Genomic DNA, 57,671 nt, shown 5'->3' with positions numbered 1-57,671 from the left:
GTGGATGTGATGGAATCGATTCTTAGAATTGTAAAACAAAAACAGCAAAATATTGCCCAGCTTGATAATCAATACAGCCGCGCGGTCAGTTACGAGGGTAATCAAGCAGCGCAGGCATTAATCGACCAATACTTAACCCTAAGAGCATCATTTAGGTGGCGCGGTTTAGGGCCGATTGCAAAATCAGCATTAACCTTAAAACCCCAGTATGCCCATCGCGACGCCGAAATTATATTCAAACAACAGCTACCCACTGTAGAAATTGATGACCACAAAGCCTGTCAATGCGGTGATATTTTGCGCGGTCTCGCCAATCCACAAGATTGCAAAGTCTTTGGCAGAGGCTGCTCTCCAGACAATCCATTGGGCAGTTGTATGGTCAGCTCAGAAGGTGCCTGCAATGCATATTATCGTTATACAGGAGTAACGAATGCCAGCGAATAAATATCAACACGTGCAGTTAAGCCATGGCGGCGGTGGTAAAGAAATGAACAGTTTAATTACTGATATGTTCTTTAAAGCTTTTTCAAATCCAATTTTGGAGTCTCAAGAAGATGCTGCGGATTTAAATTTAACTGGCCATTGTGCATTTACTACCGACTCTTTTACCGTTGAGCCTTTATTTTTTGCTGGTGGTGATATCGGCAAACTGGCCGTTGCTGGCACAGTCAACGATCTAGCCATGATGGCAGCGCAGCCAGAATATTTAAGCTGCAGCTTTATAATTGAAGAAGGCTTTGCCATTAAAGATCTGAATACCATAGTGCAAAGCATGGCCGCTGAATTACATAAATCTGGTGCACGTATAGTCTGTGGTGATACTAAAGTAGTACCTAAAGGCTGCGCTGACGGCATATTTATCAATACCTCAGGTGTGGGCCGAATTTTAAAACCCGGTATTTCAGTTAAAAACCTGCAACAAGGTGACGCTATTATCGTATCACGCGACATTGGAAGGCACGGAGCAGCCATTTTAATGGCACGTGATAGCTTATGTTTAGAGTCTGAACTCACCAGTGATTGCGCCACTCTTTGGCCCATAGTCGAGCAACTCATTGCAGCGAATATCGAAATCCATGCCATGAGAGATGCCACTCGCGGCGGCCTGTCTGCGGTATTAAATGAATGGGCCAATGCATCTGCTGTTGGCATTGAAGTCGATGAAAAATTAATTCCAATATCGCCACAAGTCCAAGGCCTGTGTGAACTTTATGGTTTTGAAGCCTTTGATTTAGCAAATGAAGGCACCTTTATTATGGCCCTGCCACAGGAGAGAGCTGAGCAGGCTTTAACTATGATGAAACAATATTGCCACTGCGATCAAGCCTGCATTATCGGCAATGTGACTAATCAACACCTTGGCAAAGTAGTATTAACCACACCATGGGGCAGTAGCCGCTATTTAGATGTTCCCCAAGGTGAGCTATTACCAAGGATTTGCTAATGCACGAGTATTCAATTGTGATGTCATTATTGGAGCAAATTGAGCAATTAGCGGCCCAAAATCAAGCTAATGAAATCATCAGAGTACAGATTAAAGTTGGGGTGTTAAGTGGCGTCGAGCCACGTTTATTGGCCACGGCGTTTGAAACTTTCAAACTTGAAGGGATTTGCCACAACGCCATGCTGGATATGAATATACAGGCGCTAATCATTCACTGCCGCCAATGTGACACGCAATCAGAATTAACCGAACGTAATATTGTTTGCCCAAGATGTTTAAGTACCAATACTCAGGTAATAGATGGTGAGCAGATGATGTTAATGCAACTTGAAATGAATACCGATTAAAGCTCAATTTGTAATAACTTTTATTAACCAATTAAAAAAGAATTATTGAGGAACTAACAATGAAAACGAAACTAACCGCAATGCTAATGGCTGCATCCCCTACTCTTGCATTTGCCCACGAAGGTCATGGCGCAGTCAGTCTATTTCATCATCTGTATGAACTCGCACCTGCTATTGCATTAGTAGCCATTGTTGCCTTAGTTATTTACAACAAAACGCGATAACTTGCTTAGACAGCACTTATTTAAAACAGCACTTATTTTAACAAAAGTCGCTTAGTCAATATTAGTTAGCCAGATACAGCCGGCTTACTTTTAATGCTATCCCTTTGAGCCAGAGCTCCCCACTGCGCTCAATGGGTAGTTTTTTTGTATTTATCAGCCAGCCCCGCAAACATAACTAATTTGTCTGGCAATAATGCTAAGCTGCCTCACCTTCTATCTTGAAACAGTCGTGGTTAAAATAAATCCTCAGCAGTACAAGCGTCTATCAAGCCAAAAATGATATTACCCTCTATTTTGTGTAGTTTATGTCATTCTTAAGGCTAATTTGTTCATAAAACCATCTAAAAAATCTAGTTCACGCTTATAAATCGGCTTTGTTTAGCTTAAGGTAATATTTTACCAAGACCACAAGTTAACTGATCCAAGGATGTACTATGTCAGCAGCTGCGATAATTGCCACTAACCGATTTGGACTTGGCGCGAGGCCAAACGAACTATCCCTAGCGACTAACGATCCAAAAGCCTACTTAGTTAAACAATTGGTGATCCCAGAGTTTGAAGCAACTGAATTCAACTCTGACGAAATAATCCGTCAAGTAAGCGAATTTTTAAGACAAGAGCAGCTAGCAAAAAAAAACCGTCAAACTGAAAATATGATGTCCATGCAAGGTCAATCTAATGCAAATAAAGCCAACAATAAAAAGAAATTTAACGGGCCAAAGCCACTGCCGCCACACAAACAAGCCTATTACCAGCTAACAGCCAGTGCATTTAATAGCGCAATCAATTCTCCAAACTCATTAAGCTGGCGTTTATTACATTTTTTTTCAAATCATTTTAGTGTCACAGTCAGTGGACGAGTGATGACAGCACTTGCCGCCACATTAGAGCGTGAAGCCATAGCGCCAAATTTATTAGGATCATTTGCAGACATGCTACTGGCAGTGACCAGTCATCCTGCCATGATACGTTATCTCAATAATGAAAAGTCGTTCGGTGCAAATTCCCCTCTTGGCAAGCGAGGCAAAGGGTTAAATGAAAATCTAGCTCGAGAAATCCTCGAACTACACACCCTTGGGGTTAATGGTGGTTACACTCAAGCTGATGTCATTGAGCTAGCAAACGGAATTAGCGGGTGGAGCATTGCCAACCCCAGAAAAGATAATGCCACAGGTTTTATCTATCGAGTCAATGGCCATGAGCCAGGACCTCGAACCCTACTTGGTAAACAATATCCTGCCGCACAAGACAATGCCTCTGGCGTTAAACAGGGTCAAGTTATGCTGGCTGATATTGCCAAACAGCCACAAACTGCAACCCACCTGTGCTATAAAATAGTTAAATATTTTATAAGTGATAATCCTTCTGAAACACTGCAAACCAAGCTTGTTGAAACATGGAACAGTACCAATGGCAACATCAAACAAGTTATGCTGACCTTAATTAATGCAGACGAGTCATGGCAGCCTGAACAGCTGAAGTTTAAAACCCCCGTTGAACATGTCATCTCTAGTTACCGCGCAGTTAATAAGCCTGTCACTAACATGCAAAAATTACTTAAGCAGTTAGGTGAAATGGGTCAACAGCCTTTTAAAGCGGGCTCCCCTGAGGGATTTGGCGATCTAGAACCAGACTGGAACAGTGCTAATGCATTAATGACCAAAATCAACTGGACCACACAATTTGCTACCTCCCAACGAGATTCTGATACCGCTCAGGCAATTAATACCTTATATGGCAACTCATTATCTGAATTATCATTTAATACCATTACCCGTGCAGAAAGTCGTGAACAAGCTTTAGCGTTATTATTACTTAGCCCTGAGTTCTTAAGGAGATAACATGCAACGTCGTGAATTTATTAAAGGGATCAGTGCCAGTTTAGTGATGTTAAGCAGCGGCCTAGCGCCTAGCTCTGTGGCGAATGCAACATCCGCGTCCTCAGCTAAAACTAAAAACAATATCGTCTGGGTCATACTTCGCGGCGCACTTGACCCATTGCATACCATAGTGCCACTAAAGGAGCCTAACTTTTCTCAATTAAGACCCACGCTAGCCGGTAATGTCGCCAATTCAAAACTCGTGTTAAACCCACAATTTAGTTTAAATCCAGTATTAACCAATATGCATCAGTGGTATCTCGACAAGCAACTGTTACCTATTGTAGCAGTATCGTCTGGTTACCCTGAGCGGTCACATTTTGCTGGACAAGACTTTTTAGAAAGCGGTGGAGAACTTAAAGAGCTTGAGTCTGGCTGGTTAGGACGAGCCATAAGTGCTTCACTAGATCATAAAAACAATAGCGCTATTGCCATATCAAACGCTGTTCCCATCAGTTTACGCGGGAGTGATAGTGTCAATACTTGGTATCCCACTAAAGGAGAGCCCGCTGATGAAGATATTTATCAGCAGTTAGCCGTGCTTTATCAACAAGACAAAAAATTATCTCAAAACCTAATGGATGGGATCTCATTGAAAGAAATGGCCATGCTAGGTGGTGGCAATAAGAGTCGTAAATTTGTCGCCTTAGCCGAGGCCTGCGGTAATTTCTTAAACCAAAGTGATGAAATAGATTGCGCCATGTTAGAAATGGGCGGCTGGGATACCCATAGCAACCAACATAGTCGCCTTAACCGTCAATTGAGCCAATTAGATAAAGGCCTAGAAGCACTTAAAAGCGCTTTAGTTAATCAATGGCAAAATACTGTGATAATTGTTGCTACCGAGTTTGGCCGCACTGTAAAAGAAAATGGCACCTATGGTACGGATCATGGCACTGGTAGTGCTATGTTTATCGCAGGTGGCGCAGTAAAAGGCGGTAAAGTCTTAGGGCAATGGCCGGGACTTAAACCTGAGCAGTTATTTCAAAATCGAGACTTACAACCTACCAGTAATAGTTTTAGCTGGATATCGACTGTGATGCAGCAACATTGGCAATTAACAACTGAAGAGATAAATCACATACTGCCAAACAACACACCCTATGATGTACCTATCATCAGCTAAACCCGTAGCAATACAATCCCTAAAAAAATGCCTGACTTATTGCTAAGTCAGGCATTTATCATCTGAGGCTATTAACCCTTTGGTTTAAACTTTAGGCTTTTAACGCACTATCAATCATGACTTGTGCCTGACTGATAATTTCAGCTAAATGCGCCTCACTGACAAAGCTTTCAGCGTAAATTTTAAATAATGCTTCAGTGCCAGATGGACGCGCGGCAAACCAGCCATTTTCGGTGGTGACTTTAATGCCGCCAATTGCCGCATTGTTACCTGGCGCATGAGATAAAATAGCCGTAATGGTTTCACCAGCAAGGACTGTATCGGTAAAGCTATCTGACGATAAGGTCTCAAACTTGGCTTTTTTCTTCAGGCTTATAGGACTATCGATACGGGTATAGTAACTCTTACCAAACTGTTCAGTTAGCTCGACATAACGCTGGGCAGGCGTTTTACCTGTTACCGCTAAAATTTCAGCGGCTAACAAAGCCAGAATAAAACCATCTTTATCGGTACACCAAGTAGAACCATCTTTATTTAAAAAGGCAGCCCCGGCACTTTCTTCACCGCCAAACGCAATACTGCTGTTAGCAAGACCGTCAACAAACCATTTAAAGCCCACTGGTACTTCTAAACAATGTCGTTGATGTGATTGACAAATTCTGTCGATAATTGCACTTGATACTAAGGTTTTACCAATGGCTAAGTCTGCCGCCCAATCTTTGCGGTAAGTCAGCAAGTAATCTATAGCGACAGCAAGGTAATGATTTGGGTTCATTAATCCAAAACCTGGGCAAACAATACCGTGACGATCGTAATCAGGGTCATTACCTACACACACATCAAAGTTTTCGCTATGTGCCAGTAATCCCGCCATGGCATAAGGTGATGAACAATCCATGCGGATTTTTCCATCTTTATCTAACGGCATAAAACCAAAACTTGGGTCGACTTTGTCGTTAACTAAGGTAATGTCTAAACCATATTGCTCAGCAATGTGAGACCAATAGTAAATACCAGAGCCACCCAATGGATCGACACCAATTTTAATTTTAGCTTTTGCTATCGCTTCTAAATCAATAACACTGCTTAATGCATTAACATAAGGTGCGATAAAATCAACTTCATTAATCCAGCCTGACTCTACAGCAGTACCGTAATTGACTTTTTTAACGCCATTTAATTGATTAGCTAAATATTCATTGGCAGCGGTTTCAATTTGTTTAGTGATCTCGCCTTCAGCAGGTCCACCATGGGGCGGATTATATTTAATACCACCATCTTGAGGCGGATTATGCGATGGTGTAATAATAAGACCGTCAGTGAGATCGCCGCCATTAACATTGGCACTCACAATAGTTTGTGAGACGACCGGTGTTGGGGTAAAACCCTCATCTTTTTGCACTCTTACAGCGACTTGATTCGCTGTGAGTACTTCAAGCACCGACATATAAGCTGCATACGATAGGGCGTGGGTGTCAAAACCTACAATCATAGGCCCGCTGATACCCGCTTGTTGACGATAATCAACCACAGCCTGAGTAATAGCCCAAATATGATTTTGGTTAAAACTGGCCTTAAGTGAACTGCCGCGATGACCTGATGTACCAAAGGTCACTTTTTGCTGCACATCTTCAACATTAGGGACGATTCGGTAATAGTGGCTCATCAATTTGGGTAAATTAATCAAATCCTTTTGTATTGCTACAGTGCCTGCTCTGTCATGAATTGCCACGGTATACTCCCTATTTTAGAAATTTAAAATTGCCTTAGATTCTGTCTGAAATTGATTTTGCCAGCTCTTCATTACAGCCGAGTTGCAATAACACTTCTGATAAAATAGTGCGCTTTTTGGCGGTGTTGTTATTAGTGGTAACCCAATAACCGCTAGTACCAATTTCCTTCGGATTAGCAGACTGACTGGCTTTTAATAATTCCGCTTTTGAACGAGCAAAATATAAACGGCCCCGGCCTTGGATTTTTAATATTTGATCAAAAGTGGCTGGCGTCATTGCAGAAAGTGACTCTAACAAAAACATAAAGCGCCCTACTGCGCCTTTTTGCTGAGATAACATATGTTCATGTACAACAGTGTTGAAATCGACCTCAGTGTTTACTTCTTCAATTACGGCAGGTTCAACGACTTCTGGTGTGATAACCTCAGCCTTTACTTTAGCAACGCTTGTAGCATGGGCGGTTTCTAAGCTAGGTTGGCTTATCGCTAAAGGCTCTACAGGTTCAACTGATTCAATAGAAAGATCCAACAAACGGCGTAAAATATCAGATGCACTTTCACCAATGCGTTCTGTTTTACTTGCAATATAACGATAGAGTTTTTCGTCTATCTCAATATATTTACTCATTAATGCTTCCTTTGGTCTTAATCTATAGTCAAAAACGTCAAGCCACTTACGACATTAAATAATGACCAGTGGCATTACCGATCGATTTAGATCGATCTTTATATAATGACAGTCTACCCATCTCACGCCGATGGTAAAGAGTAAAAACAGCTAAACATCTCAAAATTAGTCAATTTCACATCATCAATGGCACTGATGGATGCTTTAATGAACATATAACAACTGACTAATTCATTTCAGTTCTTGATCATCATCCCCTTTTACAGGCAAAATCACGCCTTCGTTGACAATCAAAATGGACATTTCAATGCATTACGTTTCATCAGGTACTGGCCCTGCAGTGGTTTTAATTCATGGCTTATTTGGTAATTTGGACAACCTGAAAAACCTCGCAAATGCACTGGAAGCAAACCATCAGGTTATTCGTGTCGACTTACCTAACCATGGTTTAAGTGAACATTGGCAATATTTGGACTACCCACTCCTTGCCGAAGCTTGCGTAGAGTTGCTAAACAGCTTGAATTTAACCGAAGCACATTTTGTTGGCCATTCGATGGGCGGTAAAGTCGCCATGGCTTTAGCGTTATTACATCCCGAAAAAGTCACTAGTTTAGTCGTAGCAGATATCGCCCCAGTGGCTTATGAACCACGTCATCAAACCGTATTTGCAGGGTTAACATCCTTAACTCTAGAACAATCCACCAACAGAAAATCAGCATTAGAGCATTTAATCAGCGCTGATATTGATTTAGGTACCGCGCAGTTTTTGCTTAAAAACCTGCAGCGAACCGACAATGGCTTTGAGTGGAAAATGAATCTTGACGGTTTAATCGAGAATTATCCGCAAATCATTGCTTGGGATATCACCGACAAACAATACGATAAGGCCTGTTTCTTTATCCGTGGTGGTGACTCTCAATACGTGCTTGCAGAGCACACCAATGCCATCATGACGCAGTTCCCTCGTGTCAGTGCCAAAACCATCAATGGTACAGGTCATTGGTTACATGCCCAAAAACCTGAAATATTTAATCGATTAGTTGCTGAGTTTATCGATAGCAATAGCCAATAATTAACTTGTAAATTTTCATTAATAGAAGCCAACAAATATGGCTCATAGTATATCTATGTGATATATTCCCGCCCTCTTTTAGCCTTAAAGCATTACTAAAGGAAAAAACATGTTGAATCAGTATATGGATCAAATTGAGACATTAGGTCTAAACTTGTTTTTTGCTTTAATATTTTTCTTTATTGGTATGGCTATTCACGATGTCCTTAAGCAAGGCCAAGTGCCCAAATTTGGACGTTACATCGTATGGTTAGTATTATTCCTTGGCTGTGCCGGGTTTGTAGCAAAAGGTATTATTCAGATCACCTGGGAAGGTTCAGGGATCGGTTAAACAGAACGATGGCAAAAGAAACAACAGATAGAACCACCATTGACCTGTTTGCTTCAGAGAAGCGTCGTGGACGTCCTAGAAGCAACCCCTTAAGTCGGGAACAACAGTTAAAGGTCAATAAGCGCAATCAAATACAACGTGATCGCGCTAACGGATTAAAACGAATAGAGTTAAAGGTGTCACAAGTTTTATATGACGCCTTGAACGAACAAGCATTGGCCAGTAACATCAGCCGTAGCCAGTTAATCGAATTAATCTTGCAACAACAAATCGACAACTGAACCGTTTTTTTAAATTCGCAAAGCGAACATGATATTTAAAGGATAGACAATGGCAACTGTAGGTCTTTTTTTCGGTAGTGACACTGGTAATACCGAGGCTGTAGCCAAAATGATCCAGAAGAAGTTGGGTAAAAAAATGGTCGATGTCAAAGACATCGCCAAAAGCACCAAAGAGCAAATCGCTGAGTTCGATTTGATCTTATTTGGTATTCCAACATGGTATTACGGTGAAGCTCAATGCGATTGGGATGACTTTTTCCCAGAGCTAGAACAAGTTGACTTCACTGATAAGTTAGTCGCAATTTTTGGCTGTGGCGATCAAGAAGATTACGCTGAGTACTTCCTTGACGCTATGGGCATGGTTGGTGATATCGTATCTGAGCGTGGCGGTCTTATTATTGGTCATTGGCCAACAGAAGGTTACGACTTTGAAGCATCAAAAGGTTTAGTTGACGACAAACACTTTATTGGTTTAGGTATTGATGAAGATCGTCAACCTGAACTGACTGAAGAGCGTGTTGACGCATGGGTTAAGCAAATTTATGAAGAAATGTGCTTAGCTGAATTAGAAGACTAATATTGAGTCTCTAACTTTGTTTTTACTGTTAAGTAAAAACAGTTTAAAAAGCGGCCATAGCCGCTTTTTTTAGCGCTGACATTTAGCGCCAAATAGCTAGCTGCTGTGTTGAGAGAAAAAAGTGAACAAATCAAGCAATCAACATTGGGATATATTCTGCGCTGTTGTTGATAACTACGGCGACATCGGTGTCACCTGGCGTTTAGCCAAACAATTGCACGCAGAATACGGTATTGAAATCAATTTATGGGTCGATGACTTACACAGTTTTTCGCATATTTTGCCGCAGTTAAACCCAGCTATAGCCCAGCAATGCTTTTGCGGTGTTAATATTTTTCAATGGAACAACCCATTAGATATAGAGTACAAAGCTGGAAGCGTATTGATTGAAGCTTTTGCTTGTGAATTACCTTCACAAGTTAAAAGCAGTATTGAAGAACTCCACAACCATAATAAACACCACACTTCAACCTCATCACATACTCCACCGCTATGGATAAACCTTGAATACCTTTGCGCTGAAGATTGGGTCGACGGCTGTCACGGTTTACCTTCAATGCAACAAAGTGGCCTTAAAAAGTATTTTTATTTTCCTGGGTTTACTGCAAAAAGTGGCGGATTGATTTGCGAGCAAGACTTATTTAGTCAACGTAATGCTTGGCAAGCTGATAGCAGTAATAAACTGTCATTGTTTCGCCAATTAGGTTTATCAGGCATTAACGCTGAAGATGTCGTCGTATCAGTATTTAGTTATGAGTCACAAGCCCTAGCAAGTTTGGTCAAGCTTTGGCGTCAATCAAGCCAAACCATGCATGCGTTAATTCCCGTGGGCAAAAGCTTAACCAGCATCATTGATTTATTGCCAGTGACCATAGAAAACATTAAACCAGGTCAGCAATATCAGCTGGAAAATCTGGTTATTCACATTCTGCCTATGACAGATCAAAGCGGCTTTGACCGACTGCTTTGGAGCTGTGATATCAACATTGTTCGCGGAGAAGACTCTTTTTTGCGCGCTCAGTGGGCAGCTAGGCCGTTTATTTGGCATATTTACCCACAAGATGAAGATTATCACCTAGTAAAACTGCAGGCTTTTGTTAATATCTATACCCACAAACTTGATGATAGATTTGCAAATATCTTCTCGGAAGTAAATTTTGCATTCAATCAGCAACGTGCCGATATCTCAGATTATTGGCAACAACTTATTTCAGTGCAATTGCCTATGCAGCGTCATGCTACAGATTGGGCAGTTGATGCTAAAAATGATGCAGATCTTGCTACACGTCTGGTTCAATTTATTAAAACCAGCTAAGATACTGCGCAATTAAAATTAATACCTAAAATATAGGAATAAAGTAATGAAAACTGCTCATGAACTCCGTCCTGGTAACGTGATCATGTTAGATGGCAGCCCATGGGTTGTTCAGAAAACTGAAACAACTCGCTCTGGTCGTAACGCTGCAATCGTTAAAATCAAATTAAAGAACGTTCTACAAGACTCTACCACTGAAACCACCTTTAAAGGTGATGACAAAATGGAAGATATCATCCTAGAACGTTTAGCATGTACTTATTCTTACTACGCAGATCCTATGTATGTATTTATGGATGCTGAGTACAACCAATATGACGTTGAAGCTGACAACTTAGGTGATGCTTCTGCTTATATCGTTGACGGTATGGAAGAAGAATGTTCAGTCACTTTCTACGAAGGTAAAGCGATTTCTGTTGAATTACCGACTAGCATCGTTCGTGAAGTAACTTACACTGAACCAGCTGCTCGTGGTGATACTTCAGGTAAAGTAATGAAGCCAGCAACCATTACTGGTGGTGGTACTGTTACGGTAGCTGAATTCGTTAAAATCGGTGATAAAATCGAAATTGATACTCGTACTAACGAGTTCAAAAAACGCGTTTAATTATCGCTATCATTAGGGAGGCCCTTAACGGAACCACCCTAAAAGTCTAAAAGCCAGCAATTGCTGGCTTTTTTGTTTTTTGTATTTATTTTATGCACTTAGTTAGCTTATCTTTAATAAGAGAGTTGCACTCAAAAACACCAGCAATTCAGTGTTTCATCTTGCTTATGCTCACCAATTTAGTCATTTAACCTAACCGGGTGTCGATAATATAAGTCGCGCAGTACAATCCTCTAATAAACTCAATAAAATATTCAATTAATCCTTTTCTCACTGCCATTAATTCGTTATTGTTCGGATACTTATGTCGTATTAGTAACTTGAGGCAAGTATGCGCCCTATTATCAAATCCAATAAACTCGATAGTGTTTGCTATGATATTCGAGGACCTGTTCATAAAGAGGCACGCCGCCTAGAAGATGAAGGTCATAGAATATTAAAACTTAATATCGGCAACCCTGCCCCTTTTGGATTTGAAGCCCCTGAAGAAATTGTCCGTGACGTCATTTTAAACTTACCAAGCGCTCAAGGTTATTGTGAATCAAAAGGGCTATTTTCAGCCCGTAAAGCCATTGTGCAGCATTATCAAGCTCAAGGGATCTTTGGTATTGATATCGAAGATGTCTATATCGGTAACGGTGCATCTGAGCTTATCTGTATGGCATTACAAGGTCTACTTAATACCGATGATGAAGTACTGATCCCCTCACCTGATTATCCGCTATGGACCGCTGCTGCCAACCTTGCTGGCGGTAAAGCGGTGCATTATCGCTGCGATGAAGAGTCAGACTGGTTTCCGGATATTGACGATATTAAAAGTAAAATCACCCCGCGTACCCGCGGCATTGTGATCATCAACCCCAATAACCCTACAGGTGCGGTATACAGTCGTGAGTTATTGTTAGAGGTGGTTGAACTGTGCCGTCAACATGACATCATTTTATTCGCCGACGAAATCTACGATAAAATTCTTTATGATGAAGCTGTGCATGTACATGCAGCTTCGCTTTCAGATGATATTTTGACAGTGACGTTTAATGGCTTATCTAAAGCTTACCGCGCTGCAGGTTTTCGCGTTGGCTGGATGGTTCTCAGTGGCAATTTAAAAGCTGCCAAAAATTATATTGAAGGTTTAGACATGTTGGCCTCAATGCGCTTGTGTTCAAACGTACCTAATCAACATGCGATACAAACTGCTTTAGGTGGCTATCAAAGTATTAACGAGCTAATACTGCCAAATGGCCGTTTAACCGCCCAAAGAGACGTCTGTTATGACGTGCTTAATTCAATACCCGGTGTTAGCGTTAAAAAACCTAAGGGAGCTTTATATGCCTTCCCTAAGCTGGACTTAAAGAAATTTAATCTTAGAGACGATGAAAGACTGGTACTGGATTTATTAAAATCTGAAAAAATGCTTTTAGTCCAAGGTACCGCCTTTAACTGGCCAGAGCCAGATCATCTGCGAGTGGTATTTTTACCCCACAAAGAAGACTTAACTAAGGCACTCACAGATTTTGGCAACTTTTTAGAGAACTACTCACAGTAATCAAATTACTGCCGTATTTATCAGTAATAGTCATAACAAACACAGCCACTATAGTTTTTATCGTGGCTGTTTTTATATGCTCATGACAAGGCGCTATCGATTACGCGAAACTCTATAGCAACCAGCTAAAGTGAACGGCTAAAGTGAAAAGCTATAGTAAAGGGCTAAACAAATAAAAAACTTGTTCAATCACCCTTTTGTACCAAGGGCGTTTATTCCACTGTGCTAAAGTAAGTTGCTCAGAATCATCAATATAGCTTTGCTGTAACTGCTGTAATTTATAAGCAAACTTAACATCGTCAACCGCTAAAGTGAGTTCAAAATTTAGCCACAAGCTACGCATATCCATATTTACCGTACCAATCAAACAATGTTCATCATCAATCAACACCGACTTAGTGTGCAGCAAACCACCGTTAAACTGATGAACTTTTATGCCAGCATTTAACAGTTCAGTGAAAAACGAACTACTGGCCCATTTGACCATAGTGGAATCGTTGCGCCTTGGGATAATAATATTAACATCAACTCCCCGTAACGCTGCGGTGACTAAGGCCACTAACAAGTATTCACTGGGTACAAAGTAAGGTGTGGTAATAACAATGCGTGTACGGGCTTGATATAAACTTTGTAATAATACTTGATGAATAACATCTTCCGGCATCCCTGGGCCCGATGGAATAACTTGAACTAATGACGATGTATGAGTCGACTCTGCCTCTGGCGGCTGCTCAGGTAAAAAGCGCTCATTGGTTTCAACTTCCCAGTCCCAGCTGCTTACGGTATTAATCACTGGTACAACAGGTCCGGTGATCCGCACCATCATATCAATCCACTCTCCCACCTCGCTGGACTGCTTAAAATATTTAGGATCAACTAAGTTCATTGAGCCGGTATAGCCCACGGTATTGTCTATGACAACAATTTTACGATGCAAACGCAGATCCATGCGCCTAAACAGCATACGCAGTGGACTAACAATCAATGCCGGCACCACTTTAATTCCTGCATCTGTCATTAACTTTGGCCATGATGATTTGAAAAACTGGCGACTGCCGGCGGCATCCAATAGTAATTTAATGGCGACATTACGCTGGCTAGCGGCAATCAATGCATTAGCCACTTCATCTGCAAGACCACCGGGATGCCAAATATAAAACTCCATATGAATACAATTTTTAGCCTTATTTATATCGCTAATTATTGAGTTTAAAATGTCATCGGTAGTATGTTTTAACACCATTTCATTGGCAGTAAGAGATGGGATCCTTAATTGGGTGTCACACAAATGACTAATAGGAATAGCATAATGACTTTGGCTTTCTGGTTTATGGGCATTATGCTCATATAACGCTTTAAACCACTCGGCATAGGGTTTATACATGGCTTTTGAACGATTTGAGCGGGTTTTACCCAAATGCAATTCACCAAATAATAAGTAGGCAAACACCCCAACAAAAGGCAAAAAGTAAATAATCAACAACCAAGAAAATGACACGCCGATACTTCGACGTTTGATAACGATTCGAATTGCCACCACACCTAAAATAAGCCAATAAAGCACCACACCAACAATGGCAATAATTTGGGTCAATTGATCCATAGTTTTTACAGTATTCCTAGGTGTATTGAAAAGTTAATAGTAAAGTTGATTGTACTCTTTAAACAAGCAAGCATATAGCAAAGCTAATCATTCAGCTGTCATACATCTATCTCGAGGTAACATTGAACCTTAAAAAACTAAAATATTGGATCATGATCGGGCTATTGTTAAGTGGCGGTTTGTATTTATTTGTAGTGACGAAATTCAATGGCGAAGCCGAGGTTATGATGAGTGAACTACAACCCATGTTTGTGTCTCAATGTTTATCCCAAACAGTCAGCAAGCCCCTTGATCAACAAGGACGCTTACGTATTGCCGTTTGGAACATTTATAAACAACAAAAGAAAAACTGGCAAAGCGAATTACAACAAATCACTCAAAACTCAGATTTATTGCTCCTACAAGAAGCCAAACTAAATAGTCGTTTCTCAAAGTACTTAGCTGATACCCAGCACCATGTCGTGATGGCTAAAGGATTTAAATTGCTTAACGTACCTATGGGGGTAATGAATATTTCATCTCAAGCTGCCAATGGTGCCTGTGCTTACCAAACAGCTGAACCGTTAATCCGATTCGCCAAATCGACTCTTGTGGCCACCTACCCATTATCTAATGGCCAGCAATTACTGGTGGTCAATTTACATGGCGTTAATTTTGACTGGCGACTAAATAGTTACGAATCACAACTGAACAAAGTGCTAAAAAAAGTCGCCATACATCAGGGGCCGGTTATTTTAGCAGGAGACTTAAATACCTGGCGAGAAGGTAGAATGAGTATCGTAAGGCAACTCACTCATGGCCTGAGCCTAACAGAAGCTAAATACAAAGCAGATTTTCGTAAACGGGTGTTTGGCTTACCACTTGATCATTTATTTTATCGCGGTTTAACCTTAATAAATGCAGACTCTAACGAAACCTCAGCCTCAGATCATAATCCGATCCAAACAGAGTTTATCCTGCAATAACACCCTGAGCAAAATTAAACCACTTTAAAACTAATCAATTTGGCTTCTTCAGCAAAAAAGCGATAAAAATCCTCTTGCTGATCTTGCTTGCCAACAAATGCTACCAAGGCTTTTTTGTCGGTGCCTTTTACCAGTTCTCGTATTTGAGTTAAGCGTTTTACAAAATTTGTCTTTACCGCTTCAGGCCATGCACTGGTTTGAATTTTGACAACATAGGGTCTGAGGTTTTTATTCTTATTATCCACTTTTTGCCACCAGCCAGCGGATAACTTAATCATAATATAGTCAGCTTCAACTTGTGGTTTATCCCATGCTAAGGTGCTGTAAAACACCTTGGTATCATTATTGTCAGTTTGAAAACGAAACTTTTGCTTGCCTACTGGGTTAATGATTTTTGAGAAAATCTGCCCATATTGGTTTCCCTCAACCCCTTCAAATGAAAGCGCCCTGTCACGATCGTAAGGAAAGTCAAAATACTGATCGACTATGCTTTGAAAAGAGCTGGTCAGATAATTCGCTTTACGCTTACTGCTTACAGTTTTCGCGGCCTTCGACCTTGTTAATTGATTAACATCATCAGCGGCAATCTCGGTAGTACTCACCGCTTTAACGGACTTTGCGGCGGTTAAAGTAAACCGATTTGGATAGGCTAACGGAAAGCCTTCATCACTGCTCAACCGTGATGTTTTGCCTTGCTGCTTAATTTTACTGCTGGCTTTAGCGTAACAATGCTGCTCATGATCAACGTTTTTTGAGGTTTTAAAATAAGGTCTACGTAAGTTAACCGCTTTTTTGTAAGAGCAAGGTATAAGCGCCACAGCGCATTCATCGCAAACAAAATTAAGTGATTTTACATTGTCGAGTATATATAGCTCTTCGTTGGTGACTAATCTATCTAATTGCAAACAGCGAGCATCATCCATATTCAATCTCATTTAACTTAGCATTTTCTTTCATAATCAAGCTTATCCGTTGTTATGCTAACGTAAATTTTGGTTAATTGTTAATATAAAATACAGTTGTATGGCGCAGTGTAGTTGATTACAGTAGACAGATAGCTTTTTAGCCGTAATCCGTATTCATTAGCGACACGGATCTGCTATTCGCCTTAATCCTATTACCGAGGCAGATTATGAAACCAAGCACTTTTATGGCATGGATCACCCGTATGCCATTGTTAGAACGTTGGGCTTTGATGCATTGTTTTCAAAAAGAAAACGTATCAGAGCATTGTCATCAAGTCGCTGTGATTGCGCACTTATTGGTGGTCATTAAAAATAAACGCTTTGGCGGTAAGCTAAATCCAGAAAAAGCGGCTACCATCGCCCTTTACCATGAAGTATCAGAAACCAAGCTCCAAGATATCAACTCCAACACCAAATATCACAGTCCTGAATTTACCAAAGCCTTTAAAAAGCTTGAAGATCTGGCTGAAAAAGAATGCTTAGCCTCGTTACCTGAAGATCTGCGTGAAGAAATGGAGCCACTATTAGTTCAAACCCAAGTCGACCCAGAATACAAAGCTATCGTCAAAGCCGCAGATATTTTACAAGCCTATGTGAAAACCATGAATGAGCTACGCTTTAACAATGACGAGTTTCAACATGTAAAAATTAACTTGGATAAAAAGCTTAAGCAAATGGAACAAGATTTACCTGAAGTAAAATGTTTTATCGAAATTTTCCTCGATAGCTGCACTTCCACATTAGATAAATTGACTGAAAACGAATTAACTAACTGATGCTCACACAGTAAAGGATGATCAATGTCAGACAATGAAATACACAGTAGTGATGTCACTGAAAATGAATTAGCTGCCATCAATGACAAACAAATGAACGCTGATATTGAGGGCAGCACTAAGATAAATCCATGGCATGAACGCCGCCTAGGTGAAGATAAATTACGCCGTAATGATCACCGCAGTCCGTTTCAGCGTGACAGAGCAAGAATACTGCACTCAGCCGCCTTTCGTCGCCTACAAGCTAAAACTCAGGTACACGGCATTGGCATGAACGATTTTTTTCGCACTCGTTTAACCCATTCATTAGAAGTATCACAAATAGGCACAGGCATCGCTGCCCAGCTTAAACGTAAATTCCCTGACATTGAGCAACTATTAGATTCAATGAGCTTAATAGAGTCACTATGCTTAGCCCATGATATTGGTCATCCGCCATTTGGTCACGGCGGTGAAGTGGCCTTGAACTATATGATGCGCCATCACGGCGGATTTGAAGGCAACGGTCAAACTTTTAGAATTTTAGCCAGACTTGAACCCTACACCGAATACTGGGGCATGAATCTAACCAGGCGAACCTTACTTGGAGTGTTAAAGTATCCCGCTTTATATAGCCAGTTACATGTCGATTTAGGTCACCCAGAAATAACCAGCCACAGACAATTAAGACCTTCACAGTGGCCATCGGTAAAAGGCCTTTTTAACGATGACAAAGATATCTTCGATTGGGTGCTTTCAGGTTTGAGTGTAAATGATAGAAACCGCTTTATCAGCATTAAAAACAGCACTAATCAACACTATCCTCACCACAGAACCCAGTATAAATCTTTTGATTGCTCCATCATGGAACTGGCGGATGATATCGCTTATGCAGTCCATGATTTAGAAGATGCTATTGTCATGGGCATAGTCACGCCTTTGCAATGGCAGCAGGATGTCGCTAGCAAATTAAGCCAAAGTAATGACCCATGGCTTAGTCACGAATTTACCCATATCGCAGATAAATTATTTTCCCATCAACATCACTTACGTAAAGATGCCATAGGTACCTTAGTGAATGGTTTTGTCACTGCCATTAATATCGAGCAAGACGACAAATTTGATGAACCTTTATTAAAATACAATGCCAGCCTAGAGCCTGACTTTGCCATCGCATTGCATACTTTAAAACAATTTGTCTATAAGTACGTTATCCGTAAACCTGAAATGCAAATGCTCGAATACAAAGGCCAACAAATTGTCATGGAATTATTTGAAGCCTTTGAGTCTGATCCACAACGTTTGCTGCCATTAAACACTCAAGAACGTTGGTTACATGCCAAGGAGAATAACCTTAATCCAATGCGAATTATTGCAGATTATATTTCTGGAATGACCGATGAATTTGCCGGTAAGTTGCATCAGCAATTATTTGGCCCCAAGTCTTCTGGCATTTTTGAGATTAGCTTAGAAAGATAACCTTACTTACCTATCAAGATGAGACCCCTGTGTTAGTGGCTTTGATGAGCGTTAAGCATCTAAAGTCACTAACACTGTAATAAAACTTCAATTTACTTCCAGCCAAAGCACACTCAGTTAGCTTAAATTTTTATGCTATTAATTCAAAGGTAAAACACTCTTAGTGAATTAACCGCCAGCTTTGCTGGCATGATAATAATCACTTAACTAAGCCTTTTTGTGTAATTAAATTACCATTCGTAGTGATTTGTGCTGTGGATCACGACATATATACCGCTAAAGGAGTAATTTTATCACGTAGACGCTAATAATTTGCCAAGGTCACAGCTATAACAGCTGCTAAGAGTTGTTAACTAAAACGCTTTAGTTAACAATTTTTGAGGACGTAATGATGACTGTCAACAACACCGAACAACTTGAGCTACTGGTAGAGCGAGTCGCTAAAGCGCAGAAAGAATATGCTAATTTCAGCCAAGAACAAGTCGACAATATATTCAGAGCAGCAGCGCTTGCCGCCACAGATTCTCGTATTAAACTTGCTAAAATGGCAGCAAGAGAAACCAACATGGGTTTATTAGAAGACAAAGTCATTAAAAATCACTTTGCATCTGAATATATATACAACAAATATAAAGACGATAAAACCTGCGGTATCATCGCTGAAGACATCACTTTTGGCACCATCACCATTGCCGAACCTGTAGGGATAATTTGCGGCATAGTGCCCACAACTAACCCTACCTCAACTGCCATTTTCAAAGCGCTGATTAGCCTTAAAACCCGTAACGGTATTATATTCTCGCCACATCCAAGAGCCAAGCAATCCACCACGACTGCAGCACGTATTGTTTTAGATGCCGCCGTTGCCGCTGGTGCACCCAAAGACATTATCGGCTGGATTGACGAACCTTCAGTGGCGCTGTCTAACCAACTTATGACACACGATAGCATCAACCTTATCCTCGCAACTGGCGGCCCCGGTATGGTTAAAGCTGCATACTCATCGGGTAAACCTGCCATTGGGGTTGGTGCGGGTAATACCCCAATCGTGATTGATGAAACCGCTGATATAAAACGCGCAGTAAGCTCAATCCTTATGTCAAAAACCTTCGATTACGGCGTCGTGTGCGCCTCAGAGCAAGCCATCATCGTGGTAGACAATATTTATGAGCAAGTTAAACAACGCTTTGAAACCCATGGCGGTTACCTGTTATCCGATTCAGAGACCGCTGCCATGCAAGAGGTTATTCTTAAAAATGGTGGGTTAAATGCTGACATCGTTGGTCAAAGTGCCCCAACCATTGCCAACATGGCAGGAATTACTGTCCCAAGCTGGACTAAGGTATTAATTGGTGAGGTGACGGATATCAATGAAGCTGAAGCCTTTGCCCATGAAAAGTTATCACCACTTTTAGGTATGTACCGCGCCACTGATTTTAATGATGCCATGGACAAAGCTGAAGCATTAGTGACATTAGGCGGCATTGGTCATACCTCAGGGTTATACACTGACCAAGATGGCCAAGTAGAAAGAGTTAAAGCCTTTGGTTTTAGGATGAAAACTGCGCGGATATTAATAAACACTCCAGCATCACAAGGAGGTATTGGCGATTTATATAACTTTAAATTAGCGCCATCACTGACTTTGGGCTGTGGTTCATGGGGCGGTAACTCAATATCAGAAAACGTTGGCCCAAGCCATTTAATTAATAAGAAAACTGTCGCTAAAAGGGCTGAAAATATGTTGTGGCACAAACTACCCTCTTCAATTTATTTCCGCCGAGGCAGTTTACCCATTGCATTAGAAGAGCTATCAACTAAAAAACGCGCCTTAATTGTCACTGACAAGTTTCTGTTTAATAACGGCTATTGCGATGAAACCATTAAAATCTTAAAAGCTCAGGGGCTTGAAACAGAAGTATTCTATGACGTTGAAGCGGATCCTACTTTAGCCATTGTGAAACAAGGCGCTAAAGTTGCTCAAAGTTTCCAACCTGATGTCATCATAGCATTAGGTGGTGGTTCGCCTATGGATGCGGCTAAAATAATTTGGGTATTGTATGAACATCCTGACGTTGATTTTGCTGACTTAGCTTTGCGTTTTATGGATATTCGCAAACGTATTTATAAGTTCCCCAAATTAGGGGTTAAAGCGCAAATGGTGGCAATACCGACCACCTCTGGCACAGGCTCAGAAGTGACCCCGTTTGCCGTGGTAACCGATGAAGTGAGCGGCATGAAATACCCTATTGCTGATTATCAACTCACTCCTAACATGGCAATTGTCGACCCCAATTTAGTAATGGATATGCCAAAGTCATTAACCGCTTTTGGTGGCATTGACGCTGTAACTCACGCATTAGAAGCTTATGTTAGCGTGATGGCAAATGAATTTAGTGACGGTCAGGCCTTACAAGCACTGGAATTATTATGTGAGCATTTACCGGCAGCTTATGAACTGGGCGCTAAAGCCCCCATAGCCAGAGAAAAAGTCCATAACGGCGCCACTATCGCAGGTATTGCCTTTGCTAATGCTTTTTTAGGCATTTGCCACTCAATGGCCCATAAGCTCGGTGCTGAGTTTCATTTAGCCCATGGGTTAGCAAACGCATTGTTAATCAGTAATGTTATTCGCTTTAACGCCACCGATATGCCGACCAAGCAAGCTTCTTTTAGTCAGTACGACCGCCCAAAAGCCTTATGTCGTTATGCAAAGATAGCTGAAACCCTAAAGCTTGAAGGTATTGACTCAAACACCACTGATAAAGACAAGGTAGCATTGCTAATAAGTAAAATAGAACAGTTAAAAACCGCAGTCGGTATTCCGACATCTATCAAGGAAGCTGGTGTTAATGAAGCCGATTTCTTAGCCAAATTGGATGAATTAGCCGAGCACGCTTTTGATGATCAATGTACTGGCGCCAATCCGCGCTTCCCGCTTATTAGTGAGTTAAAGCAGATATTATTAGATAGCTTTTATGGTAAGCCATATCAAGATAACTAATGGCTATGTTCTAGTTGCTACTTTTCGGCACTGGCTCTGGTACAAGTCTACACAAGCTAGAGTTATAAAAGAACTGGCTTGAACAGTAGCGATTAATTAACCGCTGATACAATATTGATTATCATCAAATGTATCAGCGGTATTTTTATTTAATAATTTACTGTTTACCTTTGCTTTATTAGTGTCAGTGAGCCATCCAGATGCACATCACGTTGTGGATATGCCACCACAATATTGTTTTGCTCTAATAATTCATCCAGTGCAAAACGAATATTACTTCGCGTCACCCTTAACCCCCCTTCTACAGTGGAGTTAATCCAAAAGTTAACTTCAAATATTAGCGCGTTGTCACCAAAGTCTTCAAAACTCACCACAGGTTTAGGCTCAATTAAAACCTCTTTTTGTGCGATAGTTGCTTCATATAGCAAATCTGCGACAACTCTTGCCTTAGTCCCATAAGCTACGCCAACCCGCACATTTGACCTGACTAAATTATCAACTAGTGTCCAATTCACCACAGTGTTTTCTAATAACGTGCTATTGGGGATCAACAAGTGAACGCCATCAACCCGTCTTATACGAGTCGAACGATTATTAATGGCTTCGACTATGCCTTTAGCACCTTCAACTTCAAGAAAATCACCAATTTTAATGGGGCGTTCCCACATTAATAACCAACCACTAATGAAGTTGTTAATAATGTTTTGCGCGCCAAAACCAAAACCGATTGCAATGGCACCGGACAAAAATGCAAATGCGGTAATGGGCACATTAATTAAATCAAGCGAAGTAATTAATAATATTGCAATGGCGATGACATACAATATACGTTTCAACAGATGGATAATATTAGGGTCAGTCTTTTTAGACGTTAACCGCTTAGTGATCAGTTTTACTAGCAATTTAGTGATGAACAAACCGACAATTATGATCACCGGAATGATCAATAACCCACCTAAGGTAATTGGCTGTTGTGCAACAGTAAACACTGTCAAATTTAGCCATTGTTCAACTTGTACGAAATCCATTATTGCACCTCGTCGTTATTACTAAACCTGAATTCATATTTAGATTCAAGATCCTAAATATACCGCTGACGGATCCACTAAAAACCGTGTACCTAAAGCTTCACGACCAAATAGCATTAAATAACTCATGTCTGAGCGATCGGTAAGGGTAATTTCAATCGACCACTTTTGTTGCCCAAGAACTACTGGCGTTTTAATCACATAACGTTGCTCCGAGGTGCCATTAGATGACTTAATTTTACGGATATCACTAATAGGAGCATGGCAGCTTTTTACCGTATCAACATTATGTGAATCTGGGTGAATATCAAACGAGACACAATGCTCGCCATCTATCAGCACCTTTTTAATATTATCTACATGTAAAGACGAGGTTTTAGCCCCTGTATCCACACGTACTTGTAACTCGGTGATACCCAATTTAGGCAGCGCGATATACTCTAAGTTGCCAATAATCGTTTTATTTTTCATATCGAAACTCATTAATTTACAGAATCTGGTAATAGTTGTTCTTGAACATTTTCAATGTGTTCAGCAATTTTTTCATCATTTTCGCTAAAGTAAGCAATATGAAACATGGCTTCACCTTCTTGCACTAGCGGTATGTTTTGTTTACCGATTAATATGCCAGAGCGTGATGCGATCACCGAGTCAATCACTTCGCCATAGGGGCTACCTATTTCAGCCAAAACTTGCCCTTTAGTAATTTGTTCACCCAAATTAGCAATGTTATGCACAATCCCACTGGCATTGGCACGTACCCACTGACTGCCGTTGGCGATAAATGGGGCGCGCTTTTTCTTTGCTTTTGATGATGATTTTCTAATCATGCCTAAGTGCTGCAACACATTTAAAATGCCTTTCATGCCTGCACGTATTGAAAACTCATCAAATCTTAGCGCTTCACCTGCTTCATACAAGAGGATTTTGGTTTCATTCTTAACAGCTGACTCCCTTAAAGAACCATCCACTAGGTTTGAATTTAAAATAACCGGCACGCCAAACACTTCGGCAAGTAGTTTGGTTTCCTCATCGTCCATATCCGCTCTAATTTGCGGAAAATTAGAGCGGTGTATCGCGCCAGTATGTAAATCGATGCCGTAATCACAATGTCTAACGATTTCATTAAGAAATATATGTGCTACCCGTCCAGCTAATGAGCCTTTGGCAGAGCCAGGGAAACAGCGATTCAAATCCCGTCTATCTGGCATGTAGCGGCTTTGATTCACCACCCCATAAACATTGACCATCGGTACAGCTATGAGGGTTCCTGAAATAATCTTAAATTTATTTTGTTTAATTAGCCTTCGTATAATTTCAATGCCATTTAATTCATCACCATGTACCGCCGCGCTGATAAATATTGTCGGCCCCGTTTTTTTGGCACGGATAATATGTACGGGTAAAGAAACATCAGCATCGGTATATAACTTTGCTACCGGCAGCTCTATTTTGCGTTGTTCACCGGGTAAAATGGTAAAATCGCCAATAATTAATTTTTCCATAATGACGTCCTAATCAGCCTTTACCACGGGTTTTGTTTTTATGGGGCTTGGCATTCTTTTCTAAAAATTGAAATACCATTGACGCGACATCTTTACCCGTTGCCGTTTCAATACCTTCAAGCCCTGGTGATGAATTAACTTCCATCACCATAGGGCCATTTTGTGAGCGCAGTAAATCAACGCCGCATAAGTTTAGCCCCATAATTTTGGCTGCATTAACTGCTGTTTCACGCTCTTCTTTAGATAATTTAACCACTACAGCAGAGCCACCGCGGTGCAAGTTGGAACGAAACTCACCTTCTGCCCCTTGGCGCTTCATTGCCGCAACAACCTTACCGCCAACCACTAAACAACGAATATCGGCGCCGCCAGCCTCTTTAACAAACTCTTGTACCAAAATATTGGCTTTTAATCCCATAAAAGCTTCGATAATGGCTTCAGCAGCTTTAGCTGTATCAGCAAGAACCACCCCGATACCTTGAGTGCCTTCTAGTAGCTTAATCACAACAGGCGCACCACCGACGTTTTTAATCAAATCTTTGATATTGTCAGGCTTATTAGCAAAACCGGTACGTGGCAGCCCAATGCCTTTACGTGACAATAATTGCAATGAACGTAATTTATCTCGTGAGCGGCTAATGGCGACAGATTCATTGATATTAAAAGTCCCCATCATTTCAAATTGTCTCGCCACAGCAGTACCGTAAAATGTTACCGATGCTCCAATACGCGGGATCACAGCATCATACATAGGAAGCTCTTTACCATCGTAGCGCAAGGTTGGTTTGCTGCTGGTAATATCCATGTAGCAATGTAATGTATCAATAATATCCACTGTGTGGCCCATAGCTTCACCGGCCTCTTTTAAGCGGCGAGTTGAATATAAATTTGGGTTTCTTGATAGAATGGCAATTCTCATAATATGTCCTGAACATGTTTCTTTTATTGCACAAAGGTGCTGTAATTCGCTGAGTGTAAGAGTATCTCTCTCATAAATATAACGTTATATTTTGATGTGTTTAATTAAAAAATTTAATCACAGCTTTTAAAGGATTTTGATGAAAGTAGAATTATTAAAAACATTTTTAGAAGTTAGCCATACGCTACATTTTAGAGTCGCTGCCGAAAATTTGTTTATCACTCAATCTGCTGTCAGTGCCAGAATCAAGCTTTTAGAAGAGGACTTGGGGGTGTTACTGTTTGATCGCAGTAAGAAACACCTCAAATTAACCCCTGAGGGTAACCGCTTAATTAAGCATGCCAATGAGCTGTTATTGATGTGGCAAAAAGCCAAGCAAGATGTGGGGATTGCTGAGGGTGATAACCACCAACTGGCCATAGGTTCTATCATGTCTATATGGGATATCGTCCTACAAGGCTGGCTCACCAAAATTCACCTCAATATCGAAGGGATGAGTTTATTAACCAGTACCCTATCGCCCGTTGAATTAAGAAAAAGCCTGTTAAGTCGCGTTATTGATGTGGCCTTTTTATTCGAGCCGCCTTATGTAGAAGATCTTGTCATCACTAAGGTTGCGACTGTGCCGTTATACCTAGTGAGCACAGAATCAAATCGTGCCAAACAAAAGTCGACATTAGCAAACTACATTATGGTGGACTATGGTGAGTCGATTAACAGCCAATACCGCCGCAATTTTCAAGACTCACCGCCAGCAAAACACTCGATGAACCAACCAAGGATTGCACTTAATTTTTTATTGGATGTCGGTGGCTCCGCCTACCTGCCAAGACAAATGGCGTTTGAATATATTGAAAGCAATAGACTTTTTATTGTTGAAGATGCGCCGGTTTTTTCTCGAGAAATTTATGCAGTGTATTTAGAAAAAGGCCATAAAGTCGATATTATTGAACAAACGCTACAGCTATTTCCCTACCTTAAAACTTGATTTTAAATCAGTGAAACAGCAAGGCAAAATTAACAGCTGGCGTAATTTTAGTCTGCTACTCACAAAGCCCAACAAGGATAACCATGGACAGAAGAGCGTTTTTAACAGCTTTGGTAAAAGGCAGTGCCGTGGTTGGCGCTGGTGTGACAATTGCAGGTACAGTGACTTGGTTTAGCATCACCCCAGCACCTCGGCCATTGACTATAGATAATATATTATCTCAAATAGCGCAATTGCTTGCTGCAGCCGTCATTGGCAACAACCCAGAGCAAGCAGCAAAGGCTACTTTAAGCACGACATCAGCAGGTTGGGATTTAAACCAAATTTTTACTCATTGCGCCCAAAGTGTTGAGTATTCAATGACAGGTTATCCCCAGCAAAAAGCAGAGATTTTTAAACACACTATTGGGGCTAGCGCATTTGCTTTATTCAGTGCTAAAGGCAAGATGACTCATAACCTTGCAGAAGTCATACCCGGTGCACCTTTAATTTCAAAGCAGGCTGATTATTTGCTAGCCCTCAAAAGGTTGCAACAATCGCTCGTAGATTTTCAGCAATATAACGGTCATTTACAGCCCCACTTTGCTTATGGCAAGCTCAGTAAACAAGACTACGCCCTTGCCCATGTAATGCACTTTAATAATCATATGCAGCAAATACAGCTGCGCACGTTAAGCTGAAACTATATAAGGTCAATAACAGCCATTATATTGGCCTAGTGTCAGCAATTTGGTTTAACGAGACCTAGTGTTAGTTCACCAATAAGCGCATCTGGTTGATCGACTCCAATATATACACTATCAATACCTTTAATAGGCTCAACTAAGGTTAGTTTGACATTGGGAGCGCCAGAAAAGTTAAAGCGTTTTATCGTTTCAGCACGTCGAATGGCTAATTTGTTGGGTTCGACAGTTTTAATATTACTTAAATCAATGCTAAAGCTATTAAACACTCCGTAGCGAATATGTAATTTATTCTGAATTATGACGCTTGCTCCTGAGCCTGAATTTAAATCTGCGAGGCCAAGCTCAGCTTGAGTGTTTGGGTTGTAATTATCAGTGACTAATGAGGCTGCACAAGTCTCTATTGTGATCGGTCTGCGTGACATAGCACGGTATTCAGCAATAAAGAATACTAAACTCACCAAGGTTAATGCCGTTACCACATTAGCGCTGAACGCTGAAAACATAAAATGAATCAGTAAATGCATCAGCGGTATTTCAAACATTATCATCATTATAAATCCTAGCGCGTTAGACTGATTACCGTCTTTATGATGATAACTAAATTGTGAATCACCGTGATATGTTGACGGTTTGATTAAATGGCCACACAAAAAGAAGCTCCAAACTCTGGTTTCAAAAATCATGATATCGGCTACCAAGTTATTACCAAATAAAGCACTAATTGGCTGCTTAATTGCAATATCAGGATCAACTCCTGATTTAAGCGCCGTTTTTATGGCAAATATCACGCAGGTAATTGAAAATACCTCAATTAATACAAATACCGTCAGTAACAGGTAACGGATCTGAGTTAAATAAGGCCATAATATTTGTTGCTCTGAGGGAATAATATAACTGCCAAGCAGTATTAAAATAGCAAAATAACCGAGTGCCTTAACGAGTGCTAACTTGGTAGATTTGATACACAAAAAGCAAATTATGGGTAAAATGATAGCAGCGTCAATGAGTAACAACCAATCGAATTTTGCTGCGCCATAATCATTAATCCACATATCGTTTTGATAAAATAAAAACCAGGCAAACGATAGAACTAGCAGACTAATAAAAGGGATTTTGGAAGCTAATGGCCATGTTCGCATTCGATCACTCCTTAATTAACACTGTTTTCTTAGCAAATAAAAACCTATCAGTGGCCATCTTCTGACCATCGACGATATGATCTTGGGTAAAGCTGGTGACAATTTCAAAATCATATTGGCAGAGCAAAGACGCTATAAATTCAGGTTGATAAAAATACATATGTAGCTTGTCACCTTCAGCAGACTCTTGCACACATGATTGACTGTAATCAGCTTGCATAAAGCCAATATAGATCAACGCTTGTGGTGTCGATATCTTGGCTAAAGATTCAATAAAAGGCGCTATATCAGTTTTTGCAAGATACGGCAGACAAAATGAGCACAGCAGTACATTAAATCTATTATTTGTTGCCGCAATCTGGCGAATATCGTTAACCTCAAATGTCGCTGCGGGGTTTTGCTGCTTGGCAATCGTTATCATCGCCGTAGATAAATCTATTCCACTGATATTTATCGGGACATTTCGTTGCTGAGCTAATGCTTGTTGCAAATACAAACTGGCGTTACCTGGTCCGCAACCGATATCGTATACAGAAATACCCGTTTCTGTTTTAAATGCCGATTTAGAACTAGATTCAATGTTGAATTGAGTGTCTATTAACGCAGCAAAACGATTAAGACTATCAGCATATAAGGCACAATCCATGTATTTTTGCTGATATTTATCAGCTGCTTTGTCAAATACGTTTACCGTTTGCTGGTACTTGTCCATTTAAAGAAGTGTCCATTTTTATAATGTTAATTCACCAGTATTAATTTATACACTATAAAATTGATGATCGGACTTATTTTAAAAACAAAAAAACCACTCGAAAGTGGCTTTTATTAATCGTTAGTTAAACGCTCGGGTTATAAAGCGCCGATGGCATCTTTACAGAGCTGGGTAATACGACCCCAATCTTCTTGTTCCATTGCATCAGTAGGCGCTATCCAGCTACCACCAATACAATCAACATTAGCTAATGCTAAGTAATTTTTATAACTTGTCGGCGTAATACCGCCTGTTGGACAAAAACGAATATTCGCCAATGGACCCGAGAAGGCTTTCAGTGCATTAACGCCGCCAGACGCTTCAGCTGGGAAGAATTTAAAATGGGTGTAACCCAACTCCATCCCCGTCATAACTTCTGAGATACTCGCAACACCTGGAATTAACGGCACATTACCACGCTTAGCTGCTTTTAACAGGTCAACGGTAGCACCTGGCGTAATAATAAATTGTGAACCCGCATCTACAGCTTGCTGCAGTTGCAATTCATTTAAAATAGTACCTGCCCCCACTAACGCATCTGGGACTTCTTTAGCAATTAATGCAATGGCTTCTAAAGCACATTCTGTGCGTAAAGTGACTTCTAAAACACTGATGCCGCCCGCTACTAATGCTTTAGCTAACGGTACTGCATGCTCAATTTTATTGATAACCATTACAGGAACAATCGGGCTGCGTTTAAAAATATCTTGTGGCTGTAACGTCCAGTTATTCTCAAGCATTCGAGTATCTTCCTTTTAATTAATAAATTTCGTCAATGGCACTGGTACTACGAGCGCCTGTTTCTGGGCTGCTTAAACTATTTCGTAAAGCACCGAATAATTCACGGCCCATGCCATAACTTGAGTGATGTAGATCTACTTTCCCTGCTACACGTGCAGTTAAAGTGGCTTCATCCACCAGTAAACTTAGCTCGCCGGTATCAGCATTAACACGGATCATGTCGCCATCTTCAACCTTAGCGATAAGGCCACCATCTAATGCTTCTGGCGTTAAGTGAATCGCTGCAGGCACTTTGCCTGACGCGCCAGACATACGGCCATCTGTAACAAGCGCCACTTTGAAGCCCTTATCTTGTAAGGTACCTAAATATGGCGTGAGTTTATGTAACTCTGGCATACCGTTAGCTTTCGGGCCTTGGCCTTTTACCACCACAACACAATCTCGGTCTAAACCACCTGCTTGGAAAATTGCATCAAGCTTGTTTTGGTCGTCAATCACAACCGCTGGACCTTCAACAATTCTGTTAGCTGCTGGTACAGCAGAGACTTTGATCACTGAACGACCAAGGTTACCTTTAAGTAATTTTAGACCGCCGTTATTTTGAAAAGGTGTGTCGATGTGAGTTAACACTTCTTTGTCTAAACTTTCTGTTGGCCCATCAACCCAAGTTAACTTGCCATCAAGAATGCGCGGCTCTTGGGTATATTTACGTAAACCAAAGCCCGCTACAGTGTTGACATCCTCATGGATAAGCCCTGCATCTAGCAATTCTTTGACTAAAAATGCCATACCGCCTGCGGCGTGGAAATGGTTAATATCAGCATGACCGTTTGGATAAACCTTTGCCAATAATGGTACGCAATCAGATAAATCTGAAAAGTCATCCCAGTTTACAATGATGCCAGCGGCGCGCGCTGCAGCAACAATGTGCATAGTCAGGTTGGTAGAACCACCTGTTGCAAGGATGCCTACAATGCCATTAACCACTGATTTTTCATTTACAATCTCACCGATTGGGGTGTATTGGGTGCCCATTTCGGTTAAACGACACACTTGTTTAGCTGCCATTGCGGTTAGTTCATCACGTAGTGGATCATCAGGATTCACAAACGAAGAACCAGGTAACTGTAGCCCCATCATTTCAAGCATTAACTGATTAGAGTTAGCAGTACCGTAGAAAGTACAAGTACCCGCACTGTGATAAGAGCTTGATTCAGCTTCTAACAATGCCGCTCTATCAACTTTACCTTGTGCAAATTGTTGACGTACACGGGCTTTTTCTTTGTTTGGAATACCAGATTTCATTGGGCCTGCTGGCACAAACATCATTGGTAAATGACCAAAACTTAACGCGCCAATCAATAAACCCGGAACAATCTTGTCGCAAATACCTAATAATAAGGCGCCGTCAAACATATTGTGAGATAAACCCACCGCCGTTGACATTGCAATCACTTCACGACTCAGTAAGCTTAGCTCCATGCCAGGTTGGCCTTGGGTAACACCGTCACACATTGCCGGAACGCCCGCAGCAACTTGAGCAACACTACCGACTTCTTGGCAGGCTTTTTTAATGAAATTTGGGTAATCTTCATATGGCTGATGAGCAGATAACATGTCGTTAAATGCCGTCACAATACCGATATTCGCTTTGGTTAATTGACGTAAAGAGTCTTTATCATCTGGCTTACAAGCCGCAAAACCGTGGGCTAAGTTACCACAGCTTAATGCACTACGATGTACGCCTTTGGCGCGAGCATCGTTTAATGCTTCGAGATATTTTTTACGTGAATCTTGGCTACGAGCGATAATTCGATCGGTAACAGCTTGAACTACTGAGTGCATGGTTAACTCCTTTACGCGCTATAAAACACATCAACGGGCGTTTTACGCTGCGCTAATACGGCTCTAATTGGCATTGCATTCACATCGTCGCTTTCCAAAGCTTGGCGATATACGGATAGTTTTGACTCACCTACTAAATGCAGATAAATCTGGCGACTGTTTAAAATGGCACCTTTAGATAAGGTAATACGTGCATGTGGAGCAGTCGTTGGATTAACGGCTGCGCAAAGTAAATCAGTCGTAAAAGCGTTTTCTAATTCTTTACTGCAAGGGAACCACGAACAAGTGTGGCCATCTGTACCCATGCCTAATACCACAACATCAAATGGTTTAGGGAAGTTAGCCAGAGACTCAATCGTCATGTCACAGCCCTTTTCAGGGCTATCAAACATATTCTTTAAACCACGGAATTTGGCACTTGCTGCGCGATTTTGTAATAAATGTGCTCTTACTAAGCGCTCGTTAGAATCTGCAGCTTCTGCATCTACCCAACGTTCATCGGCAAGTGTGATATAAACATCACTCCAGTCGATCGCTTTATTGCTTAGTAATTGAAATAATTTAAGCGGTGTCGAGCCACCTGAAACAACAAGGCTTGCTTTACCACGGCTATCAACCGCATCCTGCAACTGACTGGCAATTTTGTCAGCTAATTTGGTTTCGAGATCCGCTGGGGTTGCAAATGCTTTAAATACAGATTCTTTAATCATAATATTTCCTTACTCGTCCCAAGAACGACCATCTTTAGTGATTAAAGCAACTGAAGCCACAGGGCCCCATGTACCTGCTGGATATGGCTTAGGCTTCTCGCCGCCATTTTCCCAAGAATTGATGATGCCATCGACCCAAGTCCAGGCTTGCTCAACTTCATCACGGCGCACGAACAATGCTTGATTACCTAACATGGCTTCAAGTAATAAACGTTCGTAAGCGTCGGCAATGCGTTCGTTTTTAAAGGTATCGGTGAAACTTAAATCAAGTTTGGTGGTCTGGATGCGTTGCTTTTCTTCCAGACCTGGGACTTTATTCATCATTTGAATTTCAACACCTTCATGGGGTTGCAAACGAATAGTCAACTTGTTTGGTGGTAAGTTACGCATGGTGTCACGATATAAATTATGCGGCGGGTTTTTGAAGTAAACCACAATCTCACTGCTCTTAAACGGCATACGTTTGCCACTACGTAAGTAGAACGGCACGCCAGCCCAGCGCCAATTATCAATATCAACGCGAAGCGCTACAAAGGTTTCAGTGTTAGATTTAACATTGGCGCCCTCTTCTTCTAAATAACCAGGAACAGGTGAGCCTTTTAAATAACCACTAGAATATTGACCACGAACCGTGTTTTCAAACACGTTGTTTGGGGTAATTGGACGCAATGACTTAAGTACTTTTACTTTTTCATCACGAATGCTATCAGCATCTAAATTTACTGGCGGGTCCATTGCCACAAGCGTCAGCACTTGCAGTAAATGGTTTTGGATCATGTCACGCATTTGACCTGCAGTATCAAAGTATCCCCAACGACCTTCAATACCGACTTCTTCAGCTACGGTGATTTGTACATGATCAATCGTGCGGTTATCCCACTTAGAAGCAAACAATGAATTCGCAAAGCGCAGGGCAATGAGATTTTGAACGGTTTCTTTACCTAAATAGTGGTCAATTCGGTAAACTTGATTTTCATTGAAGAATTCAGAAACTTTGTCATTAATGACTTTTGATGACGCAAGGCAAGTGCCAATTGGCTTTTCAAGCACGATACGGGTGTCGGAATGAATAAGGTTTTGCTCATTAAGACAACGACAGATTTCACCAAAGATTGACGGAGGCGTGGCGAAATAGCTGACCATTACACGCTTAGTTGGCTCTAAAAGACCATGGAAAGCTTTGTAGCCTTCAGAATCGGTAAAATTAGTACCGATATAATGACAACGAGCAATAAAGCGAGCGAGGGTCTCTTCACATAACTCGTCCTTTACAAAAGTGTTTAATGCTTTATTGACAAGTTCAATGAACTCTTCTTGAGTAAAGGCATCTTTAGCGACACCAATAACTTTGGTGTCTTTATCTAATAGATTCGCTTTATCAAGCTGATAGAGAGAAGGTAACAACTTACGGCGTGCTAAATCGCCTTTGGTGCCAAAAAGTACAAAGTCGCAAGCCTTGGCGCCTATTGATGAGTTACTCATTGCTTAAAATACTCCTTTATTATGCGTGTTCACAGGCAAACCATTTTTAGTTGCCAGTGAATAAAAGCACACTTTTGTTGTAATATAACAACAGAATTAAATTTGTGCATTATAATTTTACAATTATTGATATTGGTTACATCTAGCCTTTTTCACATAAAACCTGATAGTATTTTAGTTGTTAAATTACTTTACTATCATAGATTAGTTACAAAAAATAAAACAAAACGGCTTATAATCGTTTTTAGAGGTATGAAAATTACTTCATTTCCTCCTAAATTGTAATTTATGATATAAAATTACATCATCCATTTTAGCGGACAATTACTTATGAATACCCTTGAGAAGGTGCAAAAAAGCCTTACACAATTTAGTAAGTCAGAGCGAAAAGTTGCAGAGGTCATTCTCTCTTCTCCGCAAACGGCGATTCACTCTAGTATTGCAACGCTTGCCAAAATGGCTGACGTCAGCGAACCCACTGTGAACCGTTTTTGTCGCAGACTTGATACTAAGGGCTTCCCTGATTTTAAGTTACATTTGGCCCAAAGTCTTGCTAACGGTACACCTTATGTAAGCCGCCATGTTGAAGAAGATGATTCTCCTGAATCCTATACAACAAAAATCTTCGAATCTTCAATGGCATCCCTTGATACTGCCCGTCAAAGCCTTGATGTGGTTGCAGTCAATAAAGCCGTAGATATTTTAACGCAAGCTAAAACAATATCGTTTTTTGGCCTGGGAGCATCCTCATCAGTTGCTCACGATGCGCAAAATAAGTTCTTCCGTTTTAACGTACCGGTCATTTGTTTTGATGATGTATTAATGCAACGTATGAGCTGTATTGGCTGCGATGAAGGTGATGTTGTGGTGCTTATATCCCACACTGGCCGTACTAAATCATTAATCGAAATAGCCCGAATTGCCCGTGAAAATGGCGCTGCGGTGATTGGGATTACTGCTCGTAACTCGCCACTGTCTCACGAATGTACGTTGCCGGTGACCATGGAAGTGCCAGAAGATACTGACATGTATTTACCTATGGCTTCACGTTTAGCACAGCTGGTTACTATTGATGTGTTAGCCACAGGCTTTACCTTGAGAAGAGGCCCGCGTTTTCGCGATAATCTAAAACGTGTTAAAGAAGTATTGAAAGAATCTCGGATAAATAAAGATCTTACCATCTAATTATTACTAAATAATTACCTGTCCGAAAGGCCGAACAATATTACCTGTTCGGCCTTTTTTATTGAATTTATACGACTCAGTCACAGATATATATCTCAAAAACGATCTTTTTGTTCGTAACTTTCCTACATAATTCGAAAATCTCTGTTAATATAAGTCCATAATATTTAGTACCGAATTCTTTTTCTTTTAAATTAACGGAGTATCCTATGTTCCGCAGAACTAAAATCGTTACGACACTTGGACCTGCAACCGACCGCGATGATAACCTACGTAAAATCATTGCCGCTGGTGCAAATGTTGTACGTCTTAACTTCTCACACGGCTCACCAGAAGATCATCTTAAACGTGCTACTGACGCTCGCAATATTGCAAAAGAGTTAGGTGTTCACGTAGCTGTATTAGGTGATTTGCAAGGCCCCAAAATTCGTGTATCTACCTTTAAAGATAACAAAAAAATTCAGTTGAATTTAGGTGATACTTTCATTTTAGATGCAGATCTTGCTAAAGGTGAAGGTGACGAGAAACAAGTTGGTATCGATTATAAAGAATTGCCAAATGACGTTGTCATAGGTGACATTCTTATGCTTGATGACGGCCGTGTTCAGCTTAAAGTTGAATCTGTAGAAGGTCGTAAAGTTTTCACTAGTGTTACTGTTGCGGGTCCTTTATCTAATAATAAAGGCATCAACAAAAAAGGCGGCGGATTAACAGCCCCTGCACTAACTGAAAAAGACAAAGCAGATATTTTAACGGCTGCGCAAATTCAGGTTGATTACTTAGCCGTTTCTTTCCCACGTACTGGCGCTGATTTAGATTTAGCACGTAAGCTTGCTGAAGATGCGGGCAGTTTTGCACTTATTGTATCAAAAGTAGAACGTGCAGAAGCTGTTGGTACTGATGAAGCGATGGACGATGTCATTAAAGCATCTGACGCCGTAATGGTTGCACGTGGTGACTTAGGTGTTGAAATTGGCGATGCTGCATTAGTTGCAGTACAAAAGAAACTTATCCGTCGTTCACGTCAATTGAACAAAGTTGTGATTACTGCAACTCAAATGATGGAATCAATGATTTCAAGCCCTATGCCAACTCGTGCTGAAGTTATGGACGTAGCTAACGCCGTACTAGATGGCACTGACGCTGTGATGCTTTCAGCTGAAACTGCTGCCGGTGACTTCCCTGAAGAAACTGTGTTAGCAATGAGCAATGTTTGTGCTGGTGCAGAACAGCATCCATCAGTGATGTCTTCTAAGCATAGAATGAACGAAACATTCGATACTATTGAAGAAACCATTGCCCTTTCAACTATGTATGCTGCAAACCATTTAAAAGGTGTTAAAGCTATCATCAGCTTGACTGAATCAGGCGAAACCACCAAGTTAATGTCGCGCATCAGCTCTGCATTACCAATTTTCGCACTGTCTCGTCATCAAAAGACCTTAGCAAAATTAGCTTTATTCCGTGGTGTTATGCCAGTTCAGTTTGATTCTACAGCTTTCCCAGCTGATGCATTAGCATCAGAAGCGTTAAAAGCGGTTGCAGCTGCTGGTTACCTTAAATCAGGTGACATGGTATTAATGACTAAAGGCGATGCAATGGAAACTGTTGGTGGCACTAACACTTGTAAAGTACTTGTTGTTGCTTAATATGAGTTAATTGCTTCAAATAGCTAATAAAAAACCACCTGATTAGGTGGTTTTTTTATGTGCTAAATATGTGTGTTTTGATTTAGAAAATTGTGTGTCGTCATTATTTCAGGCTAACAGTACCCAAGGCATAAACATTACTTGTTTAACATTCAAACCTCAGGTAACGCTAGACCGTTACAGTCAAACGTCAGTTAACTTTCGATTATAGGCTTTCAAAATCATTGACATGAATCGCAGCTAAGCGCTTTTCATTGGCATCAAGTAGCTGCTCAAGCTCTGCTTGATTAATCACGTCATTGGCTAAAGCTTGGTTAAACAAGTCAACCATTGGCTGTTTCGCATCAAGAGTCCCCGCTTTTTGGGCTTTCTTAAGGCGAGAGTACAAACCTTTACAAGCATATTTAGCTGTAAATGCTTGCTCAACTTCAGCAATGCCGCTGCTATCTCCGTCAAAATCAGCACATAAGAAAGTTAACCTATCTCTTGCTGGCGAAGGTTGCATGAAACCATCTGCTAAGGTCGTTGCTTGCTTGTCAGTTGGCGCATTAAAGTGATTACCTAATGGAAATATGATCACTCTAAGCAATACGCTAACAAACTTATTTGGGAAGTTACGAATAGCCTCTTCCAATGCTTTAGCGGCAAGATGTAATCTTTCAGTCATGACATAATGCACTGCCGGTAAATCATCTTGTTGACGGCCATTATCTTCAAACAGCTTTAAGGTTGCTGATGCTAGGTATAATTGACTTAGCACATCGCCCATACGCGCTGAGATCATCTCTTTACGTTTTAAATCACCGCCCATGACCAACATAGCTAAATCAGTCATTATCGCTAAAGCTGCCGAGATACGGCTCATATCACGATAATATTGCTGAGTGGTACCACTAACTGGCGATGAATTGGTTTTACTGGCTGTTAATGCATTAAAGAAAGCCATGACGCCATTTCGAATAGCATAAGTCATATGGCCCATTAATAATGAATCGAAACGGTTAATGGCTGCTTTTTGATCTTCCATCGCCGCAGTTTCCATTTCAGCCAATACATAAGGATGACAGCGTGTTGCCCCTTGACCAAAAATCATCAGCGAACGGGTCAAAATATTCGCCCCTTCAACAGTGATAGAAATAGGACTGGCCATATAAGCATGACCGAGATAGTTTTTCGACCCTAACTGAATACCTTTACCAGACTGAATATCCATCGCATCTTCTACCACATCTCGACCTAATTCAGTCATGTGATATTTAGCAATCGCGGTAACCACCGATGGTTTCACTTTTAAATCAATACCGGTGGTGGTTAAACATCTGGCCGCTTCTAATTGATAAGTGTTAGCGATAATACGCGCTAGCGCTTCTTGTACACCTTCAAATTTACCAATTGGCATACCGAACTGCTGTCTTACATAACTATAAGCTGTTGTGGTTTTAGTGGCCATATGACCCGATGCAGTTGCCAATGCTGGCAATGAAATACCACGGCCGGCAGATAAACACTCAACCAGCATTCTCCAGCCTTTACCCGCAAACTGAGGGCCGCCAATAATCCAATCCAGTGGAATGAATACATCTTCACCACTTGTGGTGCCGTTCATAAAGGCCATCATCAATGGATTATGACGACGACCAATTTCAACACCGGGATGATCGGTTGGAATTAACGCACAGGTAATACCAAGATTAACCGTATCACCTAATAAGCCCTCAGGGTCACGCATTTGAAATGCAAGACCAAGCACTGTAGCTACAGGTGCCAAGGTAATGTAACGTTTATCCCAAGTAAGACTTAAACCTAATACTTCTTCACCATTAAATTCGCGGCGACACACAATACCAGTATCAGGTATTGCACCAGCGTCTGATCCCGCCTCTGGGCCAGTTAACGCAAAACACGGTAGCTCATCACCATTAGCTAACGCAGGTAACCAACGCTGTTTTTGCTCTTCAGTACCATAATGAGTTAATAACTCACCAGGGCCTAAAGAGTTAGGAACCATAACCGTAACGGCCGCACTAATGCTGCGAGAGGCAATTTTACTGACAATGGTTGAGTTGGCGTAGGCAGAAAACTCTCGACCACCAAATTTAGTGGGAATAATTAATGCAAAAAAACCTTCTTTTTTGAAGTAATCCCATAACTCAGGTGGTAAGTCTTTGCGGTTGTGAACAATGTCATAATCATCAATCATACTCAGCGCTGTTTGCACTTGGTTATTGATAAAGTCTTGCTCAGCTGCTGTTAATTGGGGTTTACCGTAATTGTGAAGCGTGTTCCAGTTTGGATTTCCGCCAAACAATTCACCTTCCCACCACACATCACCCGCTTCCATCGCCTCTTTTTCAGTACTAGATAATGGCGGAAGTACTTTCTTAAAAAACGAAAAAACCGGACGCGTGATAAATCGCATCCTTAAATTACGCACACCAAATAACACAGCAAGTGCTATTAAAACCAGTATAACGACAGTCATGTTAATCCCTTATTACTTAGCTAAAATTGGCACTGAAACACCAGCGGCCATATATGGAATCACCTTACGAATGATTGCTTCAGTATCATTATGTTCACCATAATCAGCTTCTGCAATTTCGTTAAGTGCATCAGCTGAAGCCATGGTGAATACTATGGTCCCTAAGGTAAAGTGTAGTCGCCAAAACATTTCTGCAGGCGGAATATGCGGCGCACTTTCTGATACCGCTTTAACGAAAACTTTTAAATAATCACCATAATGCGTGGTGATAAACCACCTTAAATGGCCCTGACTTTCGATATAACCACGACCTAACAATTGCAGAAATATCGTTGTTCCCCCCTGCCTAACTTGGTTTAATTCCAATAATGGATTAATTAGAGATGAAAATATCTCATTCAAATTAGCTAGTTGTGGATTTTTAAATAATCTATCTATTTCAGCAGCTGCGCTTGGCATGAACACATCTAAATAGCGTGCTAATACAGCTCTAATCAGCTCTTTCTTTGAACCAAAATGATAATTAACTGAAGCTAAATTAACTTCGGCTTTGCTAGTAATTAGACGTAAAGATGTTTCTGAAAAGCCCCTCTCAGCGAAAAGTTTTTCAGCAGCATCTAATATTCTTGTTTTTGTATCTGTTCTGCCTGCCATTCCATGACCCAAATCAATTAAAACACTCGTTTAAATTAAACATTGAGCGCACAGTTGTCAATCTAATTTCTTGTAGCTATTACATCTCAACACGATAGCAGCAACCCTTTGTGCACCAAGTTGCAACTAAAATGCAATATTTAAGTTAATTATGTAAACTGTCGTCGAAAATAAAAATAAGGAAACCTGTAAGATGAAGTTAACTTTTAAACAACCGTCTACTATCGCTGTTGTTATTTCAATGGCGCTTGGCCTTTCAGCCTGCCAACAAATGGATGAAGAGATTAATTTAACCACCACAAATCCTCTGCCACCAGCTAGCCAATCAAATGAAAAAACAACCAAAATTGATAGCGCTTCAGCAATCGCATTTATTAATGATGCTGAAGCACAGTTGGCCAAACTCTCTGTAGAAGGCGCACGCACCGAATGGGTATATAGCAATTTTATCACTGAAGATACTGCTGCGCTTTCTGCTGCAATTAGTGAAAAAATGACTTCGATGTCAGTTGGCTTTGCCACCGAAGCGGCTAAATATGCCAAGGTCGAATTAGATCCTGTTAACGCCCGCAAGTTACATATTTTACGAAGTAGCTTGGTATTACCTGCGCCATTAGATCCTGCTAAAAACGCTGAGCTTGCACAAATTAGCTCAGAACTGAATGGCTTATACGGTAAAGGGAAATACTGTTTTGCCGATGGTCGCTGCTTAACCCAGCCAGAATTATCAAATTTGATGGCTGAATCTCAAGATCCTGCGGTGCTATTAGAAGCATGGCAAGGATGGCGTGAAATAGCCAAACCTATGCGTCCATTATTTAAACGTGAAGTTGAGCTGGCTAATGAAGGCGCGCAAGATTTAGGCTTTAGCGATTTATCAGAACTTTGGCGTAGTCAATATGATATGGAGCCTGAGGCGTTTTCAGCCGAATTAGACCGACTTTGGGGTGATATTAAACCTTTATATGATTCACTACATTGTTATGTCCGTGGCGAACTAAATCAGCAATATGGAGACGAGGTAGCACCAGATAATGGTCCTATTCCTGCGCATCTATTGGGTAATATGTGGGCTCAGCAATGGGGAACCATTTACAATACTGTCGCCCCTGATGATGCAGATCCTGGCTACAATGTTACCGAGCTTTTAGCGGCCAATAACTATGATGAAATTAAAATGGTTAAGCAAGCTGAAGGGTTTTTCTCATCATTAGGCTTTGAAGCGCTACCAGAAACATTTTGGACTCGCTCATTATTTGTGCAACCTAAAGATCGCGATGTCGTTTGTCATGCTTCAGCTTGGGATCTAGATAACGAAGACGATATTCGCATTAAAATGTGTATTCAAAAAACCGCCGAAGACTTTACCGTTATTCATCATGAATTAGGTCACAACTATTATCAGCGCGCTTATAAAAACCAACCTCACCTATTTAAAGGTTCTGCAAACGACGGTTTCCATGAAGCCATTGGTGACACGATTGCGCTATCAATTACGCCGAGTTACCTCAAACAAATCGGTCTATTAGATGAAGTGCCTGATGAATCAAAAGACATCGGACTGTTACTGCGTCAAGCCCTTGATAAAATTGCCTTCATGCCATTTGGTTTGATGATCGATCAATGGCGCTGGAAAGTATTTAATGGCGAAATTAGCCCAGCTCAATATAACCAAGCTTGGTGGGATTTACGTGAAAAATACCAAGGCGTTAAAGCGCCTATAGCACGTACTGAAGCAGACTTTGATCCGGGCGCTAAATATCACGTCCCTGGCAATGTTCCTTACACACGCTACTTTTTAGCCCACGTACTTCAATTCCAGTTCCATAAAGCATTATGTGAGATCGCCGGTAATGAAGGCCCAGTGCACCGTTGTAGTATTTATGGTAATAAAGACGCCGGAGATAAGCTTAATCAAATGCTTGAGTCAGGTTTAAGTCAGCCGTGGCCTGAAGCGTTAAATATCGTCACTGGCACTAAAAACATGGATGCTAAAGCGGTACTCGATTATTTTGCGCCATTACAAGTGTGGTTAGATAAGCAAAATAGCCAACAAAACCGTCAATGCGGTTGGTAACTCATCGTTAGCTGTTTTAAATGAACTGCCAATAACAAATAGGCCCACTGACTGTTTTAGTGAGTAGGCCTTGTTATAAGGGTAATAACGCTATGTGATGCCGATAATATAGACTACCTAAAACCGCTTCCTTTACGATTAGTTTCACTTGCCTCAATTCGTTGCTGAGCGGATTTAACCAGCATAACAAATACTGCACCGGTGCCACCCTGAGTACGAGTAGCAGAATGATAGGCTTGCACTTCGTCTAACTGCATCAACCATTGGCACACTGCTGATTTCATTAACCCTGGGTATGGCTTACTTTTAAAGCCTTTACCGTGAATAACCAAAATATTACGCTCACCACGATGATGTGCTTTGATAATCGCCTCGATAAGGTATTCCCGCGCTTGAGCTAAGCGATAAACATGTAAATCAACCACTGTTTGATATTTATATTTACCAAGCCGCAGATGACTAAACACTTCATCTTGAACCCCATCAAGCTTGTAACTCACCATGTCTTCTGGTTTTACCGCACTAATCATCATCGGATCTACAGTAAGTTTACTAATGTACTCATTCTGCGCTGCAGCAGCTCGTCTGGCTAATTGCGCTTCTGTTGCGATGTCGGAATCGAAGCTAAAAATACTATCACTGGCCTTAATGGGTTTTACCCCTGCCATTTCTGCTAAAAACAGTGCGCTGTCATCGTTATTCATTATTGGTTCCTACACACTTTGTAAAGATTATCCACTTTAGTATCACTACCGAATAATTTATAGTGTTGCCATTGTCGTAATGACTATTGTTAGAATCACTAAGAGCAAAATAATTGCATGCCTCATTATAAAATATTTTTTATTGCCTGCTTCTCATTAATCAGTTTTTTCAATCAAGCTGTGACCTTGACAGATAACGAAATCATAAACCAAAACTATAAAACTTTTGCGTCAGGTTTTGAAAATTTAGATATCAGTATCATCGAGACCATGTATACCGATGATGCGGTGTACCTTTCTGAAACACCAAATCAAGGTATCATTACCGGTAAACCACAAATAGTTGAACTTTATCAGCATTTTTTTGAAAAAATTGCTAAAAGAGAAGCCCGTATTGAAGTCGATTTTCGAGTCATCAATAGAAAGCTAACTAACGATAGTGCTACTGACGTTGGCTTTTATTTGGTTCGATTCCACCCTAAAAAAGAAACAGGCGATCAAATTAGTGTATTTTCAGGTAAATTTGTTTTTGTGTCACAAAAAGACACTAACAATCAATGGCAGTTTATTGTTGATTCAAACACCAAAATGAACCCTGAGCTTTACTATTCGGCAAAACCCATTTCTAACTTATATTATGGTCGCCAATTCAATACTGAAGCTAAATCAATATCAGTTGAAAATGAAGCTGAAGTGGGTTCTGTACCCGTTGAAGCAGAACATCGAATTCCATAGCAATTGTTAAAGCTACTAGTTTAAAACTCTTATTAACCAGTTTAATAATCAGTGCTTTAAGCCATTAAAGATAAGCCTTCAACACTTTATAACCCATTTTTACTCATTGCATTTAAAAGACAGCTACTATGACGACTAAAATACATTGTCCCTGCGGCAGTGATTCAACTTATGAAGATTGTTGTAAGCCATACCACAGTAATGTTCAAGTTGCAGCCACAGCTGAGATCCTGATGCGCTCGCGTTATTGCGCCTTTGTATTACAACACTATCCCTATTTAATCGAGACTCATCATGCTAACTATCGCGGCGGCCTATCTATTAATGATTTGTCTCAAGGGGCTGAGCTTACTCGATGGCTTGGATTAGAGGTGATTAATTTTGAGCCACAAGATGAGCTCGCCACGGCAACGGTGACCTTTAAAGCTTGGTTTTATCATGACGGTGAAATCGATGCGATCTATGAAAAATCACAATTTGTTCGAGAAGACGCTAAGTGGTTTTACACCACTGGTGAGCAATTTAACGCGGATTTACCAAAGCGAAATGACCCATGTATCTGCCATAGTGGTAAAAAATTTAAAGCCTGCTGCATGAAGTTAACAGGCTAACACGCCATCAAATAACAACAAGTCGTGCTAATGCACGACTTCATTTTTTTCAAAAATAAACTGTGAAAATTCGTTTTCTCTTATGGCTGGGCTGTATAAATAACCCTGTGCGTGATGGCAACAGCTATCTTCAAGGAACAGCTCTTGCTCCTTGGTTTCAACCCCTTCTGCTGTTAGGGATATATTTAACGCCTTGGCCATAGCAATAATGGCGCTGACAATTTCACGGCTCTGATGACTGGTGGTTAAATCGGCAATAAATGAGCGATCGATTTTTAACTTAGTAATTGGAAACTGCTTTAAATAACGCATAGAGCTGTAACCTGTACCAAAATCATCGATGGCTAAGCCAACGCCTAAATCGGCTAATTCTTGGCAAAGTCGGGTTGCATGGCGAATATCTCCCATTAACTCAGTTTCAGTAATTTCTAAAATTAAGCTTTGTGGTTTAATCCGGTAGCGGGTAACTAAGCTCCAAACTTGCTCAAATAAATTGCCACTGAAAAATTGCCTTGCAGCAACATTAACATGCATGACGATATCAACATTCTTATGCTGCCATAAGTTAAGTTGCTTACAGGCCGCTTCCAATACCCATTCGCCAATGACAGTGATCATGCCGGTTTGTTCAGCGATATCAATAAATGCCCCCGGGTAAAGCACACCTTTTTTGGGGTGATGCCAGCGGATTAATGCTTCTGCGCCAATAAATTTATGATTTTTTAAATCCATCAGTGGCTGATAATACAGTTCAAATTGCCTGTTACGTACCGCGGTTTGTAAATCTCGCTCTATTTCGGCGTTATTTTTAAAGGTTGCTAATAAGTCATCATTAAAGACTTGGTAATTCAGTGATGGCTTCTTTTTCGCGTACTGCAGAGCAATATCAGCACAGGATAGTGGTGAAAACTGATCTGCAACCGCAGCTATATCAACAATGGCTAGCGCCGCTTTAGGGTCAACTTTTTCACGACCAATTACCGAGGTGACCAGTAATTGTTGATATAACTTATTAATATTGTTCTCGAGTAATTCAGCAGCATCAAATTGCGGTAAAATCATTGCAAATTCGTCACTGCCGACTCGCGCCACATCAATAGCATCATGGCTGTTAGCAAAATGCTTTAATCGTCGAGCGACTTCGGATAACAAGGCATCGCCTTGCTCATGACCATTGGTATCGTTAAACCGCTTAAAGCCCATTAAGTCGATAAGGATCAACGTGCCTTGAGAGAGCCTTTCTAATTGCTGAGTAAAATGAAGGCGATTACTCAGGCCGGTGAGGCTGCAATTCCAAGCAAGATGCTCAAGCTGCTCTTTGCTTTTACGCTGAGCAGTAACATCAAGGCATGACACTAAGGCGTAATCGTTTCCTTGCTCAGTGACAAAGCGGTTGGCTTGATACTGCACCCAGTAGTTCGAGCCATCAAGACGAGTTAGCTCACTTTCACCTTCTACCACATTGCCATTGATTAACGCTTGGGTCATTTCATCAGCAAGCTCTCGTTTGCCACGAAAAAAATCTAAGCTGACTAATTGATTATCTTGAACAATATCGCGACTTAGGCCAGTCATTTTTTCATGAGCTGGATTTATATATTCAATAATTTGGGTTTTAAGATTAATAAGCATCAATACATGCTTAGCTTGCTCTGTAGCACTATGAAATAGTGTTATTCGCTCATCTTTATCGTAGGCATAGCGGGTGGCAAGGGTTAAAGCCAATTGATCGGCAAATTGACAAGCAAATTGTATTTGATCGCTTGTTAGCTTTAGAGGATGTTCAAACTCAATGCACAATAGCCCTTCTATATGACCATTGATACGGATGGCAACATCTAAATTTGCGTGAACATTGGCTTGCTTATAATAAGCACTTAAGCCCTGCAGACGGGTGTCAGTTTGAGAACTGTCACTGACAATATGACGGTAACGGCGTATATCATCAAAGTAGGCATTTGCAACAAGATTATCGTTGCGGTGTTGGTAAATTAATTGTTTTAGGCTGTCATCAGCAGACAGACAAGCAATGATTTCTTGCTTTAGTGACTTGTTACGTAATGAAATAACTGAAACGCTACTAGCATTAAAAAACTTTAGTAGTAATTTACAGACTAACTCTGAGGTCTGTTTAAAGTCGCCTTGTTCTTTGGCGACAGAGTTTACAATTAACTCTAATAAATGTTGTTGCTCAGTTTGCTTCATTATTATTCCCAAAGGACAACTTAACAGTCGGGTAAACCTCTTTCTGTGGAGGTTTTTTCTACTTAAAATAACGGAACTTAGCCGTTAATAACACTCTAAAAATGTTAAGAAGTGTTGCTAAAAAGAGATATTTACAAAAATGTTATTATCAAAATCATGATGTTGAATTTTACTCAACTTCGGAAAATGAAGGTTACACTTCCTATTTTAAAACAGCAAGTTGTAACCTTCAACACCTCATAGAAACGACTAATTAAAGGCCGTTTTCTAATTGGAAAATCATTTTTTCTACCGTAACGTCAAACTCAAAAGTAACCACCACATCTTGCTCGGTTACTTGCTGCTGTACTTTGACATTGCTAAAACGTTCTTTGGCTTTGCTAACTAAGTCATCTGCAATTTGCTGAAAGTTTTCACCATCAACTTGCAAGATAAGTTGTGTATCTTCTTCTTCGATAACAGCACCAATATCGACAAAGCTGCCACAATCATTACAGTTGTCACTGACTTGTACTTCTTGCTTAGTAATCGTTTTTATCACTTTTATCACCTATCAATACACATTAAAACGTCAGCATAGCCCAAAAACTGAAATAAAATTTTTATATGCCTCACAATATTACCAATCAGTAATACACCTAATTGGGGCTGTCTAACCAGCAGGCGCTTAACGCTTAGTAGCAACTAACTCAAGTAACGGCTTAATCACTGCCACGGCATTTACTAAGCACCTGCATTAACTAGGCAACGGCATAAAGTTGTGATGCTAGGGTTTCGCTCATCTTTCTTTGTATGGTTAATTGCTCAAGAAATTCATTTTGCGCTAGAGCTGATGTATCTGGGACTAATTGTTGGTGCTTAAGTTTAGTCAGTAGATCACAATTCGCTAAGGTGATTTGCAAATCTTCATCATATTTTCCCCGCGTCACTACAGCTTCAGGTTTTAACGCCTGCTGTAAATGAAATTGGCTTAAACCGCTTTCATAAAAATCACCGGCATGATTAATCGCCTGTTGCTGAGATATATCGCACACTAATGCTTGGGGTTTAGGAATATGTAACTGTTTATATAATTTTTCATCAATGGATAAATTTTTATCGACTTGAAATTGCGCCATATCGCAAGCGTCATTAGACAACATAGAAAGTAGTAGCGCGAATTCGCCTCTTCTATGGTGTTCAACTGCATCATTAAGGCGATTGCCTAATTGCAGTTCGTTGACTAATGGCGACTCAATTTGCATATATTTACATCAAATTTATCAAGGTTGATATTTTATCGACCACTTAAACAAATACTTGAGCATTATTTTCGATTTTTCCTTTACTTATATTTAATTCGTGACTACTATTGCCGCCGCAATTGAGGAGGGGTTCCCGAGTGGCCAAAGGGATCAGACTGTAAATCTGACGGCTCAGCCTTCGAAGGTTCGAATCCTTCTCCCTCCACCATTTGCACAATGATAAATATACCGTTTCGTGGAGGGGTTCCCGAGTGGCCAAAGGGATCAGACTGTAAATCTGACGGCTCAGCCTTCGAAGGTTCGAATCCTTCTCCCTCCACCATTTATCGGTTTATGCTTCATTAAAAATCTATTTTATGTGGCCAACATAAATTAGAGGTAACACGAGTAAAAAGTAACAGCGTTAATGAAAATATGTGGAGGGGTTCCCGAGTGGCCAAAGGGATCAGACTGTAAATCTGACGGCTCAGCCTTCGAAGGTTCGAATCCTTCTCCCTCCACCATTCATTAGCAAAAATATTTAAAATTGATTTTATTTATGTGGTCAACATAGTTAAAATTGATTGCTAATATTTAAAGATATAAATGTAAAGTTATACCCAGTTAGATTGACGTAAAAAAGAAAAAATATGTGGAGGGGTTCCCGAGTGGCCAAAGGGATCAGACTGTAAATCTGACGGCTCAGCCTTCGAAGGTTCGAATCCTTCTCCCTCCACCATTTCTTTTAGTCACTTCAGTTCATCAAGTTAGCTCATTCAAATTAGCTCAATTTCAATTCTCAGTAGTTTCACTTCAGTTTTATCATCAAGATTTGCTTAGTTTCAACTTCACAGCCTTATCCTAGTCATTTATTGATATCGATTATTAATTTGCTGTCTAGCGTCAAAATGTAACCTTGTTCATAAAACATTAGAATTTAACTTCCTGATCTTGTTATTTATCTTTAAGATAATCCGATTACAGCAAACTTAGGATGTCAGATGTCTAAACAATGGGTTAATCAAGCCATAGCTAAAATAGAAGCTGATTTTCAACGCAGCGCCGATACACATTTAATTAAGTTAGAACTTCCACAATTAACTGGCATCGACATTTATCTTAAAGATGAAAGCACCCATCCAACTGGCAGTTTAAAACACCGTTTAGCCCGCTCTTTGTTTCTGTATGCGATTTCAAATGGATGGGTTAATGAAAATACCACCATCATAGAATCATCATCTGGCAGTACTGCAGTATCTGAAGCATACTTTTCTCGGTTACTTGGCCAACCGTTCATTGCGGTAATGCCAGCCACAACCGCGAAAAAGAAAATCCAACAAATTGAGTTTTATGGTGGTAGTTGTCATTTCGTCGACAAAACTGACCAAATATATGCAGAATCTCAGCGCCTAGCAGCGCAACTCAATGGCCATTATATGGATCAATTTACCTATGCTGAGCGCGCCACCGATTGGCGCGGCAATAACAATATTGCTGACTCTATCTTTAATCAGATGCAAAAAGAGCCACATCCAATTCCAGCATGGATTGTGATGAGCCCAGGCACTGGCGGTACCTCAGCAACCATTGGCCGCTACCTTAATTACCAACAACTTGATACTAAGCTGTGCGTGGTAGACCCTGAAAATTCGGTATTCTATGACTACTATATAAATGGTGATGCAAGTATTACCAGCGATAAAGGCAGTAATATTGAAGGCATCGGTCGCCCAAGGGTTGAACCGTCTTTTATCGCAGGTGTAGTGGATGAAATGAAAAAAATCCCTGATGCAGCATCTATTGCGACCATGAACTGGTTAGCACAGCATATTGGCCGCAAGGTAGGGCCATCAACGGGGACTAATTTATATGGCGTGTTGCAGTTAGCCTGTCAGATGAAACAAAAAGGCGAAACAGGCTCGTTAGTGACCTTGCTGTGTGATTCTGGTGAGCGCTATTTAGATACCTATTATAATAATGAGTGGATTAATAACAATATCGGTTGTACTGAAGAATTTGACCTAGAGTTGCAACATTTTAACAGCAGTGGTTGTTTGGGGAAGTTATAAAAATTTAGCCATAAAATCAGTTATAAAAAATAACCCCGCCCAATTGACATTAGGCGGGATTATTTTTCAATATGTTAGTTAATCGATATCTAAATATTTATGGGTCTGAATTGATAAGCGCCAATTACGGCTTATACAGGTTTTCATGGCAAGTTCAGTTGCCCGAGGTTTTTGACTAATAGGCTGTAAACAAATGGTTTTATTAGATACATCAATATCCACTAATAACTCATCAAGTTCATCAATATGGTTTTGGGTGGCGATGGGATGCTTAATTTCATTAGCGCGCTCTAGCGCCGCCTTTAAGACTTTATAGCCGCCTTTCATATTTACTTTTGGTGACACGGTAACCCAGACTTGCTCATGACAATGAACCTCGAAAGTACCACTGGTTTCAATCTGCACGCTGTTGCCAGCTTCAATCAAATGACTGGTTAACTTACTTAGGTCATATAAACATGGCTCGCCACCAGTAATGACAATATGTTTTGCAGTAAAACCTTTTTCAGTAAATGCAGTTAATAATGAATGCGCATCATGATTTGCCCAGCGACCAATGGTGCCATCCACTGCAATAACTTGTTGTTGAGAAACCTTGTTTGCTTCTAATACATCCCAGGTCTGTTTGGTATCACACCAAGCACAACCAACAGGACAACCTTGCAAACGAACAAAAATTGCTGGAACGCCGGTAAAGGTGCCCTCACCTTGGATGGTTTCAAAAACTTCATTAACTGGATATTTCATTTAGCTGCCTTATTCTCAGTAAGGGCGCATTTATAGTGTATTTTCACTGTAGCTGCAACCATTAACGGCCATGATAATGACTGCTTATTAGATTACCTGCCAACTAATTACATATGTCTGATGAAAGCTGATTATTAATCAGCCTATTAATAGCCGCTTTTACAAAAAGGTCACTGCTATAAAAATCTCACTAAAATTCTACTAATCAAAAGTTAAATAACCATGAAAGTTATCCTTAATGTCGTTATAATTTAGACCGTAATCAACGGCTTCAATTAACTAACTGTTTCAATGAGTCTGCTCTGGGAACATGTTGATATATTTAAATTTTATATGGTGAAAAAAATGTCTAAAGCAATTGTCGTATTTAGCGGAGGTCAGGACTCTACAACCTGCCTCATTCAAGCAATGTCTCAATATGACGAAGTGCATGCCATCACCTTTGATTATGGCCAGCGTCACCGTGAAGAAATTGAAATTGCTCAATCACTTGCTAAAGAATTAAACATTGCCAGCCATAAAGTCATGGATGTGGGTTTACTCAATGAGCTTGCGGTGTCTGCGCTTACTCGAGATTCAATTCCGGTATCCCATGAGATCATGAATAATGGACTGCCTAATACCTTCGTCCCTGGGCGCAATATTCTCTTTTTAACCTTAGCGGGCATTTATGCTTATCAGTTAGGGTGCGATGCCATTATCACTGGCGTGTGTGAAACAGACTTTTCTGGCTATCCTGATTGTCGTGATGAATTTATCAAGTCTATGCAGCAATCATTGGCGTTAGGTATGGATAAACCATTACAAATTGTCACCCCGTTAATGTGGCTAAACAAAGCTGAAACATGGGCACTAGCAGATAAATACCAAGCATTAACCTTAGTCAGAAATGAAACCCTTACCTGTTACAACGGCATAAAGGGCTGTGGTTGTGGCGATTGCCCAGCCTGCACCCTTCGCCAACGTGGTTTAGATGATTATTTAGCTAACGCTGACACTGTAATGGCTGAGCTTAATCAAAAAATGGCTAAAGCTTAAAATAGGGTTACTGACATGGCAAATAAGCAAACTCAAATTGGCGTATATGTTTTTGCAACTATAGTGAGCGTCATTTGCGCAGCATTATTTGCCTTAAATTTACTGCCTCTTGCACAAATAGATATCGACAGTTTACTGGCTTATCGCTATGACTCAATTACCCAAGGTGAATGGTGGCGACTGCTTAGTGGTAATATTCTGCACACTAACTTGTGGCATTTACTAATGAACCTAGCCGGTTTTTGGGTGATTTTGTTTTTGCATGAGACCCACTACAAACAGCATAGCGTTAAACTCGCAGGCTTATTTTTGAGTTTGGCAATGCTTGAAGGGCTCGGCTTATATTGGTTTTACCCAGAACTAAAGGGTTATGTGGGGCTAAGCGGGCTATTACACGGACTTTTCACTTTTGGCGCGCTACTTGATATCCGAAAAGGCTTTAAATCAGGCTATTTGTTATTGTTAGGGGTCATCATCAAAGCTGGTTATGAAACCTATTTTGGCGCCAGTGACAGCGTCAGTGAGCTGATCAATGCCAGAGTCGCCACAGAGTCTCACTTAATTGGCGTCGTAAGTGGGTTATTGTGCGGGTTAATTTGGTTGCCATTAAGTGGTTATTTAAAGCGCGCTCAAACACTGTCAACAAGCCACAATTAAGTATCATTTTGTGCTTGCTGATAAATGTTTGGCCGCCAAATTTGCATTAATATTTCGGGATTATCTATCGGCAGAAAACCATACTGAGCGTAAAGGCCATGAGCATCCCTTGTGGCCAGCATCATTCTCCTTAATCCCTGTATATCGGGGTGACTTATCACCGTTTCGATGAGTAACTTACTTAAACCAATTCCTCGATGTTGATCAGTAATAAACACATCTGCTAGATAGGCGAATGTGGCTCTATCTGTGATAAGGCGGGCAAAACCAACTTGCTCGCCTTGGTCAGTAAATACCCCAAAGCACAAAGAATGCTCAATGGCCTTGGCTAATACTGTTATCGGCATCCCTTTGGCCCAATAGCTTTGTGAGATAAAACCGTGAATAACACTGATATCTAATTTATTTTGATCCGTTGAAATAACATAACCCTTGTTGCCTAACTGCTGCATTAACGCCCCTTAACTAAGATTTATTCAGTTTAAGTAACACACATCGCTGCCCAAGCTTATGTTTGACTCAACATTTGCTTAGTATATTGATATAACTGCTGAGCATCTAAGTTTGTCGAATTGGCCAAACCCGCTAATACCCCAAGTTGATCAGCCTCTGAGCGATGTTGACCTAGCTTGAGTTTTCCTTCGATGCAAGTAATTGAAATTTTAAAACCCACAATGGCTTTAGCCAATTTATCGCGGTAGTCATTCGGAATAAAACCACCATGTTGTAATAATTCAGGCTCATATTTAGCGATGGTGTCAGTTAAATGCAAAATGGTTTCATTGTTATCAGTGAGCTCAAAAGGGCCTGTGACATGTTCCGCAGCATAACTCCAAGTCGGCACCGCAGGAAAACCGTCATACCAATTAGGTGAAATATACCCATGAGGCCCAGAAAATACCGTCAGCATCAGTTTTAAGGATTAATGGCAGATGAGAGGCTTGTAAATCGCTCGAGCTAAGCAGAGCAAAGCCAAACTGCTGGATAAAGTCTAAAGCCTCGTTAGACTGCATTTGTGATTTTTTAGGTAGGTACATGATCATCCTTAATATGTAGGTTTAACTTTTTGGGTGCTCAGTATTAATGAGTAACTCAATAAACGCGTTAATTCGTTGCTAAAAACTGCTGTAACCTTTGTTTTAATGGCGCTATTGCAGCTGGATGAGCCAAATAATCGGCAATCGTCATCAATTGCCAGTATTGGCCTTCTGAGCCAAAATTAATCGCATCTAGTTCAGTTTGAGTAATATAAGCGACAAAAAAGTAGGAGTGGCCATTTGCAGTTTGGTTAATCCCTCGCTGTTTGTATATCAAACGCTCTATTGGCAGCGCAATATCAAATTCTTCATGTAGCTCTCTAAGCACACACTCCTGGGCCGACTCCTTGCCTTCGCGGCCACCACCTGGAAAGTCCCACTGATTCGGGAACGGAATATTGGTTTTATCATCCCGTAAGTACACCACCAATTTATGTTCAAAAATCAGAGCTAATTTACAACCAGTGAATGATTCAGAATCCACATTTTTGGTTATCGCTTGTTGATTTGATAGCCCCATTTGTCAGCGACTCCACGGTTGATTTATTTATAATCACTATCCCATAAAAAAACCCGTGTTGATACTGAGATTGATTCAGTTTCAGCACGGGTTTAATGCGATAACCTCGACTTATGAACTTATATTCTAAGCAATAAAAATAAACCCAATAAAGGTAATGCCAGCGGCAATAAGCGTATAAGGTAATTGCGTTACCGCATGGCTAACTAAATTACAGCCTGCACCTTGGGCAGCGAGTACGGTGGAGTCACTATAAAAACACGCCTGACTGCCAAAAGATGACGCAGAAAGCAGCGCGCCTATCACGAGTGGCATATCCGCGCCAACAGCTTGGGCTAACGGCATCACAATGGGGATGGAGACGGCAAATATGCCCCAACTTGAGCCTGTAGCAAACGCTAAAACTGCCATAGCGATAAACACCACCGCGGGTAACATTTGCGCGGTCATATAGGGGCTTAAGCTTTCAATCACAAATTGTGGCAGTAATAATTTATCGCAAACATCTTTAAAAATAAACGCAGCGATCACAGTACCGATTGCAGGCAACATACTTTTAAAACCATCAATCATTTGCTCCATCATATCGGATAACGGCATTAATTTTTGCACGGTATAATAAGGAATGGTGATAGCCATCGTCGCCAATAATCCAAGCCAAACATCAATATCAAAGTACACGGTAAAACCGACTAATAAGATGATGGGTACTAAAAAATTATGTAACTTGCCTTGTTCGTCGGCGGCACTGAAATTGTCTTCAATGGCCTTTACCCCATAGTCATCGCTGGTGTGAGTTTCTGCAGACTCATCAACAGGAATACCAATACCTTGTTTAGCTTTAAATTCTGCTTTTTTCATCGGTCCAATAAGTGGGATAACCCCTAAAATAACCAATGGCACCATGACCACTGCCACCCAAGCATAGAGCATATAAGGAATCGCCTGCATATATACCGCAATGCCCTGCCCCGATTCGGCAATGCCGTTGTCTACTAACAAACCGCCGAAAAATACAGCCCAAGTTGATAACGGCACCAGCACACAAATAGGCGCCGCAGTTGAGTCAACCACATAAGCGAGCATTTCACGGGAGATTTTATATTTATCGGTGACGCGCTTCATGGTCTCACCCACGGTGAGCGCGTTAAGATAATCATCGATAAAGATGGCCACACCTAATACAAAGGTCATCATTAATGACGATTTGGGCCCTTTCGCTACTCGTAAGGCTTTTTTACCAAAGGCAAAAGCGCCGCCGGTCCTGACTAATAATGCGATCAAAGCGCCGAAGGTACCACACACTAATATCAGCCAACCTATAGTTTCGTCAGCCATTACACTCAGTGAGATTTCTGAAAAATTATTCAATGCTTCAGCAGGATCTAGCATCAATAATCCCACAACTGCGCCTATCACTAAGGCAAGTATCGGTCTGCGTAAAAATATGGCTAACATTATTACAACCAAAGGCGGGATCAAACTGATCGCAGATGGCTCTGTCATTAGGTTTTACCTTGTTAAAAGAAGATTAATATTGGAAAAAGAAAGTAATGTCGAATTGCATTTTAGTCAACAAGAACTAAACACAATATTGAAAAAAATACGGGTTTATTTCAAAATAATTATAAGAAAACAAATTCACTGTGACTGAATAAACAACCACAGTGACATTATTATTCATAGTTTAGGCTATTGACTACTTTAACGTCAGCACGATTAATCGCAACACTCGTTATGTGAAAAACTCACTTCAAACTCTCCTAAGTTGTCATAAACAACGGATAAAGGCGTATCCATATCGACCTTTATTACGCCGTGGTATGACCCCGTTATAATGTACTCTCCCGCATTTAACTCGATTCCTAATGCAGATAAATAGTTAACCAGCCAATACATAGGATTTTGAGGTAATTCACATGGGTGAACACCGATATAATCATGTTTAATCCCTGCCTGAGTCATTGTAATGTTTATGCCAGCCGCTTTATAAGCCGCCGCTTTCTCAATTTCAGGGCCAATAAATAAACCTTGATTACTTAAACCGTCAGCTAAACGCTCATAATGATTAGCTTTATAACCTTGACTAAACCTCGGCTGAATAAGCTCTAATGCCATATGAGTTGAACCTATGGCAGCATCTATTTCTGCTTCGCTGTAATGTTTGCCACTGGGTAAGTTACTTCTGAGTAAGAATGCGATTTCAGGTTCTATCAATGCTTGGCCATTAACCGCTTTCATTTGACATACCACCTGAGTTTCAACAACTTGCCCCAACAATGGTGCTGCGATAATACTGCCATCTTCTCTTGGGGTAAGGCATTTCCAACCTAAGGGAGCATGATCATGTAGGGCTATCATCAATTGCTGTACAGCATGAGCATCAGCCAAAGTTTTAGGCGACTGTAATAAATTAAATTCAGACTTAGGCTGTGTAGCATTACGCTGTGCAACTAAATGCTCTGCTATCGATTTAAAACGTAATGCTTGTTGATCAACTGTTTTTGATATATTGGACACACTAAATCCTTATGTGGCTTAATTTAAGCAATGAGAGAAAGAGACGGTAAAACAGTAAAAATTAATTTGATTCAATCCCATACAGTTAAACATGTGATGTTTAGAGGATCAATATGGATTACTTCTAAGCCATAAATAAAAACGTGCTTAAACCTCAAGGTTTAAGCACATTAATTTTATCTATCAGATAATGCTGCTAGCCATGACACATGCAGAAATTACATAAGTTCTACAAGCCTTGCCTTAGCATCGCTCAACAAGGTTTCTGTTAACGACTGGGCTAACGTACTGTCTTTTGCTTTAATCGCATCAAACACTTCTTTGTGAAAGGGTATTGAGCTTTTGTTTTCAGCATCATTTTGGTTAGTCACACGAATACTGACTAGCAATGCCGAAAAGATGACACATTCCATCGAAATGAATAACTCATTATGAGACGCTTTTAAAATAGCACTGTGAAAGTGTGCATCTGCAATCACAAAACGATCCACATCGCTTGTAGACGCTTCCATTTCAGCCAGCGCTTGAGTAATTGCTTGAATATCTTCTTCCGTGGCATTTAATGCTGCGAGACTGGCAGCTTTAGGCTCAAATGCGAGTCTAAACTCCATCAATTGAGTTAAAAAGTCAGGATTAAGTGGTGCAGAAAGGTGCCAAGCTAAAACATCATCGTCAAGTAAAGCCCAGTTATTTCTAGGTTTAACACGAGTACCAATTCCTCGGCGTACATCTAATAAGCCTTTACCAACAAGAATTTTTACCGCATCACGAACGACAACTCGACTGACTTGATAGCGTTCAGCCAGTTTATTTTCATCATCAATAAGCGTACCAGGCACAAACGTTCCAGCAACAATCCTACGACCTAACTCTTTTGCTACTTGAACCGGCAAACTCGGCGACATCGAGTTTGTTCTTCTTAAATCGTAGTATGTTAGTTCACTCATGTAATTATTCTATCCCAAGAAATATAACTACATACTATGTATATGATTTTGTGATGATACACAACCATCTGATGTTAATTATTGTCACTTTGGCTAAGAGAAAGGCGAATACTGGCATCATTGAGCAGTTTTTCGGTTAATTTCTCAGCTTTGTCACCATCACGATTAAAAATGGCTTCATACACATCTCGATGAAAAGGAACCGACGCTCCATTGTCTCGAGGGTCTTTATTGGTCATTTTAATACTTACCAATAACGCAGAATATATAACGCCTTCCATCGATGCCAGAAAACCATTGTTTGCCGCTTTCATCACCGCTTTATGAAACAAAGAGTCGGCAATAATAAAGTCTTCTGCAGTACCAGAAGCCTGCGCCATTCCTTCAACTGCTTTGGCAATTTCAGCAATGTCTGCATCCGTCGCACGCTCAGCAGCCCATCGCGCGGCTTTAGGCTCAAATGCTAATCGTACATCCATTAACTGCTTCAAAAAATTAAGATTGGGTGGCGCTGATAAATGCCAAGCAAGAATGTCATCATCCAGCATATTCCACTTATCTCGTGATTGAACACGAGTACCAATGCCCCGCCGCACTTCTAATAAACCTTTGCTTACTAGAATCTTTACAGCGTCACGAACTACCACTCGACTAACATGATACCGAGACGCCAAGGCATTTTCATCGTCAATAAGACTGTGGGCTTCGAAAGCACCAGAAACAATGCGGCGACCGAGTTCTTTAGCAACTTGTACAGAAAGACTAGGCGACATTCCTTGGGTGCATTTTAAATCGTAATATATTAATTCACTCATAGGTTAAATATAAACATAGTATGTTTAAGGTGTCAATTGAAACAATCTACGATTGAGACTTAATGATAATATATTGACTTCATATTAGATAAATTGATGCTTTAGATCAGAAGCAGAAGTA

Annotated in this window: 54 protein-coding genes, 4 tRNA genes and 1 pseudogene (1 of these 59 running past the window's edge); 31 read left to right on the top strand and 28 right to left on the bottom strand. The window is 40.6% G+C overall.

All coding sequences use genetic code 11. From position 1 onward, the window contains the following. The 6 genes from hypD to BCU91_RS06385 form a co-directional block, all read left to right on the top strand. Nucleotides 1-444, top strand: partial view of a hydrogenase formation protein HypD gene (gene hypD / locus BCU91_RS06405; RefSeq protein ID WP_102531134.1) — the end only. The gene continues 684 nt to the left of window position 1, outside the view; the window shows 444 of its 1,128 coding nt (coding positions 685-1,128); its start codon lies off the left edge, out of view; its stop codon occupies nt 442-444. Then, nucleotides 431-1,444, top strand: coding sequence for a hydrogenase expression/formation protein HypE (hypE, locus tag BCU91_RS06400; RefSeq protein ID WP_102531133.1), 1,014 nt, complete (start codon nt 431-433; stop codon nt 1,442-1,444). Before hypD ends, hypE begins: the two co-directional genes overlap by 14 nt. Continuing rightward, a complete protein-coding gene (locus BCU91_RS06395) occupies nt 1,444-1,791 on the top strand; it encodes a hydrogenase maturation nickel metallochaperone HypA (RefSeq protein WP_102435491.1) in 348 nt (115 codons plus the stop codon). Before hypE ends, BCU91_RS06395 begins: the two co-directional genes overlap by 1 nt. Nucleotides 1,792-1,850: 59 nt before the next feature. Further along, entirely contained in the window at nt 1,851-2,015 is a 165-nt protein-coding gene (locus BCU91_RS20365) for a hypothetical protein (protein ID WP_198589276.1), read from the top strand. A gap of 434 nt (nt 2,016-2,449) precedes the next feature. Further along, nucleotides 2,450-3,856, top strand: a complete 1,407-nt coding sequence (locus BCU91_RS06390; protein WP_102476753.1) for a DUF1800 domain-containing protein — start codon at nt 2,450-2,452, stop codon at nt 3,854-3,856. A gap of 1 nt (nt 3,857) precedes the next feature. Next, complete coding sequence (locus BCU91_RS06385) at nt 3,858-5,021, top strand: DUF1501 domain-containing protein (protein WP_102531132.1); 1,164 nt, start codon at nt 3,858-3,860, stop codon at nt 5,019-5,021. Nucleotides 5,022-5,112: 91 nt separating this feature from the next. Here BCU91_RS06385 and pgm read toward each other — a convergent pair whose 3' ends face one another. Together pgm and seqA are read right to left on the bottom strand one after the other, a co-directional pair. Further along, entirely contained in the window at nt 5,113-6,753 is a 1,641-nt protein-coding gene (pgm, locus tag BCU91_RS06380) for a phosphoglucomutase (alpha-D-glucose-1,6-bisphosphate-dependent) (protein WP_102531131.1), read from the bottom strand. A gap of 34 nt (nt 6,754-6,787) precedes the next feature. Continuing rightward, on the bottom strand, nt 6,788-7,381 hold the full coding sequence (seqA, locus tag BCU91_RS06375) for a replication initiation negative regulator SeqA (protein WP_102531130.1): 594 nt from the start codon (nt 7,379-7,381) through the stop codon (nt 6,788-6,790). 307 nt (nt 7,382-7,688) lie between these two features. On the opposite strand from seqA, the gene BCU91_RS06370 reads away from it, so the two are divergent. The 7 genes from BCU91_RS06370 (at nt 7,689) to BCU91_RS06340 (ending at nt 13,110) form a co-directional block, all read left to right on the top strand. After that, nucleotides 7,689-8,453 carry an alpha/beta fold hydrolase gene (locus BCU91_RS06370; protein ID WP_102531129.1) on the top strand — a complete coding sequence of 255 codons (765 nt, stop codon included), beginning with the start codon at nt 7,689-7,691 and terminating at the stop codon, nt 8,451-8,453. Between the two features lie 109 nt (nt 8,454-8,562). After that, nucleotides 8,563-8,784 (top strand): DUF2788 domain-containing protein, encoded by a 222-nt coding sequence (locus BCU91_RS06365; RefSeq protein WP_076540959.1) that lies wholly within the window; start codon nt 8,563-8,565, stop codon nt 8,782-8,784. Nucleotides 8,785-8,792: 8 nt separating this feature from the next. Then, the gene (gene ybfE / locus BCU91_RS06360; RefSeq protein WP_076540961.1) at nt 8,793-9,065 is read left to right on the top strand and encodes a LexA regulated protein; all 273 of its coding nucleotides are present in this window, start codon (nt 8,793-8,795) and stop codon (nt 9,063-9,065) included. Nucleotides 9,066-9,114: 49 nt separating this feature from the next. Continuing rightward, nucleotides 9,115-9,642 carry a flavodoxin FldA gene (gene fldA / locus BCU91_RS06355; protein ID WP_102531128.1) on the top strand — a complete coding sequence of 176 codons (528 nt, stop codon included), beginning with the start codon at nt 9,115-9,117 and terminating at the stop codon, nt 9,640-9,642. A 121-nt stretch (nt 9,643-9,763) separates the two neighbouring features. Then, nucleotides 9,764-10,957: an elongation factor P maturation arginine rhamnosyltransferase EarP gene (earP, locus tag BCU91_RS06350; RefSeq protein WP_102476749.1), complete on the top strand. Its 1,194-nt coding sequence runs from the start codon at nt 9,764-9,766 to the stop codon at nt 10,955-10,957. Nucleotides 10,958-11,003: 46 nt separating this feature from the next. After that, nucleotides 11,004-11,564, top strand: coding sequence for an elongation factor P (gene efp, locus BCU91_RS06345; protein WP_076540967.1), 561 nt, complete (start codon nt 11,004-11,006; stop codon nt 11,562-11,564). Nucleotides 11,565-11,895: 331 nt separating this feature from the next. Then, nucleotides 11,896-13,110 (top strand): pyridoxal phosphate-dependent aminotransferase, encoded by a 1,215-nt coding sequence (locus BCU91_RS06340; protein WP_102476748.1) that lies wholly within the window; start codon nt 11,896-11,898, stop codon nt 13,108-13,110. 151 nt (nt 13,111-13,261) lie between these two features. Here the strand turns inward: BCU91_RS06340 and cls are convergent, their stop codons facing one another. Further along, nucleotides 13,262-14,713 (bottom strand): cardiolipin synthase, encoded by a 1,452-nt coding sequence (gene cls, locus BCU91_RS06335; protein WP_102531127.1) that lies wholly within the window; start codon nt 14,711-14,713, stop codon nt 13,262-13,264. A gap of 152 nt (nt 14,714-14,865) precedes the next feature. Between cls and BCU91_RS06330 the strand changes: the two genes are divergently transcribed. Then, nucleotides 14,866-15,678, top strand: a complete 813-nt coding sequence (locus BCU91_RS06330) for an endonuclease/exonuclease/phosphatase family protein (protein WP_102531126.1) — start codon at nt 14,866-14,868, stop codon at nt 15,676-15,678. Nucleotides 15,679-15,692: 14 nt separating this feature from the next. On the opposite strand, the gene BCU91_RS06325 is transcribed toward BCU91_RS06330, so the two are convergent. Then, entirely contained in the window at nt 15,693-16,601 is a 909-nt protein-coding gene (locus BCU91_RS06325) for a hypothetical protein (RefSeq protein ID WP_102531125.1), read from the bottom strand. A gap of 209 nt (nt 16,602-16,810) precedes the next feature. Between BCU91_RS06325 and yfbR the strand changes: the two genes are divergently transcribed. The 3 genes from yfbR to adhE all read left to right on the top strand — a co-directional run bounded on the left by yfbR (nt 16,811) and on the right by adhE (nt 21,881). Next, a complete protein-coding gene (yfbR, locus tag BCU91_RS06320; protein ID WP_102435511.1) occupies nt 16,811-17,419 on the top strand; it encodes a 5'-deoxynucleotidase in 609 nt (202 codons plus the stop codon). 93 nt (nt 17,420-17,512) lie between these two features. Further along, nucleotides 17,513-18,877: an anti-phage deoxyguanosine triphosphatase gene (locus tag BCU91_RS06315; RefSeq protein ID WP_102531146.1), complete on the top strand. Its 1,365-nt coding sequence runs from the start codon at nt 17,513-17,515 to the stop codon at nt 18,875-18,877. 391 nt (nt 18,878-19,268) lie between these two features. Continuing rightward, complete coding sequence (gene adhE / locus BCU91_RS06310) at nt 19,269-21,881, top strand: bifunctional acetaldehyde-CoA/alcohol dehydrogenase (protein WP_102531124.1); 2,613 nt, start codon at nt 19,269-19,271, stop codon at nt 21,879-21,881. Nucleotides 21,882-22,045: 164 nt separating this feature from the next. Here the strand turns inward: adhE and BCU91_RS06305 are convergent, their stop codons facing one another. The 4 genes from BCU91_RS06305 to rimK are packed head-to-tail and all read right to left on the bottom strand — an operon-like array spanning nt 22,046 to nt 25,333. After that, nucleotides 22,046-22,909 carry a mechanosensitive ion channel domain-containing protein gene (locus BCU91_RS06305; RefSeq protein WP_102531123.1) on the bottom strand — a complete coding sequence of 288 codons (864 nt, stop codon included), beginning with the start codon at nt 22,907-22,909 and terminating at the stop codon, nt 22,046-22,048. 45 nt (nt 22,910-22,954) lie between these two features. Beyond that, nucleotides 22,955-23,380, bottom strand: a complete 426-nt coding sequence (locus tag BCU91_RS06300; protein WP_102435517.1) for a RimK/LysX family protein — start codon at nt 23,378-23,380, stop codon at nt 22,955-22,957. Nucleotides 23,381-23,391: 11 nt separating this feature from the next. Continuing rightward, a complete protein-coding gene (locus BCU91_RS06295; RefSeq protein ID WP_102531122.1) occupies nt 23,392-24,414 on the bottom strand; it encodes a succinylglutamate desuccinylase/aspartoacylase family protein in 1,023 nt (340 codons plus the stop codon). 13 nt (nt 24,415-24,427) lie between these two features. Further along, the gene (rimK, locus tag BCU91_RS06290; protein ID WP_102519522.1) at nt 24,428-25,333 is read right to left on the bottom strand and encodes a 30S ribosomal protein S6--L-glutamate ligase; all 906 of its coding nucleotides are present in this window, start codon (nt 25,331-25,333) and stop codon (nt 24,428-24,430) included. Between the two features lie 139 nt (nt 25,334-25,472). Here rimK and BCU91_RS06285 point away from each other — a divergent pair, with 139 nt between their 5' ends. Both BCU91_RS06285 and BCU91_RS06280 read left to right on the top strand, forming a co-directional pair. Beyond that, complete coding sequence (locus tag BCU91_RS06285; RefSeq protein WP_102531121.1) at nt 25,473-26,321, top strand: LysR family transcriptional regulator; 849 nt, start codon at nt 25,473-25,475, stop codon at nt 26,319-26,321. 83 nt (nt 26,322-26,404) lie between these two features. After that, complete coding sequence (locus BCU91_RS06280; protein WP_102476741.1) at nt 26,405-27,001, top strand: DUF1569 domain-containing protein; 597 nt, start codon at nt 26,405-26,407, stop codon at nt 26,999-27,001. Between the two features lie 41 nt (nt 27,002-27,042). Here the strand turns inward: BCU91_RS06280 and BCU91_RS06275 are convergent, their stop codons facing one another. The 6 genes from BCU91_RS06275 to zwf all read right to left on the bottom strand — a co-directional run bounded on the left by BCU91_RS06275 (nt 27,043) and on the right by zwf (nt 33,675). Further along, complete coding sequence (locus BCU91_RS06275; protein ID WP_102531120.1) at nt 27,043-28,146, bottom strand: hypothetical protein; 1,104 nt, start codon at nt 28,144-28,146, stop codon at nt 27,043-27,045. 4 nt (nt 28,147-28,150) lie between these two features. Continuing rightward, nucleotides 28,151-28,858, bottom strand: a complete 708-nt coding sequence (locus BCU91_RS06270; RefSeq protein ID WP_102531119.1) for a class I SAM-dependent methyltransferase — start codon at nt 28,856-28,858, stop codon at nt 28,151-28,153. A gap of 137 nt (nt 28,859-28,995) precedes the next feature. Continuing rightward, nucleotides 28,996-29,637 (bottom strand): bifunctional 4-hydroxy-2-oxoglutarate aldolase/2-dehydro-3-deoxy-phosphogluconate aldolase, encoded by a 642-nt coding sequence (locus BCU91_RS06265; RefSeq protein WP_102531118.1) that lies wholly within the window; start codon nt 29,635-29,637, stop codon nt 28,996-28,998. 19 nt (nt 29,638-29,656) lie between these two features. Continuing rightward, nucleotides 29,657-31,483, bottom strand: a complete 1,827-nt coding sequence (edd, locus tag BCU91_RS06260) for a phosphogluconate dehydratase (RefSeq protein WP_102531117.1) — start codon at nt 31,481-31,483, stop codon at nt 29,657-29,659. A gap of 11 nt (nt 31,484-31,494) precedes the next feature. Beyond that, nucleotides 31,495-32,193, bottom strand: a complete 699-nt coding sequence (gene pgl / locus BCU91_RS06255; RefSeq protein WP_102531116.1) for a 6-phosphogluconolactonase — start codon at nt 32,191-32,193, stop codon at nt 31,495-31,497. 9 nt (nt 32,194-32,202) lie between these two features. Beyond that, a complete protein-coding gene (gene zwf / locus BCU91_RS06250; protein ID WP_102435536.1) occupies nt 32,203-33,675 on the bottom strand; it encodes a glucose-6-phosphate dehydrogenase in 1,473 nt (490 codons plus the stop codon). Nucleotides 33,676-34,005: 330 nt separating this feature from the next. Here zwf and BCU91_RS06245 point away from each other — a divergent pair, with 330 nt between their 5' ends. Beyond that, entirely contained in the window at nt 34,006-34,860 is an 855-nt protein-coding gene (locus BCU91_RS06245) for a MurR/RpiR family transcriptional regulator (RefSeq protein WP_102435538.1), read from the top strand. Between the two features lie 209 nt (nt 34,861-35,069). Next, nucleotides 35,070-36,509: a pyruvate kinase gene (gene pyk, locus BCU91_RS06240; protein ID WP_102435540.1), complete on the top strand. Its 1,440-nt coding sequence runs from the start codon at nt 35,070-35,072 to the stop codon at nt 36,507-36,509. Nucleotides 36,510-36,714: 205 nt separating this feature from the next. Here pyk and BCU91_RS06235 read toward each other — a convergent pair whose 3' ends face one another. Both BCU91_RS06235 and BCU91_RS06230 read right to left on the bottom strand, forming a co-directional pair. Then, nucleotides 36,715-38,991 (bottom strand): acyl-CoA dehydrogenase, encoded by a 2,277-nt coding sequence (locus BCU91_RS06235; RefSeq protein WP_102435542.1) that lies wholly within the window; start codon nt 38,989-38,991, stop codon nt 36,715-36,717. Nucleotides 38,992-39,003: 12 nt separating this feature from the next. After that, the gene (locus BCU91_RS06230) at nt 39,004-39,645 is read right to left on the bottom strand and encodes a TetR/AcrR family transcriptional regulator (protein WP_076541009.1); all 642 of its coding nucleotides are present in this window, start codon (nt 39,643-39,645) and stop codon (nt 39,004-39,006) included. Nucleotides 39,646-39,838: 193 nt separating this feature from the next. On the opposite strand from BCU91_RS06230, the gene BCU91_RS06225 reads away from it, so the two are divergent. Beyond that, on the top strand, nt 39,839-41,722 hold the full coding sequence (locus tag BCU91_RS06225) for a M2 family metallopeptidase (protein WP_102531115.1): 1,884 nt from the start codon (nt 39,839-39,841) through the stop codon (nt 41,720-41,722). A gap of 113 nt (nt 41,723-41,835) precedes the next feature. Here the strand turns inward: BCU91_RS06225 and smrA are convergent, their stop codons facing one another. Next, complete coding sequence (smrA, locus tag BCU91_RS06220; protein WP_102435546.1) at nt 41,836-42,426, bottom strand: DNA endonuclease SmrA; 591 nt, start codon at nt 42,424-42,426, stop codon at nt 41,836-41,838. Nucleotides 42,427-42,612: 186 nt separating this feature from the next. On the opposite strand from smrA, the gene BCU91_RS06215 reads away from it, so the two are divergent. Both BCU91_RS06215 and BCU91_RS06210 read left to right on the top strand, forming a co-directional pair. Further along, a complete protein-coding gene (locus tag BCU91_RS06215; RefSeq protein WP_241900987.1) occupies nt 42,613-43,161 on the top strand; it encodes a nuclear transport factor 2 family protein in 549 nt (182 codons plus the stop codon). A 128-nt stretch (nt 43,162-43,289) separates the two neighbouring features. Beyond that, on the top strand, nt 43,290-43,772 hold the full coding sequence (locus BCU91_RS06210) for a YchJ family protein (RefSeq protein ID WP_102435550.1): 483 nt from the start codon (nt 43,290-43,292) through the stop codon (nt 43,770-43,772). A 27-nt stretch (nt 43,773-43,799) separates the two neighbouring features. On the opposite strand, the gene BCU91_RS06205 is transcribed toward BCU91_RS06210, so the two are convergent. The 3 genes from BCU91_RS06205 to BCU91_RS06195 form a co-directional block, all read right to left on the bottom strand. After that, nucleotides 43,800-45,977: an EAL domain-containing protein gene (locus BCU91_RS06205; RefSeq protein WP_102435552.1), complete on the bottom strand. Its 2,178-nt coding sequence runs from the start codon at nt 45,975-45,977 to the stop codon at nt 43,800-43,802. 253 nt (nt 45,978-46,230) lie between these two features. Then, entirely contained in the window at nt 46,231-46,518 is a 288-nt protein-coding gene (locus BCU91_RS06200) for a DUF406 family protein (RefSeq protein ID WP_102435554.1), read from the bottom strand. A 199-nt stretch (nt 46,519-46,717) separates the two neighbouring features. Beyond that, nucleotides 46,718-47,221 carry a VC2046/SO_2500 family protein gene (locus tag BCU91_RS06195; protein ID WP_102435556.1) on the bottom strand — a complete coding sequence of 168 codons (504 nt, stop codon included), beginning with the start codon at nt 47,219-47,221 and terminating at the stop codon, nt 46,718-46,720. Between the two features lie 123 nt (nt 47,222-47,344). Between BCU91_RS06195 and BCU91_RS06190 the strand changes: the two genes are divergently transcribed. From BCU91_RS06190 to BCU91_RS06170, 5 genes are all read left to right on the top strand, one after another. Continuing rightward, nucleotides 47,345-47,429: transfer RNA gene (locus BCU91_RS06190), tRNA-Tyr, on the top strand. Between the two features lie 29 nt (nt 47,430-47,458). Next, nucleotides 47,459-47,543, top strand: a tRNA-Tyr gene (locus BCU91_RS06185). 96 nt (nt 47,544-47,639) lie between these two features. After that, nucleotides 47,640-47,724, top strand: a tRNA-Tyr gene (locus BCU91_RS06180). Between the two features lie 130 nt (nt 47,725-47,854). After that, nucleotides 47,855-47,939, top strand: a tRNA-Tyr gene (locus tag BCU91_RS06175). A gap of 262 nt (nt 47,940-48,201) precedes the next feature. Continuing rightward, complete coding sequence (locus BCU91_RS06170) at nt 48,202-49,269, top strand: PLP-dependent cysteine synthase family protein (RefSeq protein ID WP_102531114.1); 1,068 nt, start codon at nt 48,202-48,204, stop codon at nt 49,267-49,269. Nucleotides 49,270-49,347: 78 nt separating this feature from the next. Here the strand turns inward: BCU91_RS06170 and queE are convergent, their stop codons facing one another. Then, complete coding sequence (queE, locus tag BCU91_RS06165; protein ID WP_102519513.1) at nt 49,348-50,016, bottom strand: 7-carboxy-7-deazaguanine synthase QueE; 669 nt, start codon at nt 50,014-50,016, stop codon at nt 49,348-49,350. 345 nt (nt 50,017-50,361) lie between these two features. Between queE and queC the strand changes: the two genes are divergently transcribed. Next, a complete protein-coding gene (gene queC, locus BCU91_RS06160; RefSeq protein WP_198589275.1) occupies nt 50,362-51,054 on the top strand; it encodes a 7-cyano-7-deazaguanine synthase QueC in 693 nt (230 codons plus the stop codon). A 15-nt stretch (nt 51,055-51,069) separates the two neighbouring features. Then, nucleotides 51,070-51,711 carry a rhombosortase gene (gene rrtA, locus BCU91_RS06155; protein ID WP_102435564.1) on the top strand — a complete coding sequence of 214 codons (642 nt, stop codon included), beginning with the start codon at nt 51,070-51,072 and terminating at the stop codon, nt 51,709-51,711. Here rrtA and BCU91_RS06150 read toward each other — a convergent pair. The 7 genes and pseudogenes from BCU91_RS06150 to BCU91_RS06120 form a co-directional block, all read right to left on the bottom strand. Continuing rightward, nucleotides 51,708-52,163, bottom strand: coding sequence for a GNAT family N-acetyltransferase (locus BCU91_RS06150; protein WP_102531113.1), 456 nt, complete (start codon nt 52,161-52,163; stop codon nt 51,708-51,710). The two genes, rrtA and BCU91_RS06150, sit on opposite strands and share 4 nt — an antisense overlap. Before the next feature lie 56 nt (nt 52,164-52,219). Further along, nucleotides 52,220-52,724, bottom strand: a pseudogene (locus tag BCU91_RS06145) (FMN-binding negative transcriptional regulator). Between the two features lie 91 nt (nt 52,725-52,815). Next, a complete protein-coding gene (locus BCU91_RS06140) occupies nt 52,816-53,268 on the bottom strand; it encodes an NUDIX hydrolase (RefSeq protein ID WP_102435570.1) in 453 nt (150 codons plus the stop codon). Nucleotides 53,269-53,394: 126 nt separating this feature from the next. Next, nucleotides 53,395-54,774 (bottom strand): Na+/H+ antiporter NhaC family protein, encoded by a 1,380-nt coding sequence (locus BCU91_RS06135; protein WP_102531112.1) that lies wholly within the window; start codon nt 54,772-54,774, stop codon nt 53,395-53,397. 213 nt (nt 54,775-54,987) lie between these two features. Further along, nucleotides 54,988-55,788 carry a 2-keto-4-pentenoate hydratase gene (locus tag BCU91_RS06130; RefSeq protein WP_241903426.1) on the bottom strand — a complete coding sequence of 267 codons (801 nt, stop codon included), beginning with the start codon at nt 55,786-55,788 and terminating at the stop codon, nt 54,988-54,990. Nucleotides 55,789-56,006: 218 nt separating this feature from the next. Further along, entirely contained in the window at nt 56,007-56,735 is a 729-nt protein-coding gene (locus BCU91_RS06125) for a FadR/GntR family transcriptional regulator (RefSeq protein ID WP_102435574.1), read from the bottom strand. 74 nt (nt 56,736-56,809) lie between these two features. Continuing rightward, nucleotides 56,810-57,550, bottom strand: coding sequence for a FadR/GntR family transcriptional regulator (locus tag BCU91_RS06120; protein WP_102435576.1), 741 nt, complete (start codon nt 57,548-57,550; stop codon nt 56,810-56,812). Nucleotides 57,551-57,671 lie beyond the last annotated feature (121 nt).

It is taken from the genome of Shewanella sp. 10N.286.52.B9 (genome assembly GCF_002873635.1).
Taxonomy (GTDB): domain Bacteria; phylum Pseudomonadota; class Gammaproteobacteria; order Enterobacterales; family Shewanellaceae; genus Shewanella.
This window is presented reverse-complemented; position numbering and strand designations above follow the sequence as displayed.

Bases quoted from the DNA above. Each gene is read 5' to 3' on its own strand.
- hypE (WP_102531133.1), top strand. From the start codon at position 431: ATGCCAGCGAATAAATATCAACACGTGCAGTTAAGCCATGGCGGCGGT.
- BCU91_RS06395 (WP_102435491.1), top strand. From the start codon at position 1,444: ATGCACGAGTATTCAATTGTGATGTCATTATTGGAGCAAATTGAGCAA.
- BCU91_RS20365 (WP_198589276.1), top strand. From the start codon at position 1,851: ATGAAAACGAAACTAACCGCAATGCTAATGGCTGCATCCCCTACTCTT.
- BCU91_RS06390 (WP_102476753.1), top strand. From the start codon at position 2,450: ATGTCAGCAGCTGCGATAATTGCCACTAACCGATTTGGACTTGGCGCG.
- BCU91_RS06385 (WP_102531132.1), top strand. From the start codon at position 3,858: ATGCAACGTCGTGAATTTATTAAAGGGATCAGTGCCAGTTTAGTGATG.
- seqA (WP_102531130.1), bottom strand. From the start codon at position 7,381: ATGAGTAAATATATTGAGATAGACGAAAAACTCTATCGTTATATTGCA.
- BCU91_RS06370 (WP_102531129.1), top strand. From the start codon at position 7,689: ATGCATTACGTTTCATCAGGTACTGGCCCTGCAGTGGTTTTAATTCAT.
- BCU91_RS06365 (WP_076540959.1), top strand. From the start codon at position 8,563: ATGTTGAATCAGTATATGGATCAAATTGAGACATTAGGTCTAAACTTG.
- ybfE (WP_076540961.1), top strand. From the start codon at position 8,793: ATGGCAAAAGAAACAACAGATAGAACCACCATTGACCTGTTTGCTTCA.
- fldA (WP_102531128.1), top strand. From the start codon at position 9,115: ATGGCAACTGTAGGTCTTTTTTTCGGTAGTGACACTGGTAATACCGAG.
- efp (WP_076540967.1), top strand. From the start codon at position 11,004: ATGAAAACTGCTCATGAACTCCGTCCTGGTAACGTGATCATGTTAGAT.
- BCU91_RS06340 (WP_102476748.1), top strand. From the start codon at position 11,896: ATGCGCCCTATTATCAAATCCAATAAACTCGATAGTGTTTGCTATGAT.
- cls (WP_102531127.1), bottom strand. From the start codon at position 14,713: ATGGATCAATTGACCCAAATTATTGCCATTGTTGGTGTGGTGCTTTAT.
- BCU91_RS06330 (WP_102531126.1), top strand. From the start codon at position 14,866: ATGATCGGGCTATTGTTAAGTGGCGGTTTGTATTTATTTGTAGTGACG.
- BCU91_RS06325 (WP_102531125.1), bottom strand. From the start codon at position 16,601: ATGGATGATGCTCGCTGTTTGCAATTAGATAGATTAGTCACCAACGAA.
- yfbR (WP_102435511.1), top strand. From the start codon at position 16,811: ATGAAACCAAGCACTTTTATGGCATGGATCACCCGTATGCCATTGTTA.
- BCU91_RS06315 (WP_102531146.1), top strand. From the start codon at position 17,513: ATGAACGCTGATATTGAGGGCAGCACTAAGATAAATCCATGGCATGAA.
- adhE (WP_102531124.1), top strand. From the start codon at position 19,269: ATGACTGTCAACAACACCGAACAACTTGAGCTACTGGTAGAGCGAGTC.
- BCU91_RS06305 (WP_102531123.1), bottom strand. From the start codon at position 22,909: ATGGATTTCGTACAAGTTGAACAATGGCTAAATTTGACAGTGTTTACT.
- BCU91_RS06300 (WP_102435517.1), bottom strand. From the start codon at position 23,380: ATGAAAAATAAAACGATTATTGGCAACTTAGAGTATATCGCGCTGCCT.
- BCU91_RS06295 (WP_102531122.1), bottom strand. From the start codon at position 24,414: ATGGAAAAATTAATTATTGGCGATTTTACCATTTTACCCGGTGAACAA.
- rimK (WP_102519522.1), bottom strand. From the start codon at position 25,333: ATGAGAATTGCCATTCTATCAAGAAACCCAAATTTATATTCAACTCGC.
- BCU91_RS06285 (WP_102531121.1), top strand. From the start codon at position 25,473: ATGAAAGTAGAATTATTAAAAACATTTTTAGAAGTTAGCCATACGCTA.
- BCU91_RS06280 (WP_102476741.1), top strand. From the start codon at position 26,405: ATGGACAGAAGAGCGTTTTTAACAGCTTTGGTAAAAGGCAGTGCCGTG.
- BCU91_RS06275 (WP_102531120.1), bottom strand. From the start codon at position 28,146: ATGCGAACATGGCCATTAGCTTCCAAAATCCCTTTTATTAGTCTGCTA.
- BCU91_RS06270 (WP_102531119.1), bottom strand. From the start codon at position 28,858: ATGGACAAGTACCAGCAAACGGTAAACGTATTTGACAAAGCAGCTGAT.
- BCU91_RS06265 (WP_102531118.1), bottom strand. From the start codon at position 29,637: ATGCTTGAGAATAACTGGACGTTACAGCCACAAGATATTTTTAAACGC.
- edd (WP_102531117.1), bottom strand. From the start codon at position 31,483: ATGCACTCAGTAGTTCAAGCTGTTACCGATCGAATTATCGCTCGTAGC.
- pgl (WP_102531116.1), bottom strand. From the start codon at position 32,193: ATGATTAAAGAATCTGTATTTAAAGCATTTGCAACCCCAGCGGATCTC.
- zwf (WP_102435536.1), bottom strand. From the start codon at position 33,675: ATGAGTAACTCATCAATAGGCGCCAAGGCTTGCGACTTTGTACTTTTT.
- BCU91_RS06245 (WP_102435538.1), top strand. From the start codon at position 34,006: ATGAATACCCTTGAGAAGGTGCAAAAAAGCCTTACACAATTTAGTAAG.
- pyk (WP_102435540.1), top strand. From the start codon at position 35,070: ATGTTCCGCAGAACTAAAATCGTTACGACACTTGGACCTGCAACCGAC.
- BCU91_RS06235 (WP_102435542.1), bottom strand. From the start codon at position 38,991: ATGACTGTCGTTATACTGGTTTTAATAGCACTTGCTGTGTTATTTGGT.
- BCU91_RS06230 (WP_076541009.1), bottom strand. From the start codon at position 39,645: ATGGCAGGCAGAACAGATACAAAAACAAGAATATTAGATGCTGCTGAA.
- BCU91_RS06225 (WP_102531115.1), top strand. From the start codon at position 39,839: ATGAAGTTAACTTTTAAACAACCGTCTACTATCGCTGTTGTTATTTCA.
- smrA (WP_102435546.1), bottom strand. From the start codon at position 42,426: ATGAATAACGATGACAGCGCACTGTTTTTAGCAGAAATGGCAGGGGTA.
- BCU91_RS06210 (WP_102435550.1), top strand. From the start codon at position 43,290: ATGACGACTAAAATACATTGTCCCTGCGGCAGTGATTCAACTTATGAA.
- BCU91_RS06205 (WP_102435552.1), bottom strand. From the start codon at position 45,977: ATGAAGCAAACTGAGCAACAACATTTATTAGAGTTAATTGTAAACTCT.
- BCU91_RS06195 (WP_102435556.1), bottom strand. From the start codon at position 47,221: ATGCAAATTGAGTCGCCATTAGTCAACGAACTGCAATTAGGCAATCGC.
- BCU91_RS06170 (WP_102531114.1), top strand. From the start codon at position 48,202: ATGTCTAAACAATGGGTTAATCAAGCCATAGCTAAAATAGAAGCTGAT.
- queE (WP_102519513.1), bottom strand. From the start codon at position 50,016: ATGAAATATCCAGTTAATGAAGTTTTTGAAACCATCCAAGGTGAGGGC.
- queC (WP_198589275.1), top strand. From the start codon at position 50,362: ATGTCTAAAGCAATTGTCGTATTTAGCGGAGGTCAGGACTCTACAACC.
- rrtA (WP_102435564.1), top strand. From the start codon at position 51,070: ATGGCAAATAAGCAAACTCAAATTGGCGTATATGTTTTTGCAACTATA.
- BCU91_RS06150 (WP_102531113.1), bottom strand. From the start codon at position 52,163: ATGCAGCAGTTAGGCAACAAGGGTTATGTTATTTCAACGGATCAAAAT.
- BCU91_RS06140 (WP_102435570.1), bottom strand. From the start codon at position 53,268: ATGGGGCTATCAAATCAACAAGCGATAACCAAAAATGTGGATTCTGAA.
- BCU91_RS06135 (WP_102531112.1), bottom strand. From the start codon at position 54,774: ATGACAGAGCCATCTGCGATCAGTTTGATCCCGCCTTTGGTTGTAATA.
- BCU91_RS06125 (WP_102435574.1), bottom strand. From the start codon at position 56,735: ATGAGTGAACTAACATACTACGATTTAAGAAGAACAAACTCGATGTCG.
- BCU91_RS06120 (WP_102435576.1), bottom strand. From the start codon at position 57,550: ATGAGTGAATTAATATATTACGATTTAAAATGCACCCAAGGAATGTCG.